Source organism: Mycobacterium sp. P4_H6 (genome assembly GCF_056400845.1).
The window spans coordinates 1-53,366 of record NZ_JBFUKN010000040.1 but is presented as its reverse complement, the minus strand read 5'-3'; the positions used below and the strand labels follow the sequence as shown (position 1 = coordinate 53,366).

52 protein-coding genes and 1 tRNA gene are annotated in these 53,366 nt (G+C 67.3%); 30 read left to right on the top strand and 23 right to left on the bottom strand.

The annotated features are described in order from the left end of the window. From AC1DTF_RS17815 to AC1DTF_RS17805, 3 genes are all read right to left on the bottom strand, one after another. On the bottom strand, positions 1-328 hold a 328-nt coding region (locus AC1DTF_RS17815; RefSeq protein ID WP_477475011.1), incomplete at its 3' end, for a Zn-ribbon domain-containing OB-fold protein. A 65-nt stretch (positions 329-393) separates the two neighbouring features. Then, complete coding sequence (locus tag AC1DTF_RS17810) at positions 394-1,065, bottom strand: alpha/beta fold hydrolase (RefSeq protein ID WP_477475010.1); 672 nt, start codon at positions 1,063-1,065, stop codon at positions 394-396. Further along, positions 1,065-2,204 (bottom strand): FAD-dependent monooxygenase, encoded by a 1,140-nt coding sequence (locus AC1DTF_RS17805; RefSeq protein ID WP_477475009.1) that lies wholly within the window; start codon positions 2,202-2,204, stop codon positions 1,065-1,067. The genes AC1DTF_RS17810 and AC1DTF_RS17805 overlap by 1 nt, the downstream gene beginning before the upstream one ends. Before the next feature lie 70 nt (positions 2,205-2,274). Here AC1DTF_RS17805 and AC1DTF_RS17800 point away from each other — a divergent pair, with 70 nt between their 5' ends. Beyond that, the gene (locus AC1DTF_RS17800) at positions 2,275-3,180 is read left to right on the top strand and encodes a LysR substrate-binding domain-containing protein (RefSeq protein WP_477475008.1); all 906 of its coding nucleotides are present in this window, start codon (positions 2,275-2,277) and stop codon (positions 3,178-3,180) included. Here the strand turns inward: AC1DTF_RS17800 and AC1DTF_RS17795 are convergent. Next, positions 3,147-3,932 (bottom strand): Ig-like domain-containing protein, encoded by a 786-nt coding sequence (locus tag AC1DTF_RS17795; protein WP_477475007.1) that lies wholly within the window; start codon positions 3,930-3,932, stop codon positions 3,147-3,149. The genes AC1DTF_RS17800 and AC1DTF_RS17795 overlap by 34 nt on opposite strands. 241 nt (positions 3,933-4,173) lie before the next feature. On the opposite strand from AC1DTF_RS17795, the gene polA reads away from it, so the two are divergent. Next, positions 4,174-6,834 (top strand): DNA polymerase I, encoded by a 2,661-nt coding sequence (gene polA, locus AC1DTF_RS17790; RefSeq protein ID WP_477475017.1) that lies wholly within the window; start codon positions 4,174-4,176, stop codon positions 6,832-6,834. A gap of 31 nt (positions 6,835-6,865) precedes the next feature. Then, positions 6,866-8,083 carry a threonine/serine exporter family protein gene (locus AC1DTF_RS17785; RefSeq protein WP_057167963.1) on the top strand — a complete coding sequence of 406 codons (1,218 nt, stop codon included), beginning with the start codon at positions 6,866-6,868 and terminating at the stop codon, positions 8,081-8,083. Positions 8,084-8,135: 52 nt separating this feature from the next. On the opposite strand, the gene AC1DTF_RS17780 is transcribed toward AC1DTF_RS17785, so the two are convergent. After that, positions 8,136-9,287, bottom strand: a complete 1,152-nt coding sequence (locus AC1DTF_RS17780; RefSeq protein WP_477475016.1) for a PrsW family intramembrane metalloprotease — start codon at positions 9,285-9,287, stop codon at positions 8,136-8,138. Positions 9,288-9,506: 219 nt separating this feature from the next. On the opposite strand from AC1DTF_RS17780, the gene rpsA reads away from it, so the two are divergent. Together rpsA and coaE are read left to right on the top strand one after the other, a co-directional pair. Continuing rightward, a complete protein-coding gene (rpsA, locus tag AC1DTF_RS17775) occupies positions 9,507-10,952 on the top strand; it encodes a 30S ribosomal protein S1 (RefSeq protein ID WP_477475006.1) in 1,446 nt (481 codons plus the stop codon). An 89-nt stretch (positions 10,953-11,041) separates the two neighbouring features. Beyond that, positions 11,042-12,214 carry a dephospho-CoA kinase gene (gene coaE / locus AC1DTF_RS17770; protein WP_477475005.1) on the top strand — a complete coding sequence of 391 codons (1,173 nt, stop codon included), beginning with the start codon at positions 11,042-11,044 and terminating at the stop codon, positions 12,212-12,214. A gap of 10 nt (positions 12,215-12,224) precedes the next feature. Here coaE and AC1DTF_RS17765 read toward each other — a convergent pair whose 3' ends face one another. Genes AC1DTF_RS17765 through AC1DTF_RS17755 form a run of 3 tightly spaced genes read right to left on the bottom strand, consistent with a single transcriptional unit; the run spans position 12,225 to position 13,588 of the window. After that, positions 12,225-12,779 (bottom strand): hypothetical protein, encoded by a 555-nt coding sequence (locus tag AC1DTF_RS17765; protein WP_477475004.1) that lies wholly within the window; start codon positions 12,777-12,779, stop codon positions 12,225-12,227. Positions 12,780-12,789: 10 nt separating this feature from the next. Further along, positions 12,790-13,293, bottom strand: coding sequence for a ribonuclease FAU-1 family protein (locus AC1DTF_RS17760; protein WP_082614212.1), 504 nt, complete (start codon positions 13,291-13,293; stop codon positions 12,790-12,792). A gap of 1 nt (position 13,294) precedes the next feature. After that, positions 13,295-13,588, bottom strand: coding sequence for a hypothetical protein (locus tag AC1DTF_RS17755; protein ID WP_477475003.1), 294 nt, complete (start codon positions 13,586-13,588; stop codon positions 13,295-13,297). Positions 13,589-13,660: 72 nt separating this feature from the next. On the opposite strand from AC1DTF_RS17755, the gene uvrB reads away from it, so the two are divergent. Genes uvrB through AC1DTF_RS17740 form a run of 3 tightly spaced genes read left to right on the top strand, consistent with a single transcriptional unit; the run spans position 13,661 to position 18,090 of the window. Beyond that, a complete protein-coding gene (gene uvrB, locus AC1DTF_RS17750) occupies positions 13,661-15,835 on the top strand; it encodes an excinuclease ABC subunit UvrB (RefSeq protein WP_057168024.1) in 2,175 nt (724 codons plus the stop codon). A 41-nt stretch (positions 15,836-15,876) separates the two neighbouring features. Beyond that, positions 15,877-17,277 carry an MFS transporter gene (locus AC1DTF_RS17745; RefSeq protein ID WP_477475002.1) on the top strand — a complete coding sequence of 467 codons (1,401 nt, stop codon included), beginning with the start codon at positions 15,877-15,879 and terminating at the stop codon, positions 17,275-17,277. 60 nt (positions 17,278-17,337) lie between these two features. Next, complete coding sequence (locus AC1DTF_RS17740) at positions 17,338-18,090, top strand: DUF899 domain-containing protein (protein WP_477475001.1); 753 nt, start codon at positions 17,338-17,340, stop codon at positions 18,088-18,090. Between the two features lie 436 nt (positions 18,091-18,526). On the opposite strand, the gene AC1DTF_RS17735 is transcribed toward AC1DTF_RS17740, so the two are convergent. Beyond that, on the bottom strand, positions 18,527-18,772 hold the full coding sequence (locus AC1DTF_RS17735; protein ID WP_477475018.1) for a hypothetical protein: 246 nt from the start codon (positions 18,770-18,772) through the stop codon (positions 18,527-18,529). Here AC1DTF_RS17735 and AC1DTF_RS17730 point away from each other — a divergent pair. The 3 genes from AC1DTF_RS17730 (at position 18,678) to AC1DTF_RS17720 (ending at position 21,950) form a co-directional block, all read left to right on the top strand. After that, positions 18,678-20,549, top strand: coding sequence for a cellulase family glycosylhydrolase (locus tag AC1DTF_RS17730; RefSeq protein WP_477475015.1), 1,872 nt, complete (start codon positions 18,678-18,680; stop codon positions 20,547-20,549). The genes AC1DTF_RS17735 and AC1DTF_RS17730 overlap by 95 nt on opposite strands. Positions 20,550-20,699: 150 nt before the next feature. Continuing rightward, the gene (locus AC1DTF_RS17725; protein ID WP_057167972.1) at positions 20,700-21,800 is read left to right on the top strand and encodes a ferritin-like domain-containing protein; all 1,101 of its coding nucleotides are present in this window, start codon (positions 20,700-20,702) and stop codon (positions 21,798-21,800) included. Between the two features lie 76 nt (positions 21,801-21,876). Then, positions 21,877-21,950: transfer RNA gene (locus AC1DTF_RS17720), tRNA-Cys, on the top strand. 10 nt (positions 21,951-21,960) lie between these two features. On the opposite strand, the gene AC1DTF_RS17715 is transcribed toward AC1DTF_RS17720, so the two are convergent. After that, a complete protein-coding gene (locus tag AC1DTF_RS17715; protein WP_477475000.1) occupies positions 21,961-22,473 on the bottom strand; it encodes a hypothetical protein in 513 nt (170 codons plus the stop codon). A gap of 50 nt (positions 22,474-22,523) precedes the next feature. Then, positions 22,524-23,069: an RNA polymerase sigma factor gene (locus tag AC1DTF_RS17710; RefSeq protein WP_156409213.1), complete on the bottom strand. Its 546-nt coding sequence runs from the start codon at positions 23,067-23,069 to the stop codon at positions 22,524-22,526. 143 nt (positions 23,070-23,212) lie between these two features. Here AC1DTF_RS17710 and AC1DTF_RS17705 point away from each other — a divergent pair, with 143 nt between their 5' ends. Genes AC1DTF_RS17705 through AC1DTF_RS17685 form a run of 5 tightly spaced genes read left to right on the top strand, consistent with a single transcriptional unit; the run spans position 23,213 to position 25,487 of the window. Next, positions 23,213-23,689, top strand: coding sequence for an Asp23/Gls24 family envelope stress response protein (locus AC1DTF_RS17705; RefSeq protein WP_057167975.1), 477 nt, complete (start codon positions 23,213-23,215; stop codon positions 23,687-23,689). Continuing rightward, complete coding sequence (locus tag AC1DTF_RS17700) at positions 23,686-23,985, top strand: hypothetical protein (RefSeq protein WP_057167976.1); 300 nt, start codon at positions 23,686-23,688, stop codon at positions 23,983-23,985. Before AC1DTF_RS17705 ends, AC1DTF_RS17700 begins: the two co-directional genes overlap by 4 nt. 8 nt (positions 23,986-23,993) lie before the next feature. Then, on the top strand, positions 23,994-24,176 hold the full coding sequence (locus tag AC1DTF_RS17695; RefSeq protein WP_057167977.1) for a hypothetical protein: 183 nt from the start codon (positions 23,994-23,996) through the stop codon (positions 24,174-24,176). Position 24,177: 1 nt separating this feature from the next. After that, a complete protein-coding gene (locus AC1DTF_RS17690; RefSeq protein ID WP_477474999.1) occupies positions 24,178-24,933 on the top strand; it encodes an Asp23/Gls24 family envelope stress response protein in 756 nt (251 codons plus the stop codon). Continuing rightward, complete coding sequence (locus tag AC1DTF_RS17685) at positions 24,930-25,487, top strand: Asp23/Gls24 family envelope stress response protein (RefSeq protein WP_477474998.1); 558 nt, start codon at positions 24,930-24,932, stop codon at positions 25,485-25,487. Before AC1DTF_RS17690 ends, AC1DTF_RS17685 begins: the two co-directional genes overlap by 4 nt. A gap of 61 nt (positions 25,488-25,548) precedes the next feature. Here the strand turns inward: AC1DTF_RS17685 and AC1DTF_RS17680 are convergent, their stop codons facing one another. Then, positions 25,549-26,403, bottom strand: coding sequence for an SDR family oxidoreductase (locus AC1DTF_RS17680; protein WP_477475014.1), 855 nt, complete (start codon positions 26,401-26,403; stop codon positions 25,549-25,551). A 272-nt stretch (positions 26,404-26,675) separates the two neighbouring features. Here AC1DTF_RS17680 and AC1DTF_RS17675 point away from each other — a divergent pair, with 272 nt between their 5' ends. From AC1DTF_RS17675 to AC1DTF_RS17665, 3 genes are all read left to right on the top strand, one after another. After that, entirely contained in the window at positions 26,676-27,119 is a 444-nt protein-coding gene (locus AC1DTF_RS17675) for a universal stress protein (protein WP_057167981.1), read from the top strand. Positions 27,120-27,238: 119 nt separating this feature from the next. Beyond that, a complete protein-coding gene (locus tag AC1DTF_RS17670) occupies positions 27,239-28,393 on the top strand; it encodes an acyl-CoA dehydrogenase family protein (protein WP_477474997.1) in 1,155 nt (384 codons plus the stop codon). Beyond that, positions 28,390-29,304, top strand: coding sequence for an LLM class F420-dependent oxidoreductase (locus AC1DTF_RS17665; protein WP_477474996.1), 915 nt, complete (start codon positions 28,390-28,392; stop codon positions 29,302-29,304). Before AC1DTF_RS17670 ends, AC1DTF_RS17665 begins: the two co-directional genes overlap by 4 nt. A 3-nt stretch (positions 29,305-29,307) precedes the next feature. On the opposite strand, the gene AC1DTF_RS17660 is transcribed toward AC1DTF_RS17665, so the two are convergent. Further along, entirely contained in the window at positions 29,308-29,805 is a 498-nt protein-coding gene (locus tag AC1DTF_RS17660) for a DUF427 domain-containing protein (RefSeq protein ID WP_477474995.1), read from the bottom strand. Further along, positions 29,799-30,473, bottom strand: a complete 675-nt coding sequence (locus AC1DTF_RS17655) for an MBL fold metallo-hydrolase (protein ID WP_477474994.1) — start codon at positions 30,471-30,473, stop codon at positions 29,799-29,801. Before AC1DTF_RS17655 ends, AC1DTF_RS17660 begins: the two co-directional genes overlap by 7 nt. A 98-nt stretch (positions 30,474-30,571) precedes the next feature. On the opposite strand from AC1DTF_RS17655, the gene uvrA reads away from it, so the two are divergent. Further along, a complete protein-coding gene (uvrA, locus tag AC1DTF_RS17650; RefSeq protein WP_057167986.1) occupies positions 30,572-33,490 on the top strand; it encodes an excinuclease ABC subunit UvrA in 2,919 nt (972 codons plus the stop codon). Here the strand turns inward: uvrA and AC1DTF_RS17645 are convergent. Beyond that, positions 33,480-34,277, bottom strand: a complete 798-nt coding sequence (locus tag AC1DTF_RS17645; RefSeq protein ID WP_477474993.1) for a TIGR03620 family F420-dependent LLM class oxidoreductase — start codon at positions 34,275-34,277, stop codon at positions 33,480-33,482. The two genes, uvrA and AC1DTF_RS17645, sit on opposite strands and share 11 nt — an antisense overlap. Before the next feature lie 75 nt (positions 34,278-34,352). On the opposite strand from AC1DTF_RS17645, the gene AC1DTF_RS17640 reads away from it, so the two are divergent. After that, positions 34,353-34,997 (top strand): hypothetical protein, encoded by a 645-nt coding sequence (locus AC1DTF_RS17640; RefSeq protein WP_057167988.1) that lies wholly within the window; start codon positions 34,353-34,355, stop codon positions 34,995-34,997. Positions 34,998-35,003: 6 nt separating this feature from the next. On the opposite strand, the gene AC1DTF_RS17635 is transcribed toward AC1DTF_RS17640, so the two are convergent. Both AC1DTF_RS17635 and AC1DTF_RS17630 read right to left on the bottom strand, forming a co-directional pair. Beyond that, the gene (locus AC1DTF_RS17635) at positions 35,004-36,161 is read right to left on the bottom strand and encodes a winged helix DNA-binding domain-containing protein (protein WP_477474992.1); all 1,158 of its coding nucleotides are present in this window, start codon (positions 36,159-36,161) and stop codon (positions 35,004-35,006) included. Then, entirely contained in the window at positions 36,161-36,475 is a 315-nt protein-coding gene (locus tag AC1DTF_RS17630; protein WP_057167990.1) for a hypothetical protein, read from the bottom strand. Before AC1DTF_RS17630 ends, AC1DTF_RS17635 begins: the two co-directional genes overlap by 1 nt. Positions 36,476-36,584: 109 nt before the next feature. Here AC1DTF_RS17630 and AC1DTF_RS17625 point away from each other — a divergent pair, with 109 nt between their 5' ends. The 3 genes from AC1DTF_RS17625 (at position 36,585) to AC1DTF_RS17615 (ending at position 40,203) form a co-directional block, all read left to right on the top strand. After that, positions 36,585-37,085, top strand: coding sequence for a lipoprotein LpqH (locus AC1DTF_RS17625; protein ID WP_477474991.1), 501 nt, complete (start codon positions 36,585-36,587; stop codon positions 37,083-37,085). 95 nt (positions 37,086-37,180) lie between these two features. After that, positions 37,181-38,878, top strand: coding sequence for an ATP-binding protein (locus tag AC1DTF_RS17620; protein WP_477474990.1), 1,698 nt, complete (start codon positions 37,181-37,183; stop codon positions 38,876-38,878). Next, entirely contained in the window at positions 38,869-40,203 is a 1,335-nt protein-coding gene (locus AC1DTF_RS17615; RefSeq protein WP_477474989.1) for a CHAT domain-containing protein, read from the top strand. The genes AC1DTF_RS17620 and AC1DTF_RS17615 overlap by 10 nt, the downstream gene beginning before the upstream one ends. 4 nt (positions 40,204-40,207) lie before the next feature. Here the strand turns inward: AC1DTF_RS17615 and AC1DTF_RS17610 are convergent, their stop codons facing one another. Next, entirely contained in the window at positions 40,208-40,852 is a 645-nt protein-coding gene (locus tag AC1DTF_RS17610) for a hypothetical protein (protein WP_477474988.1), read from the bottom strand. A gap of 90 nt (positions 40,853-40,942) precedes the next feature. Here AC1DTF_RS17610 and AC1DTF_RS17605 point away from each other — a divergent pair, with 90 nt between their 5' ends. Then, complete coding sequence (locus AC1DTF_RS17605; protein ID WP_477474987.1) at positions 40,943-42,271, top strand: hypothetical protein; 1,329 nt, start codon at positions 40,943-40,945, stop codon at positions 42,269-42,271. After that, positions 42,268-43,341, top strand: coding sequence for a hypothetical protein (locus AC1DTF_RS17600; RefSeq protein WP_477474986.1), 1,074 nt, complete (start codon positions 42,268-42,270; stop codon positions 43,339-43,341). Before AC1DTF_RS17605 ends, AC1DTF_RS17600 begins: the two co-directional genes overlap by 4 nt. Here AC1DTF_RS17600 and AC1DTF_RS17595 read toward each other — a convergent pair. The 3 genes from AC1DTF_RS17595 to AC1DTF_RS17585 all read right to left on the bottom strand — a co-directional run bounded on the left by AC1DTF_RS17595 (position 43,335) and on the right by AC1DTF_RS17585 (position 48,501). Beyond that, complete coding sequence (locus AC1DTF_RS17595) at positions 43,335-44,681, bottom strand: alpha/beta hydrolase (protein ID WP_477475013.1); 1,347 nt, start codon at positions 44,679-44,681, stop codon at positions 43,335-43,337. The two genes, AC1DTF_RS17600 and AC1DTF_RS17595, sit on opposite strands and share 7 nt — an antisense overlap. Before the next feature lie 54 nt (positions 44,682-44,735). Further along, positions 44,736-48,074, bottom strand: coding sequence for a bifunctional lysylphosphatidylglycerol synthetase/lysine--tRNA ligase LysX (gene lysX / locus AC1DTF_RS17590; RefSeq protein ID WP_477474985.1), 3,339 nt, complete (start codon positions 48,072-48,074; stop codon positions 44,736-44,738). 67 nt (positions 48,075-48,141) lie between these two features. Continuing rightward, positions 48,142-48,501 (bottom strand): DUF1844 domain-containing protein, encoded by a 360-nt coding sequence (locus AC1DTF_RS17585; RefSeq protein ID WP_057167996.1) that lies wholly within the window; start codon positions 48,499-48,501, stop codon positions 48,142-48,144. Between the two features lie 286 nt (positions 48,502-48,787). Here AC1DTF_RS17585 and infC point away from each other — a divergent pair, with 286 nt between their 5' ends. From infC to AC1DTF_RS17565, 4 genes are all read left to right on the top strand, one after another. Further along, the gene (gene infC, locus AC1DTF_RS17580) at positions 48,788-49,420 is read left to right on the top strand and encodes a translation initiation factor IF-3 (RefSeq protein ID WP_156409218.1); all 633 of its coding nucleotides are present in this window, start codon (positions 48,788-48,790) and stop codon (positions 49,418-49,420) included. A 23-nt stretch (positions 49,421-49,443) separates the two neighbouring features. Then, positions 49,444-49,638, top strand: a complete 195-nt coding sequence (gene rpmI, locus AC1DTF_RS17575) for a 50S ribosomal protein L35 (protein WP_057167997.1) — start codon at positions 49,444-49,446, stop codon at positions 49,636-49,638. Positions 49,639-49,704: 66 nt separating this feature from the next. Continuing rightward, on the top strand, positions 49,705-50,094 hold the full coding sequence (rplT, locus tag AC1DTF_RS17570; RefSeq protein ID WP_057167998.1) for a 50S ribosomal protein L20: 390 nt from the start codon (positions 49,705-49,707) through the stop codon (positions 50,092-50,094). Then, positions 50,091-50,864, top strand: a complete 774-nt coding sequence (locus tag AC1DTF_RS17565; RefSeq protein ID WP_477475012.1) for a TrmH family RNA methyltransferase — start codon at positions 50,091-50,093, stop codon at positions 50,862-50,864. Before rplT ends, AC1DTF_RS17565 begins: the two co-directional genes overlap by 4 nt. Here the strand turns inward: AC1DTF_RS17565 and AC1DTF_RS17560 are convergent. Together AC1DTF_RS17560 and AC1DTF_RS17555 are read right to left on the bottom strand one after the other, a co-directional pair. Continuing rightward, positions 50,853-52,088, bottom strand: coding sequence for an acyl-CoA dehydrogenase family protein (locus AC1DTF_RS17560; protein ID WP_477474984.1), 1,236 nt, complete (start codon positions 52,086-52,088; stop codon positions 50,853-50,855). The genes AC1DTF_RS17565 and AC1DTF_RS17560 overlap by 12 nt on opposite strands. 4 nt (positions 52,089-52,092) lie before the next feature. Further along, positions 52,093-53,133, bottom strand: coding sequence for an oxygenase MpaB family protein (locus tag AC1DTF_RS17555; protein ID WP_477474983.1), 1,041 nt, complete (start codon positions 53,131-53,133; stop codon positions 52,093-52,095). Positions 53,134-53,366 lie beyond the last annotated feature (233 nt).

The following is a 53,366-nucleotide window of genomic DNA, read 5'->3' as shown; positions in this document are numbered from 1 at the left end:
TGCCTTCGACGACCTTGCCGAGCACGATGAGGCCTTCTTCTTCGAGTTCGACCGCGGCGACGGCGAACGGTTCGAAGGGGTCCGGGGAGGGATACGGCGGGGGTGGTGCGTAGCGGTTTTCGGTGTAGCTCCACACCGTGCCGCGCCGCGACAGCGGGACCAACGCCAGGGTGTCGCTGTCACAGGCCGGGTTGGGGCAGTTGTTCTCCCGCGGCGGGAACACATAGGTCGCACACGCGGTGCATTTGCCGCCGATCAGATGGGTGTCACCGTCGTCATCGGTGGCGAACCACCCTTCGAACGCGGGCTCTGTGGTTGCTGCTGGCACGAGGGTCAGACTACCCAGTTCGAGGGCAAAACTGAAACGTGTTGCAGTTTGACCGCGCGCCGCGGTCAGTGAGCGTCGAGCAGGATGCGCAGCAGGTCGTCGGGATTGTCGCGCATCAGGTTGTGCTTGCCGTCGAGTTCGTGGGTCACCCAGGCCGGATCGTTGCGCACCCGGTCATAAGACGGCCGCAGCGGCGACTCACCGGGCCAGTCCAGCGCGTAGACGAAGATGCGCTGACGGAATCTGCTCAGGTCGCCCTGCACGCGCAACGGTTGCAGCACGGTGGCCAACGGGTGCGCGGTGGCGCGCTCGTCGAAGAACGGCATCGGCGGGACCCCGAACCCGGTGTCGTCGACCTCGACGTACCACTGGCGTTCCTCGTCGTTCACCAGATCCCAACAGGCCTCGCCATCGTGGGGTACCACTGCGTCGAGGTAGACCAGCGAGTCCACCCGTTGTGGGATACGGTCGGCGACCCCGGTGATCACCATGCCGCCGTAGCTGTGCCCGACCAGAACCAGATGGTCGTCACCGGCGGCATCGGCGTCGATCGCGGCCAGCACATCGGTGATGTGGGTGTCGAGGTTGACCYCACYGGGCAACAGGTGGGCCCGTTCGGCGACGCCGGTCAGTGTCAGTGCGAGAACGCGGTGCCCCTGGGCGCGCAGTGCGGCGGCGAGATCGTCGAAGCACCAAGCGCCGTGGCACATTCCGGGAATCAGGACGTAGGTGGTCATCAGCGGTTGCTCCTTGCGGTGTCGTTGCGGTACTTGGTGGTGACACGGTCGAGATCTGCGGCGGTGCGGGCAGACGTACGGTGCATGTCGCGGTTGGCGGCCACCACCTCGGCGGTCTCGGCCCGGCGCTGGTCCTCGTAGCGGCGAAGCCCGGTCACTCCGCCGGTTGCGTACTCCTCGGCCAGTACCCGGGCATCGACGACAGCCTGCGAACCGCCGTTCGCGCCGACCGGGTACATCGGGTGCGCGGCGTCGCCGAGTAGGGTCACCCGACCGGTTCCCCAGTGCGGCAGCGGGTCTCGATCCACCATCGGATAGCAGAAGATCTGTCCGGTCTGCTCGATCAGCGCGACCGGATCCAGCCAATCCAGGTTCCACTGCCCGACGTGAGAGCGGATCTCGGGAGCAGTGGCCGGCGCATTCCACCGGGCGTCGCCGTCGAGCACGCCCGCGGTGCCGGTCGGCACCTGCAGCACCCAATTCACCAGGCCATCGCCGATCGGATAGATCACCAGATCGACACCGCCGTCATCCTGCACGATCGCCATGGTGTGGCCGTCCAGGAATGGCGGCATCGGGGTGGCCCCGCGGTACATGGTGATCCCCGACCACATCAGTGGATCGGGTCCGGGATGCAGTGTGGCGCGCACCGTGGAGCCGATACCGTCGGCGCCGATCAGTGCCGCGCCGGTGAACGTGCCTGCGCCGACACGTACTTGCACGCCGTCGGCGTTCTGGTCGAAGCTGTCGACTCCTGCACCGGTACGTACCGCGTGGCCGCCGATGCGGTCGAGGACGGTGTCCAGCAGCAGCATCTGCAGCCGGCCGCGGTGCACCGAGAGTTGCGGATGTGCATCCCCGGCCGCCAGTCCGCGCGGCTCGCGGAACACCAGCTCTCCGCCGGAGGTGTAGAAGCAGATCGTGGCCGGCGCGACGGCGATATCGCGCAGCGCCGTACCCAGTCCCAGGGCGGTGAGCTCACGGACCGCGTGCGGCAGCAGGTTGATGCCGACACCGAGCGGGCGCAGCGACGCCGTGCGTTCCAGGTTCGTGGTCTCAATACCCCGCGCATGTAGCGCGAGCGCTGTGGTGAGGCCGCCGATACCTGCGCCGGCGATCAGAACGGTTGATGACTCCATTCTTCCACCGTGTTCGAACTGCATGAATAAGTCCAATATCATCTGTGTCTGAGATCTATAATCAACCCTTATGGAGGTACGTCAGCTGGAGTATTTCGTCGCAGTCGTCGAAGAATGCAGTTTCACCAAGGCGGCGCAGCGGGAGCGGGTGGCGCAACCGGCGGTGAGTGCGCAGATCCGGCGCCTCGAGCGCCAGGTCGGGCAGTCCTTGCTGACGCGATCGAGTCGCGAGGTGCGGTTGACGCAGGCCGGTGCCGCATTTCTGCCTCATGCCCGTGCCGCGCTCGCCGCCATTCGGGACGCACAACGTGCCGTCGACGAGGTCGCTGATCTGGTCCGGGGTTCGGTCGCCATCGGCACGGTGACTCTGCACCCGGTCGATGTGGCCGGATTGATGGCCGATTTCCACGCCGACCACCCGTCCGTCGAGATCACCTTGGGCACAGACAATTCCGATGTCCTGCTGGACAAGCTCGCCGACGGCCGGCTTGATATCGCCATCGTGTCGATCGGCGCGGACGAAGAACCGGCTGATCTCGACGTGCACGTGATCACCGATGAGGCCATCGAGGCAGCCGTGGCGCTCGATCACCCGCTGGCGCGTCGTCGGTCACTTCCGCTGGACGTGCTGTGTGCGCATCCGCTGATCTCACTCCCGGTGGGCACCGGACTGCGGACCCGCCTCGATACCGCCTGTGCGGCAATCGGTGTGACCCCGCGAATCGCCTTCGAGGCGACCAGCCCGCGCGAGCTCGCGGAGTTGGCCGGGCATGGTCTGGGGGTCGCGATCCTGCCCACGTCGATGGCACGCAACGATCCGAAACTGCACGTCCTGCGTCTGGTGCCGGCGCTGCGCGGGCGGCTGGTGTGGGCCTGGCGGCGGGATATCACCAGCCCGGCCGCTCGGCTGCTGCGCGAGCGGGCGACCGCGCGGCTCCCGGGTCAGACGGCCGGCGGGACCGTCACCCTGACGTAATGCTGGGCGCGGGCGTAGCCGTACGCGTCGTACTTCGGGTACTGGAACCTGTTCTGCGGCACCAAATAGTTCATCAACTGGAGCAGCGGGTCGAAGAGCTTGGCGGTGAACTCGTTGAGCCCGTGCAGATGCGTGCCGACGTTGGCTTCCGTGGCGTGGATGTAGAAGGTGACCGTGCCGCCGCCGGCGGCCAGTTCGGCGTCGGGAATGTAGGTGTAGTTGCCGGCCGCGTCGACGCTGGCGGTACCGCGCGCCGGCGCGGTGCCGATCGAATACGTCAACGGATCGTCGTCGACATCGGCCCCGATCACCTGCCCGGTGAAGCTGCCGTCGCTGTTGCGGATCGGACCGGATGACCCGGCGATCGTCGGGGCCGTGTTGATGAACGACTTCCGGAAGGCCTTCTCCAGCGCGGCGAACGGGTTGAAGCCCGCGGAGGCGGTGGTGCTCGCTTGCGCGGCCGTCAGGCTTCGTGCCGACGGGGTCAGATCGGTCGTGTCCGGCTTCGGTGATGAGGTGCCGTGGGTCCGGGCCGTGGCCACGGTGCGCGGGGCGGTGCGTCGGGCGGTCGGTCCGGCCGCGTTACCCGTGGACTGCGACGAACTCTTCGTCCCGCCCGCGTCGCCGGTGTCGGCGTCGGCCACCGCGGTGCCGGTGGTCAGCGCGGCGCCGATGCCCAGCGCGACGGCTCCGGTGCCCAGCCAGACCGTCACCGCGGGCGGAGGTGTCTTGGCACGATGCTGTCCGGGCATGGAGGTTCCCCTTTATCTGGACCATACGACTGAATTGTCGCCAGTGATAATTAGCATGCGAAAGCCAGGCTTGCGCTGCTCCGCGCGCGAAATCTCACCGAAGCAGCGGATATCCGTACGATCGGCCGACAGCGTGGCCCACCTGTCGGGGTGGGTGCCTAGAGTTGGGTGCGTGAGCCCCGCCAAGACTGCCGCCGCGGCACCCGAGAAGAAGCCCGGCACTGACGAGAAACCCACGTTGATGCTGCTGGACGGCAACTCGCTGGCCTTCCGCGCGTTCTACGCGCTGCCCGCCGAGAACTTCAAGACCCAGGGCGGGCTGACCACCAACGCCGTGTACGGCTTCACCGCCATGCTGATCAACCTGCTGCGCGATGAGCAGCCCAGCCACATTGCCGCCGCCTTCGACGTCTCGCGGCAGACCTTCCGCAAGGAGAAGTACCCCGAGTACAAGGAAGGCCGGTCCGCGACGCCGGACGAGTTCCGCGGCCAGATCGACATCACCAAAGAGGTGCTGGTTGCGCTGGGCATCACCGTGCTCGCCGAGGACGGTTTCGAGGCCGACGACATCATCGCCACGTTGGCGACCCAGGCCGAGGATGCCGGCTACCGCGTGCTCGTGGTGACCGGTGACCGGGATTCGCTGCAGTTGGTCAGCGATGACGTGACCGTGCTGTATCCCGTCAAGGGGGTCAGCGAGCTGACCCGCTTCACCCCGGAGGCCGTGCAGGCCAAGTATGGCCTCACGCCGGAGCAGTACCCGGATTTCGCGGCTCTGCGGGGGGACCCCAGCGACAACCTGCCGGGCATCCCGGGGGTGGGGGAGAAGACCGCCACCAAGTGGATCGTCGAGCACGGCTCGCTGCAGGCGCTGGTCGACAATGTCGACACCGTCAAGGGCAAGGTCGGAGATGCCTTGCGCGCCAACCTTTCCTCGGTGGTGCTCAACCGCGAGCTCACCGAGTTGGTGAAGAACGTGCCGCTGCCGCAGACGCCCGACACGCTGCGCATGCTGCCCTGGGATCGCGACCACATCCACCGGCTGTTCGACGACCTCGAGTTCCGGGTGCTGCGCGACCGGCTGTTCGACACCCTCGCCTCGGCCGACCCCGAGGTGGATCAGGGTTTCGAGGTGCGCGGCGGTGCACTGCAACCCGGTGAACTCGCGGCCTGGCTGTCCGAACACAGCCTGGGCAACCGGTTCGGCATCGCGGTCGTCGGTACCCACCTGGCCTTCGACGGTGACGCGACGGCACTGGCCATCGTCGCCAACGACGGTGACGGCCGCTATATCGACACCACCACCCTGCACCCCGATGACGAGGCTGCGCTGGCGTCCTGGCTGGCCGATCCCGGCCCGCCCAAGGCGCTGCACGAGGCCAAGCTGGCCATGCATGATCTGGAGGGCCGCGGCTGGAAGCTGGCCGGCGTCACCTCCGACACTGCGCTGGCGGCGTACCTGGTGCGGCCGGGGCAGCGCAGCTTCGCCCTCGACGACCTGTCGCTGCGGTACCTCAAGCGTGAACTGCGAGCGGACAATCCCGAGCAGCAACAGCTTTCGCTACTGGATGACAACGACGGTGTCGATGAACAGGCCGTACAGGCGGTGCTGCTGCGGGCCGGCGCGGTGATGGACCTCGCAGACGCGCTGGATGAGGAACTGGCCCGCATCGACTCCTCCTCGCTGCTCGGCCGGATGGAACTTCCGGTGCAGCGGGTGCTCGCCGAACTCGAAAGCACCGGAATCGCGGTCGATGTGGCGTTCCTGCAGGAGCTGCAGAGCGAATTCGGGGATCTGATCCGCGACGCCGCCGAGGCCGCGTACGGCGTCATCGGCAAGCAGATCAACCTCGGCTCGCCCAAGCAGCTGCAGGTGGTGCTCTTCGACGAGTTGGAGATGCCGAAGACCAAGAAGACCAAGACCGGCTACACCACCGATGCCGATGCGCTGCAAGGTCTTTTCGACAAGACCGGGCACCCGTTCCTGCAGCACATGCTGGCCCACCGCGATGCCACTCGCCTGAAGGTCACCGTCGACGGCCTGCTGAACTCGGTGGCCTCCGATGGCCGTATCCACACCACCTTCAATCAGACCATCGCCGCGACCGGGCGACTCTCGTCGACCGAGCCCAACCTGCAGAACATCCCGATCCGCACCGAGGCCGGCCGCCGCATCCGCGACGGATTTGTGGTCGGCGCGGGTTACGCAGAACTGATGACGGCGGACTACAGCCAGATCGAGATGCGCATCATGGCGCACCTGTCCCGCGACGAGGGCCTGATCGAGGCCTTCAACACCGGTGAGGATCTGCACTCGTTCGTGGCCTCGCGGGCGTTCGACGTGCCCATCGACGAGGTCAACGCCGAACTGCGCCGCCGGGTCAAGGCGATGTCCTACGGCCTGGCCTACGGTCTGAGCGCCTACGGTCTGTCGGCTCAGCTGAAGATCAGCACCGAAGAGGCCAAGAACCAGATGGAGCAGTACTTCGACCGTTTCGGCGGAATCCGTGACTACCTGCGTGACGTCGTGGACCAGGCCCGCAAAGACGGTTACACCTCAACGGTTCTCGGTCGCCGGCGCTATCTGCCCGAGCTGGACAGCAGCAACCGTAACGTCCGTGAGGCCGCCGAGCGCGCCGCCCTCAATGCCCCCATCCAGGGCAGTGCCGCCGACATCATCAAGGTCGCGATGATCAACGTCGACGACGCGATCAAGGCTGCCGGCCTGAGATCGCGGATGCTGCTGCAGGTGCACGACGAACTGCTGTTCGAGGTGGCCGAGGGGGAGCGTGACACCCTCGAGGCGCTGGTGCGTGAGCACATGGGCAATGCCTACCCGCTCGACGTGCCGTTGGAGGTGTCGGTCGGGTACGGGCGCAGCTGGGACGCCGCGGCGCACTAGCGACGCGGATGATCCCGGACGCACTGACCTCATGACCGAAACCAGCGATCAGCAGATCCGGTTTCTGGCTCGGCTGGGTGCCGCCATGTGCGCGGCCAACTATCCGGTGACCCTGGTGCGGCAGATGCTGGACCGGACGGCAGCGCATTACGGCGTCCGGAACGACGGCATCGCCCTGCCGAACCACGTGCAGGTGGTGGGACCCGCCACCGCCGACGGCACCGTGGTGCGCGGCGCCCGCGTCGACGCCGACCTGCGGTTCGACCAGATCTTCCCGCTTGCGCGGCTGGTGTCCGCCGCGATGGCCGGGCGGATATCGGCGCAGGACGGCGAAAGCAGCCTGGATGACATCCAAGGCGCCGCCCGCCGCTACCCGGCCTGGGTGACGGTCATTGGCTACGGAATCCAAAGTGCCGGACTGTCACTGGTGCTGGAGCCGACCCTGTTGAACGTGCTGGCGGCGCTGTTGCTGGGCGCGATGGTCGGTGGATTCCTGGTAGCGAGCCAGCGCGTACCGGCGCTCGCCCAGTTGGTGCCCGCGATCAGCGCCTTCGCCGTCGCCTCGATCTGCATCGTGGCGGCATTGAGGCTGGACCTCGATCACGTCGGGCTGCGTGCGCTGATACCGCCGTTGGCCGTCTTCCTGCCGGGCGCGGCTATCACGCTGGCCGTCATCGAATTGACCTCACGCGACGTGATCGCCGGGACCAGCCGCCTGATCGCGGGGTTCGTGCAGATCATCCAGTTGGCATTCGGGATTCTGATCGCGTCCCAGCTGCTCGGCCTCAGCGAGGATCAGCTCAGCTCGGAGGCGGTCAATCGCATCGGGCCGTGGGCACCCTGGTTGGGCGTTGCGGTGTACGCCGTCGGAGTGATGCTCTTCTTGGCGCCGCCGGTGTCGTTTCTGCCGTGGCTGGTGCTGATCACCTTCACCGCGTACACGGCGCAGTATCTGGGCGACCTGGTGCTGGGCAGCTATGCCAGCGGTTTCTGTGGCGGGTTGGCACTGACGCTGGTGGCGCTGGCTGCGTCGCGCATGCGCACCGCCCCGCCTGCGATCACCATGATCCTGCCGGGGTTCTGGCTACTGGTCCCGGGATCGATGGGGTTGATCGGTGTCACCGAATTGTTCGGGGCAGACGGGGATTCGGCGTTGCCGGCGACCTTGATCTCGATGATCTCGGTCGCGTTCGGGCTGCAGGCAGGCCTGGTGCTCTGGCAGGTGATCAGAAGGAGGCCCGCCCGGTGACCGCCGAGCATCTGGGCCAGATCGCCGATGCCGTGGTCCTGCTGGCCGACGGTCAGCTCGGGATCCGGTAACCGGCCAGGTAGTGCAAGGTCGGCGCGGCCGCTTCCCGTGCCGCGTACACCCGGTAGGACTCCTCGGTCAGTAGCGCCTGCACCCGGTCGTCGCCGAAGCCGCGGTCGATGCGATCACGGATGAAGGCCAGCTCGACCACCTGGGTCGCGAACGCCTTGACGTTCTTGCCGGCGGCCTTGCCGCCATGCCGGGACGCTTCGCCGATCGCCAGCTTGCGGTTGCGAATGCTGCCCAACCAGCTCGCCTCGTTGGCGCTGATCAGGTTCGCGGCCACCATGGTCGGCAGCTTGGCGGCGACCACCTGCTGCTCCCGACGCCGGCTGCGCACCGCGAGCCAGATCGCCAACCCGAAGATCGGCATCATCCACACCAGGTAGACCAGGAAGTAGGCCTCGATACCGATCACCGAGGACCCGTTCCACAATGCGTGCATGATGACCGCAGCGGCATAGCCGGCGACGATGCAGGCGATCCTGCCGATCAGGTGGCGCTGCTTGAGCGCGAAGTAGACCCCGACCGCGAGCATCGACAGGAACAGCGAGTGGGCGAAGGGCGCCATGATCAGGCGCAGGGCCGCGGTGAACAGGGACGCGGCCAGGTCCTCGCCGTTGGCGATGTAGAGAATGTCCTCGAACCAGGCGAAACCCGCGCCGACGAGGCCCGCGTACACCAGGCAGTCGGTCAGGGAGTTCAGTTCATAGCGGCGCCTGCCGGTCATCATGATCAGCAGGAACAGCCCCTTGGCGGCCTCCTCGATCAGCGGGGCCCGCAGCGCGGTCGATTCGAAGCCTTCCGGCAGCCCCGGGGTGGGCAGGAAGACCGCGTCGGCCCACAGCTCGAGGGCCAGCGAGAGAATGATCGCGACGGACGCGCCCCACAGGAAGGCCAGGATCAGCAGCCGCGGAGGTTCGGGCTCCCAGCGGTCCAGCCACAGATAACAGGCCACGACCACCGCGATCGCGATGCTGGAGAGCACGAATCCGATGGTGGTGCCGACCGGATTCGTCGCGGTCAGCAGGATCATCAGCAGGCCGACAATGACGCTGAGACCGATGATCACCGCCAGGGGCGCCCCGACCTTGCGGACGGTCGGCGGCCAGGTCGGCAGCTGGGGGTGCGGAGGTGGCGGCATCGCGGACACCTGAGGAGGGTAACCAGGGACGGGCTTCGGGGACCGGGTTTGTCCAGCGTGTACCCGTTCTAGTACCCTTGAGCAGTACCTGTGTGCCCAGTCTCGATCCGGGCCCCGCGGGCACACCGCACTTCGGGGCACTCATGCTGAACAGCCCTGTGTGCAGCACAAATACACACTCTGTCCCTACGATTAAAACTGTCCGGAGCAACCCACCACATGCCAAGTCCCTCCGTTACGTCCCCGCAAGTTGCCGTCAACGACATCGGCTCTGCGGAGGATTTCCTCGCCGCCATCGACAAGACGATCAAGTACTTCAACGATGGCGACATCGTCGAAGGGACCATCGTCAAGGTGGACCGCGATGAGGTCCTGCTCGACATCGGCTACAAGACCGAAGGTGTCATTCCTTCGCGCGAACTCTCCATCAAGCACGACGTCGACCCCAATGAGGTCGTTTCCGTGGGCGATGAGGTCGAGGCCCTCGTTCTCACCAAGGAGGACAAAGAAGGCCGCTTGATCCTGTCCAAGAAGCGCGCTCAGTACGAGCGCGCCTGGGGCACCATCGAGGAGCTCAAGGAGAAGGACGAGGCCGTCAAGGGCACCGTCATCGAGGTCGTCAAGGGCGGCCTGATCCTCGACATCGGCCTGCGCGGCTTCCTGCCCGCGTCGCTGGTCGAGATGCGCCGGGTCCGCGATCTGCAGCCGTACATCGGCAAGGAGATCGAGGCCAAGATCATCGAGCTCGACAAGAACCGCAACAACGTGGTGCTCTCGCGCCGCGCGTGGCTGGAGCAGACCCAGTCCGAGGTTCGCAGCGAGTTCCTCAACCAGCTCACCAAGGGTGCCATCCGCAAGGGTGTCGTGTCCTCGATCGTCAACTTCGGCGCCTTCGTCGATCTCGGCGGCGTCGACGGCCTGGTGCACGTCTCCGAGCTGTCCTGGAAGCACATCGACCACCCGTCCGAGGTCGTCACCGTCGGCGACGAGGTCACCGTCGAGGTGCTCGACGTCGACATGGATCGCGAGCGGGTTTCGCTGTCGCTCAAGGCGACTCAGGAAGATCCGTGGCGCCACTTCGCCCGCACGCACGCCATCGGCCAGATCGTGCCGGGCAAGGTCACCAAGCTGGTGCCGTTCGGTGCGTTCGTGCGCGTCGAAGAGGGCATCGAGGGTCTGGTGCACATCTCGGAGCTGTCCGAGCGCCACGTCGAGGTCCCGGACCAGGTGGTCCAGGTCGGCGACGACGCCATGGTCAAGGTCATCGACATCGACCTGGAGCGCCGCCGCATCTCGCTGAGCCTCAAGCAGGCCAACGAGGATTACACCGAGGAATTCGATCCCTCGAAGTACGGCATGGCCGACAGCTACGACGACGCGGGGAACTACATCTTCCCCGAGGGCTTCGACGCCGACACCAACGAATGGCTGGAGGGCTTCGACAAGCAGCGCACCGAATGGGAGGCCCGGTACGCCGAGGCCGAGCGTCGGCACAAGATGCACACCGCGCAGATGGAGAAGTTCGCCGCAGCCGAGGCGGAGGAAGCGGCCCGTCCGTCGACCTCCAGCAGCTCGTCTCGCCCGGAGGGTGAGTCCGCTGGTGGCTCGCTGGCCAGCGACGCTCAGCTCGCCGCACTGCGCGAGAAGCTCGYGGGCAACGCGTAACAAAGACACTCAAACGCCCGAGTGAAGCCGCGCAGCACGTCCTCACGGATGTGCTGCGCGGTTCTTTTTGTACCTGCTAGGGGAGCGGCATGCTGAGGATCGGACTGACCGGAGGAATCGGGGCAGGCAAGTCGAAGGTGTCGTCGACGTTCAGTGACCTCGGCGGCATCGTCGTCGACGGAGACGTCATCGCCCGCGAGGTGGTCGAACCAGGTACCGAAGGCCTGGCCAAACTCGTCGACGCGTTCGGGCGGGACATCCTGCAGGAAGACGGTGCGCTCAACCGCCCCGCGCTGGCGGCCGTCGCGTTCAGCGACGACGAGAAGCGCCAGACGCTGAACGGCATCGTGCATCCCCTGGTCGCKCACCGTCGGTCCGAACTGATCGAACGCGCGGCCATGGACCAGGAAAGTCCAGTGATCATCGAGGACATCCCGCTGCTGGTCGAGTCGCAGATGGCGCCGATGTTCCCGCTGGTCATCGTCGTCAACGCCGATGCCGAACTGCGCGTCAAGCGGCTCATCGAGTATCGCGGTTTCACCGAGCAGGATGCCCGGGCCCGTATCGCCGCGCAGGCCACCGAGGAACAGCGTCGCGCCGTCGCCGATGTGTGGCTGGACAACTCGGGCAGCGCCGGCGCGCTGGTGGAGCAGGCCCGTGGCCTGTGGCATGACCGCATCCTGCCGTTCGCACACAACGTACGGCTCGAGCGACCGGTGCACGTCGACCCGGCCGTGGTGCCGTCCGATCCCAGCTGGCCGGATCAGGCCCGCCGGATCGTGGCCCGGCTGCAGACCACCTGCGGGCACCGGGCCGTCCGCGTCGACCACATCGGTTCCACCGCGGTGCCCGGATTGGACGCCAAGGATGTCATCGATGTCCAGGTGACCGTCGCGTCGCTGGAGGTTGCCGACGAACTCGCCGACGGGTTACTGGCCGCGGGGTATCCGCGGGTGGCCGCCATCACCGCGGACAACCCCCATTCGGCCGACACCGCCGTGTGGCACAAGAGGTTCCACGCTTCGGCTGATCCCGGTCGACCGGCCAACGTGCACATCCGGGTCGACGGCTGGCCGAATCAGCAATTCGCGTTGTTGTGCGTGGACTGGCTGAAAGCCAATCCCGGTGTGCGGCAAGACTATCTGGCGGTCAAGCGGGCCGCCCTGGGCGCGCCCGATTATGCCGACGCCAAGGAACCGTGGTTCCTCGATGCGTATCACCGCGCCTGGGAATGGGCCGAAACCACCGGCTGGCGTCCCTGACGCCGACCCGTCACGCGGCGGGCACGGCCTCCGACGCGGGCTGCGGCGGGTAGTCGGGCGTGCCGGTCTCCGGCACCGGCAGGCCGCTCGCCGGATTGTCCAGTGGCGCACCGCATTGCAGCACTCCGTACAGCGGGTCATCCTTGGCGCGGAACAGCCGTGGGGCGATGAACTGGTCGGCCTGCGCGACGATCTGATCGTCGACCAGGATCTCGCAGTGCAGGTTCGAACCGTACGGCCACTGGATGGAGAGCTCCATCCCGGCCAGATTCGGATCGGACATCACCGTGTTCACCTCGAATGTCTGACCGGGCAACATCGTCGGCTGTTCGCTGTTGACGTTGTGATCGTCGGCCTTGTAGGCGACGATGGCGCCGCGTGAGGTGCCGTCCGCGCGCGCCCGGTAGGTGACGTTGTGCAGCAAGCCGGGTGCCTGCTCGGACACTTCGGGCTGAGCGGGTTCGACATCGGGTTCGGCGTAAGCGGGTGCGGCGACCGTCTGGGCCGCGAACAGCAATGCGGCTGCCACGGCAGCCGTCACCCCTGCGCGCCTGGCGACACTCATGATCGCGACTTTACGCCCGCCAGGTCAGCGCCACATCATGCACGGTCAGCCAGCGATCAAGGTCATAGTCGTGCCGGGCCAGGCCGTCCACTGTGGCAACGGCCGTCGCGACGGCCCGTTCGGCGCTGGCCGCATCCAGCAGACCCTCCGAGACCGCGGCGAACAGTTCGTCGACATCGGTGAGTTCCACGTCGCGGCCGGTGCGCAGCACCAGATCCAGGTAGTGGTCCTCGGAGTGCCAGCGTTCGGCACCCGCGGTGTAGCGCCCGATGTCGAGGTAGAAGTCCTGATCACGCTCGTAGCCCGGGTTGAAGTGGAAGACCGTGGCCCGCAGGTTCAGCGTGGGCAGCAGCCAGGTCTCCAGATAGTGGAACTGCGCCCGCCCGGGTGCCGGCCGGGCCATGTAGAGGCCCCAGGGATACACGGTGAATTCCTCGACATCGCGCACGACGCCCTTGGGGTCGGTGTTGGTGCGCGCTCCGAGATCGAATGTCTCGCGTTTCGGTGGGTGCATGTCACCGCTGCCTGCGCAGGTCGAGCACCCGCGGCCCCTTGCCGGCCGGCCGCGTCATCAATCGCAGCACGGCGCCGATCACGATGCTCACCCAGCAGCCGGTCCACATCAGGTCGGCGGCCTCCAACCAACTGCATTGATGCGAAGGCCTCAGTCCGCCGTCGCCACATGTGGCGCCCATTCGTGCGGCGATCTCGGCGGGACCCGGCCACACCAGCAGGACCGCGCACGCCAGCCCCGCGACCAGCAGGATCAGCCCCATCAGGCGTAATGCGATGCGCGCGGGTTCGGGCACGGCGTCACCGTAACGTGCCCGCGGCGCCGGCGGGGAATGAACTTGTCGGACCACGCGCTTAATCTGGAGACCATGGCTTTCGCGACCGAACACCCCGTGCTGGCGCAGTCGGAGTATCGACCTGCCGCCGATGCCGTCGACGGCGTGGTGCGTGCCGGTGGGCACTTCGAGGTGGTCAGCGAGTACCAGCCGGCCGGGGACCAGCCCGCCGCCATCGCCGACCTGGAACGCCGGGTGCGTGCCGGGGAGCGGGACGTCGTGCTGCTGGGCGCCACCGGTACCGGTAAGTCGGCCACCACGGCCTGGCTCATCGAGAAGCTGCAGCGCCCAACCCTGGTGATGGCCCCTAACAAGACACTGGCCGCGCAGCTGGCCAACGAACTGCGGGAGATGTTGCCGCACAACGCCGTCGAATACTTCGTGTCCTACTACGACTACTACCAGCCGGAAGCGTACATCGCGCAGACCGACACCTATATCGAGAAGGACAGCTCGATCAACGACGATGTCGAGCGGCTGCGGCACTCGGCGACCTCGAGTCTGCTGTCCCGCCGCGACGTCGTGGTGGTCGCCTCGGTGTCGTGCATCTACGGCCTGGGCACCCCGCAGTCGTACCTGGACCGGTCGGTCGAGCTGAAGGTGGGCGACGACGTGCCCCGCGACGGGCTGCTGCGCCTGCTGGTGGACGTCCAGTACGACCGCAACGACATCTCGTTCACCCGCGGCTCCTTCCGGGTGCGCGGCGACACCGTGGAGATCATCCCTGCCTACGAGGAACTGGCCATACGCATCGAGTTCTTCGGCGACGAGGTCGAAGCGCTGTACTACCTGCACCCGCTCACCGGCGATGTGGTGCGCCAGGTGGATTCGGTGCGGATCTTCCCGGCCACCCACTACGTGGCCGGGCCGGACCGGATGGCGACGGCAATCTCCAGCATCGAAGCCGAGCTCGAGGGCCGACTGGCCGAGCTGGAAGGCCAGGGCAAGCTGCTGGAGGCCCAGCGGCTGCGGATGCGCACCAACTACGACCTGGAGATGATGAAGCAGGTCGGGTTCTGTTCGGGCATCGAGAACTACTCCCGCCACATCGACGGTCGCGGCGCCGGAACGGCGCCCGCCACGCTGATCGACTACTTCCCGGAGGACTTCCTGCTCGTCATCGACGAGTCACACGTCACGGTGCCGCAGATCGGCGGCATGTATGAGGGCGACATGTCCCGCAAGCGCAACCTGGTGGACTTCGGCTTCCGGCTGCCGTCGGCCGTCGACAACCGCCCGCTGACCTGGGAGGAGTTCGCGTCCAGGATCGGTCAGACGGTCTACCTGTCGGCGACGCCCGGCAATTACGAGATGGCCCAGGCCGGCGGCGAGTTCGTCGAGCAGGTGATCCGCCCGACCGGGCTGGTCGATCCCCAGGTGCACGTGAAGCCCACCAAGGGCCAGATCGACGATCTGATCGGCGAGATCAGGCTGCGTACCGAACGTGACGAGCGGGTGCTGGTCACCACGCTGACCAAGAAGATGGCCGAGGACCTCACCGACTACCTGCTGGAGATGGGTATCCGGGTGCGCTACCTGCACTCGGAGGTGGACACGCTGCGCCGCGTGGAGTTGCTCCGGCAGCTGCGCCTGGGCGAGTACGACGTGCTGGTCGGCATCAACCTGCTGCGCGAGGGGCTCGACCTGCCGGAGGTGTCGCTGGTCGCCATCCTGGACGCCGACAAGGAAGGCTTCCTGCGCTCCCCGCGCAGCCTGATCCAGACCATCGGTCGCGCGGCCCGAAATGTGTCCGGCGAGGTTCACATGTACGCCGACAAGATCACCGACTCGATGCGTGAGGCGATCGACGAGACCGATCGTCGCCGCGCCAAGCAGATCGCCTACAACAAAGCGCATGGCGTCGATCCACAGCCGCTGCGCAAGAAGATCGCCGACATCCTCGATCAGGTGTACCGCGAAGCCGATGACACCGACGCCACCGTGGACGTCGGCGGGTCGGGACGCAACTCGTCTCGTGGCCGCCGGGCCCAGGGTGAGCCGGGCCGCGCGGTCAGCGCCGGAATCGTCGAGGGACGTGATACCGCGAACATGCCACGCGCTGAACTGGCGGACCTGATCAAGGATCTCACCGAGCAGATGATGACGGCCGCCCGCGACCTGCAGTTCGAGCTCGCCGCGCGTATTCGCGACGAGATCCAGGATCTGAAGAAGGAACTGCGCGGTATGGATGCCGCCGGCCTGAAATAGGTCCTTGAACTCAACAGCGGTTGAGCTTCTAGGTTGAGGGTGTGACCGACACTCAAGCGTTGACCGGCGGCAGCTGGCGTGAGCTCCTGGGAGCCAAACACCTTGGCGCCGCGACGGTTCTGGCCGGTGGCGTCGCGCTCTACGCCACCAATGAGTTCCTCACGATCAGCCTGATGCCCAGTGCGGTCGCCGAGATCGGCGGGCAGCGCTACTACGCGTGGGTGACGACGGTCTACCTGGTCGCCTCGGTGGCCGCTGCGACCACCGTCAGCGCCACCCTGGCGCGGGTGGGCCCGCGATCGGCGTACCTGGGCGCGCTGACGGTGTTCGCCGCGGGCAGTGTGCTGTGCGCGGTCGCGCCGACCATGGAACTGCTGCTGGTGGGCCGCATGGTGCAGGGCGCCGCCGGGGGATTGCTCGCCGGTCTGGGCTACGCCGTCATCAATACCGCCCTTCCCCGCGCCGTGTGGACCAGGGCGTCGGCCCTGGTGTCGGCGATGTGGGGAGTGGGCACCCTGCTGGGACCCGCCGCCGGTGGGCTGTTCGCCCAGTTCGCCTCGTGGCGTTGGGCGTTCGGGGCGCTGGTCATCCTGACCGTGGCGATGACCGTGCTGGTGCCGCTGGCGCTGCCCGGACGTTCGGGGACTGTCGGCACGAGCGTCATTCGCATCCCGGTGTGGTCGCTGGCGCTCCTCGGCGCGGCTGCGCTGCTGGTCAGTGTGGCCGCGATCCCGTCCGACCTGGTGCTCACCGGGGCACTGCTGGCGGCGGCAGTGGCCCTGGTGGTGGTCTTCCTGGTGGTCGACCGTCGCCACGCCGCCGGGGCGAGCGTGCTGCCGCCCACGGCGTTTCGGCCGGGACCACTCAAATGGGTGTATCTGACGCTCGGCCTGCTGATGGCGGCGACCATGGTCGATATGTACGTGCCGCTGTTCGGGCAGCGGCTGGCTCACCTGGCGCCGCTGACCGCAGGATTTCTCGGTGTCGCCCTCGCCGTCGGCTGGACGGTGAGCGAGATCGTCAGTGCGTCCGTGGACCGGCGCAGCGCGGTGGTGCGCATCGTGTTCGCGGCGCCGTTGGTGATGGCGGTCGGGCTGGGTGGCGGCGCGCTGCTGGTGCGGGACGGCATGCCGGGCTGGCTGGCACTGCTCTGGGCGCTCACGCTGGCGGTGACCGGGATCGGGATCGGGATGGCGTGGCCGCACCTGTCGGTGTGGGCGATGAGCGGTGTCGACGATCCGGCTGAGGGACCGGTGGCGGCCGCCGCGATCAACACGGTTCAGTTGATCTGTGGGGCGTTCGGAGCCGGCGTGGCCGGCGTCATCGTCAACCAGGCAGCCGGCGATGCCGCGGCCGCACGCTGGCTTTTCTCCGGTTTCGCGGCACTGGCGGTGATCGGCGTCATCGCCTCGTGGCGTGCGGGCGGTCGAAGCCCGCGATGAGTCTGGGGGCCACCCGCGGTCTGCACATCAGGGTCCCTACGACTTCCCTGAGGAGCATCAATGTCGCCGAGCGCCGGATATCCCGACGTCGTATCCCGAGAGCACTGGTTGCAGGCGCGCCTGGAGTTACTGGCCGCCGAACGGGCGGCCACCCATCTGCGTGACGCCGTCAACGCAGAGCGCCGGCGACTTCCGATGGTCAGGGTGGACAAGGACTACGTCTTCGAGGGCGCGGGCGGCCCGGCCCGGCTCATCGATCTCTTCGAGGGCCGTCGGCAGCTCTACGTCCATCACTTCATGTGGCTCGATGAGATCGACCAGGGGTGCCCCAGCTGCACCGCTGCCGCCGATCTGACCTTCACCGCATCCGACCGGACTCTGCTGAACGCGAAAGACGTCACCTTCGTGTGTATTTCGCGCGCCCCATACGCCAGCATCGTGCGTTACCGGGATGCGCACGGTTGGACATTTCCGTGGTACTCGACCTGTGATGGTGATTTCAGCTATGACTTCCACGTCACGCTGGATCCGGAACGTGCTGAGGTGCAGTACAACTACAAATCGCACGACGAATTGCGCCGGGACGGCTGGACCGAGTTCGACCTACGCGGTGACTGGCCCGGCGCGAGCGTGTTCCTGCGCCGCGGAGACGAGGTCTTTCACACCTATTCCACCTATGCACGGGGTCTCGACCACACGGCGGTCGGTTACCCGTTCCTGGACCTGACGCCCTATGGCCGCCAGGAGCCGTGGGAGGACTCGCCGTCGGGGTGGCCGCAGGGCGGGATCGCCGCGGGGATGCCGCACCAGTAGCGGCCCAGCGAACTTTCCCACATTTCAGGACGACGCCTCGTGGAGGTCGTCGAACCTCTCAGTTGACACCTGTTGTCTGCCGCGGATAGCGAGACGGCTGTCCGTTGATCGGCGGACCCGCGCAGAATTTGCTGGAGGGTCAAAGCAATGAGCTGGCCTGGGCTGCTGGGATTCGGGTCAACCGGTGTTGCGCACGAGAGCAATGAGCGCTAGCTGGACTGTTGCGGTGGCAGGGGCTGGCGGGGAAGTCGCCGGCGCGCGCTCGCCCTGCCTTCACGTGTTTGCTACAACTGCAATTCCGGGAGCATTTTCCGATATTACGGGTCGGTAAATTGTTTGCCTCGAATTCGATTTGCGCGACCATTCTGAGAATGGTTATCTTACCGGCAGGTAAGTTACGCAAATATCCGCCGCAAGCGCTAATTTCCTAGCAGTGTCAGCCCTGACATTGTCCGGTGTCACAGCGCGAGAATTGGGTGATCAATATGTGGAGATGCGTCCCACTGTCGGTGCGGGGTATCGCGAACAGGGCGGTAATCGGTGTGACCGCCGCAGCGCTGGTCGCGGCCACCGGTAGCCATTTCGTGATGCCTGAGGTGAAACACGTCGTCTCGTACGACGTGATGAACGTGGCAGCGATCGACGAATCTCCCACCACGATCGGCATCGCCGACTCGAACATCTATTTCACCGACAGTCTCGACGAGGTCAAGCACCGCCTCGACCTGATCGAGTCGCTCGGCGTGGGCAATGTCCGACTCCTGGTCCCGTGGATGTTCATCCAGACCCAGGACCCGCTGGGCGGTCCGGTCGATTGGCAACAGGATCTGGACTGGGCGAAACTCGACCAGATCGTCCAGGAAGTCGAGAGCCGGGGATTGGGCATTCTCGGAGTTCTCCAGTGGTCGCCGGACTGGGCCACGTCGGGCGACACGGGAGTCGGTCATCCCGACAATGTGCAGGACTACGCCGATTTCGCCACGGCCGTCGCACAGCGGTACGGCAGCGCAATCACCTCTTATGAAGTGTGGAACGAGCCGAACGCATCGTTCTTCTTCAATCCCGTTGATCCGGTGGCCTACACCAATCTGCTGAAGGCGACCTACACCGCACTGAAACTGGTCGACCCGAACATCACGGTCATCGGCGGTGTGGTGGGCGCCGGCCTCACCTGGGGCGACATCACAATGAACCCGGTCGATTTCGTGCAGGCGATGTATGACGCAGGCGCCGACGGGTTCTTCGATGCGCTGTCATTCCATCCGTACAACTTCGCGACGCCCTTCTCTGAGCAGGACGACCTCGACTGGCGCGAATTGATGCCGCTGTTCCAGGTCACGAAGATCCGCGAGCTGATGGATCAGCACCTCGCCCCGGGTGAGGAACAACTCAAGATCTGGATCACCGAGTACGGGCTGCCCACGAGTGTCGTGCCGGCCGAGACGCAGCGCGCGTTCCTGACCGATCTGATCAACGCATGGCAATCGTTCTCCGGTGCCGGACCCATTTTCCTTTACTCCATCAAAGACGATTTGAATGCAATCGGTGACGATCGATTCTTCGGCATATTCGATGCGGATGGGAATTTCAAAGGCAGTGCACAGGCATTCGAGGAATTCAAGAAGCTGATCGACTGCCTCGACGGTTGCTCACCGACGAACCCGTCCAACCCGCTGGCGGGGCTGGTTCAGTTCCTGCAACAGGTCATCACACAGGTGCTGAGTTTTGTGCCGAATCTGGTTGCTGGGGTCGTATCGGCGGTATCGAACCTGATCACATCGATCTTGAACGGGCTGTCCGGGCTCGTGGGTGGATCGGCCGCGCCCGCCGGTCTGGTGGGTGCTTCGCTGCGGTCCGCGTCGGCAACCACCGACGGGAATGTGGTGACCGCTGATGATCTTGAACAGGCCCAGGCGGACTCCGAAACTCCTGCTGCCGAGGCGGCGGTGGAAGAGGTCGCGGTCGCCGAGGACGTTGTCGCTGTCGAACAGGTGGTGACCGAGGAGGTGCCCGTCGCCGAAACCGAGGTGCCGCTGGCCGAGGAGGTCGTCGCCGAGGAGCCCGTCACGGAGGAGCCTGTCACCGAGGTGCCGGTGACGGAAGAGCCCGTCGCCGAGGAGCCCGTCGCCGAGGAGCCCGTCGTCGAGGAGCCCGTCACGGAAGAACCGGTGGTTCAGGAACCGGTGGCCGAGACCCCCGCCGTCACCGAACCGATCACCACCGATGCAGGGACGGACACGTCCGTGGACTCAGCCGGGGCCTTCGAGGGGTCGGCGCCGAAGCTGAGCGATGATTCTGCATCGAAGTCCGCGGATGGCGAGTGGAAGGGCGCCGGCCTGAAGGTGGGCCGTACGGCGCCGAAGACCGGTGTGAGCAGCGGTGCGCCCAAGCAGCGGGAGGCACGCAGCGGCGCGCAGGCGCCGACGGCGTCGCGTGGACGCGCCGGCGCGTCGGGCTGACGCCCCACGCCGATATCAGCACTGGTGGGGGTCTCGGCAGCTGCCGAGACCACCCCACCGGGCCGACGGTCGCGTCAGGCTTGACGACCGGACCTCCCGAGCGCACTGTGATACACATCACGATCGCGTGGCGTCAGGAKGGCGTGGCAGATGTCGACCCGAGATAAATACACCCACATCCCTGAGCCGTTCTCGTGGCAGGTGCCCAGCGTCGGCGATGCACGCTTCACGTGGGAGTACGACGACGGACGTGCCCGGCTGCTTTCCCTGTATCAGAAGGGCAAGGAGAAGCAGTGGGATGCCCAGTCGCGGATCGACTGGAGTCAGGACGTCGATCCGCTGAACCCGATCGGGCTGCCCGATGAGTTCCACCCGCTGTTCGGCAGCCCGATGTGGGACGCCGCCGATGACGCCCGCCGCGCCGAGTTCCGCAGGCACTCCCAGTCCTGGCAATTCTCGCAGTTCCTGCACGGCGAGCAGGGGGCCATGGTGTGCGCGGCCAAGATCGTCGAGGTGGTGCCGGACATGGACGCCAAGTTCTACGCGGCCACCCAGACCATGGACGAGGCCCGCCATGTCGAAACGTTCGCAAAGTTCCTGCAGGACAAGGTCGGAATGGTCTATCCGGTCAATACCAACCTGACCGCACTGCTCGGGGACACTCTGCGCGACTCCCGTTGGGACATGCCGTATCTGGGCATGCAGGTCCTCATCGAAGGGCTCGCGCTGGCCGCTTTCGGGGTGCTGCGTGATCTGACGCCGCCGTCGTCGCTGGCCAAACAGTTACTGGCCTATGTCATGCAGGACGAAGCCCGGCACGTGGCCTTCGGCCGAATCTCGCTGAAGGACTACTACGCCGCGCTCACCACCGCCGAACGTGAGGAGCGCGAGGAGTTCGTGGTGCAGGCGTGCTATCTGATGCGCGATAGGTTCCGCGGCGAGGAGGTGTTCGAAACGCTGGGACTCGATGTCAAGGAATGTTCCGAATGGGTCGAGCATTCGCCGCTGATGATCCAGTTCCGCTCGCACCTGTTCAGCCGAATCGTGCCGATCGTGAAGGACATCGGTCTCTGGGGCGACAAGGTGCAGAAGGCATTCGCGGACATGGGGGTGCTCGACATGGCCACCTTCGACATCGATGCACTGATGAAGGCCGACGAGGATCAGGCCGACGCGTTGGAGAAGGCGCATGCCGAGATGGCGGTCCGGGTCGATGAGGTGAACCAGGCGATCGCGGCGGGCGCGAACTGAGCAGTTCGACGAATAGCAATCAGCGCGATTGCAAGGCTGTACCCGCAGGTACGCCGGTGGCAGATTGTCAGGTGCTGCGGGTGTGGCTGAGTGGCTAGGCACCGGCCTGCAAAGCCGTTTACACGGGTTCGAATCCCGTCACTCGCTCCAGCAATCAGGCCTACGGGCCGACCACCACGAGGTCGTCCCAGATGGCCGTGATCTCGGCGGAACTGTCGCCGATGGCCTCGCGCAGCACGAGCGCGGCGTCCGCGCGCAGCGCGTCCCCGTCCTGCAGATAGGTCCGGTCGCGCTCGTCGGCGCCGATACCGATGAGGTGGATGTGGACCGCCGACAGTGTGCGGTCGGTGACCGTCAGCTGCACGTCGGCGACAGCGGCCGCCACCGACGCCGCCGGCTCGGCCAGTGCCGACGTCAGCAGCTTGGCCAGTGCGATGTGGCTGACGCTGATGCCCGGTCGCGAAGTGCGGATCAACTTGCCCTGCCGTGGCAGCGCCGAAATGCGTTGCGCGATACCGGCGCGCAGCCGGCTCAGTGCGGAACCTGTTTCGGCCCAACGCGGGTCGGCGTCGGCATCCGCCTCGGCAAGTCCGGCGAAACGCCGGGTGGCATCGGCGATCCACGCCGCCGACTCGGCGGTGGCTTCGTAGTCGTCCTCGGCTGCCGTGCTCATGTGTCCTCCAGTCTTACGCACGTGGCTGCTGGTGTACAGCCGGGCGGTTCTCATGGACGAAACTCCTCGAGGGTTGTGGCCAGGCGTTTTCGGGTGCGCTGCAACAGACCTCGCACCGACCCCTCCGTCGTGTGCAGCACCGTGGCGATCTCGGCCAGCGGCAGGTCGTACACCTCACGTAACCACCACGCGGCGCGGGCCGGATACGGCAATCCGGCGAGCTCGCGGTGCAGCGCCGACAGGAAGGCGGCGTGCTCGGCCTGTTGGCCGGGACCCGGCCGGGAATCGACGCTCTCCGGCGCCGAGTCCAGATCGTTCTGGGGTCGCCTCCGCCGCAGGGCGTCGATCGTCTTGCGTGACGCCAGCGAGTACAGCCAGGTACGAAACTTCGACCGGAACGCGAACGTCGGTAATGCCTTCCATGCCGCTATGAAGGTCTCCTGGACGATGTCGTCGCAGTCACTCGACTCGGGATAGGTTTGCCTGACAAATTTCAGCAATGCAGGCGCGTGCCGAACGACCAGCACATCGAACGCAGCGGAATCGCCACGTTGAGCGCGTCGGGCAAGCGTCTCATCGGGCAGCGAGTCCAGCACTCCGGCATGTTGTCCACAAAACGAAGATTCCAAACCAGATGTGTTTTACGTCTCGTGGGCGTGCGCATCGCGCTCCCGGCGGCGTCTAACCCTATGAGCCGGATGAACGCATCCGAGCTGGAAAACGATTGAAGGAGACGCTGATGACCGCCGCAACCCAGTCCCGTGAGGTCAGCTCCGCCGTGCAGTCAGATACCGCAGGCAAGGAACTGGAGAAGCTCGTATCCGACCACGGCGTGACGACCATTGCCGACGTGGTGGTGTCCAAGATCGCGGGCATCGCCACCCGTGAGGTGGACGGTGTGCACGATCTCGGTGGGCAGGCTGCGCGGGTCGTCGGGAAACTTCGCGAGACTTTGCCGGGAAGCACCAGTCTGACCCAGGGTGTCAGCGTCGAGGTGGGCGAGCGGCAGGCCGCCGTCGACATCGGCATCGTCGCCGAGTACGGCGTGGCCATCCACGATCTGGCCGAAGGCATCCGCAACAACGTCATCTCCGCGGTCGAGAACATGACCGGCCTCGAAGTGACCGAGGTGAACATCACCGTCCACGACGTGCATTTCGCCGAAGACGAGGATGGCGCGGCGATCACGGCCGATGCGCAGCCCCGGGTCCAGTGACACCGGGTGAGCGGATCGATCGCGTCATCGCGGCGGTATCTGCCGTGGACGGCGTGATCGGTCTGCATTCCGGACCGGGCGTGCCCGCCACGTACCTGCCGGGACGCATCGTCGGAGGAGTCCGACTGGACGGCACGAGCGGCAAGGTGCACGTGATCCTCGAACTCAGATCCGCCCTGCTGGAAACCGCGGAGCGGGTACGGGACGCCGCCAGCACCGCCGCCGGAGTGCCCGTCGATGTCGTCGTCGGAGATGTCGCGGCACCCCCATCAACCTCACCCACGATCAACACATAGGAGAAGCAATGACCGGAAAGTTTCTGCTACCAGGAGTTTTCGCCGGGTTACTGCTGGCCATCGCCGCCGTCACCGGCGGACTGATCGGATTCCTGCTGGCACTCGTCCTGGGTGCCGCAGGTGCGGCGGTAGGTGCGCACCTCGATGGAACGGTCGACCTGACCGCCCTCGGCCGTCGGTCCGGGCGCTGACGTGACCAGCGATGTGGTGGCGCCGCTGCCGGCCGCACGCGGGCGCACCGTCATCGACGACCGCGTCCGACGGCAGCTCATCGAGCGCGCCGCACTCTCGGTGCCCGGGGTGCTGGCCCGGCGCACCATGGTTCCCGGGCGCACACTGCCCGCCGTCACCCTCGGCGGCGACCGGGGAGCCGGGACCGTCGACGTCCAGATAGCCGCCGCCTGGCCGGTCGAAGGGGCCGCGGTGCTGGACGCGGTGCGCGCGGCGGTGGCCGGCGAGCTCGCGGCCACCCTGGCCGAGCACCCCGACCGTGTCGAGGTCACCGTCACCCGCGTCGAATCCGATCGCACGCCGGCCCAGGTCGCCGACGCGTACGACGACGATCCGGGCGCCGGCCCGATCGAGGTCCGGCACCGCCGGTTCGCGCCCCGCCGCGCCGCCACCGCCACCTACAGCGGGGTGCTGATCGCTGTCGGACTCATCGCCGCGGGTGCGGTGGCGATCCGGGAAGCGCTCACCTCCGCCGATCCGTGGATCGCTCCGGCGCTCCGGTGGGCCGCGGGTCTGCAGTGGCAATGGTGGGTCTGGCCGCTCGCGGTGGCCGCCGCGGTGGTGGGGTTGGTGCTGCTCGTCGCCTCGGTGACACCACGGCGCCGTACGCACGTCTCCGTCGGTGACCACATCTGGGTACCGCGGAGCAAGGCCCGCGACTGGGCGTTCCCCGACGGCGAGACCGTTCACCTCGACAGCGCAGGAGAAGCTCGATGACACCTTGGATGCGGGCGACAGACCGGGTCATCACCGCAATGTTCGCTCTGATTCTGCTGGCCGGATCGGCGGTGGTGATCGGCTACGGCCTCGATGTGACATTCGCACGCGAGGTCGCGGCCCGGATCGACGTGTCGGCGGTGGGGCGGGCCGCCGAATGGCCGTGGTGGTCCCTCGCGCTGGGCACCGGCGGCGCGGTCGCCGTACTCATCGGTGCATGGTTGTCGCTCATGCACTTCCGGCCACGGTCGGTGCGAGCGATGGAGACCGAGCACGTCGGCGCGGTGGATCTGGCGCGCGTCGCCGATGCCGCGGCCGAGGATCTCGCCCGGCACCCTGCGGTGCAGTCGGCCAAGGCCGCGACCCGGACGGCGAATGGGCGGCCGACAGTACGTATCACGACAGATGTGCCGCCGACCACGACACCCGCGCAGGTTCGCCGGCTGGCACGGCACTGCGCCGAGGACGTGCGGCGGGCAGCGGACACCGATATCGAGTTCCAACTGCTGGTGCGTCCGGTGCCGGCCGACAAGGTGAAACCGAAGCCGGCCTGAACAACAGCGGAGGCAACATCTTTCGGTGCCGGTACTGCGGCCCGGCCACCGTCCGCTGCGGTCAGGCCTCCGGCGTGCCCCGGGCGAAGCGCCACAGGTAGCGCGGGAGCACGCGTGCCGGTACCCCGCGCGGCCAATCGTCGGTGCGGAAGAACGCATCCGTCCCGCCATCGACGAAAATGACGCTGCCGCAGAGAAAGTCGGCGGAGTCCGACAACATGAACGTGATCCAGTCCGCCAGCTGGTCGGCTGCACCGAACCCGCCGACGGGAATCGGGAACCTGCGCACGGCCTTGCCCTCCATGGGTTCGGCGAGCTGAGCTTCCAGCAGTGGCGTCATGATGGCGCCCGGTGCGAGCGCGTTCAGCCGGATCCCGGCGCCCGCCCATGGCGGCGTCACCGCATTTCGGCGCACCCACCGGCTGACCGCGATCTTGGAAGCCGCGTACATCAGCGCCGAACCGCGTCCGCCGAGTAGGCGAAGGCTGCGGACCGCCATGTCCGGGTCGTGCGCGAGCAGGGCGTTGATGGTGCGGCGAGGCACCATCGGCACCGTGGTGGTGGAGTTGCTGGCGATCACGACCACTTTCGCCCGGTTCGCCGCGGCCAGCGCCGGACGCCACGCCATGAGGGGCTCGACGACGCCGAGGAAGTTCACCTGCGCGATCAGCCGATTGCGATCGGCGCCGGACCCGGGACCCAGGCCTGCCGCGAGCACGGCCCCGTCGAGCACGCCACCTGCCGCCGCGAGCACCTCGTCTGCCGCGGCACGTCGCCCTGCGGGTTCGGAGAGGTCTGCGATGATGTCGGCATCCCTGAGATCGACGCCGATGACCCGATGACCCCGCGCGGTGAGCTGACGAGCCGCCTGTGATCCCATGCCGGAAGCCGATCCGGTGATCGCGTAAGTACCGATACCTCACAACATAAGTGACATCCGTCGCGTCATCCGTATCGGGTTGACCCGGCTCACTCCCAGGCCCGCGTGCGGCCCGCAAACACCGGCGACGGGACCGTCACGTTGCTCACTGATCGCCCGCGGGTGCGCACTTTCGGTCTAGCATCAACAGTCGAACAGCGCCGACGAGACAGCGCCGGACGCGCCGCGTGTGGTGAATCGACCCCATGGCCGTCCAGCAACGCGTTAATGTCTCGGGTGGCTTAGCAATCGACACTGGGAGGGCATGAATGAGCGCCTATCGGACCGTGGTGGTCGGCACGGACGGATCTGATTCGTCGCTGCGTGCGGTGGACCGGGCCGGGGAGATTGCCGGAGGGTCGGGTGCGCGCGTAGTCATCGCGACCGCCTACTTCCCGCAGAGCGAGGATCATCACGCAGCCGATGTCCTCAAGGATGAGGGCTACAAGGCGACCGGCAACGCACCGATCTACGCGATCCTGCGCGAGGCGACCGATCGGGCGAAGGCCGCCGGTGCCACCGAAGTGGTGGAAAAGGCTGTCGTCGGCGCCCCCGTCGACGCGCTCGTCGAGCTCGCCGAGGCCGAGAAGGCCGACCTGCTGGTGGTCGGCAACGTCGGTCTGAGCACCATCGCGGGCCGCCTGCTCGGGTCGGTGCCCGCCAATGTGGCCCGCCGATCGAAGATCGACGTGCTCATCGTGCACACGTCCTGACCTTCGTCAGACTCACCCGCCGAGGCCCGGCGTCACCCTCACCGGTGGCGCCGGGCCTCGGTTTTTGGCGCGTGCGGGTTGATCTTTACAAATAGGCKCTCAAGTGTCACGGTGGTCGGGTGGACTTCTCCCGGGTCGAGCTGTCAGCCGAGGATGACGCATTCCGGCAGGAGTTGCGCGGCTTCCTTGCCGGGGTCGTCACCGAGGAGGTGCGGCGCCGAGACCGGGAGACCGGCGAGAACTTCGACGAGACAGTGCATCTGGCGCTCGGGGCGGCAGGCTATCTGGCCGCCGATTACCGGTCCGAGGTCGACGGTGGCTTCAGCGCCGTGCGCCGGCGCATCTGGGAACTGGAGATCGGCCGCGCCCGCACCCCGTGGTTCCATTGGGGCACAACGGCGATGGTCGCGAAGTCGGTGCAGGCCTTCGGTGCGCCAGAACTGGTGGCCCGGATACTGCCCGGAGTGCTCTCCGGCGAGCTGCGGCTCTGTCTGGGCTACACCGAGCCCGATGGCGGCTCGGACGTGGCAACCTGCAAGACACGTGCGACGCGAGAAGCGGATGGATCAGCGTGGATTGTCAATGGCTCCAAGATGTTCACCTCGAATGCCCAGAACGCCCAGTACGTCTTCCTGATCACCAACACCGACCCGGCCGCGCCGAAACATCAGAGCCTCACCATGTTCCTGGTGCCCATGGATGCGCCCGGCGTGGAGATCCAGCCCATCCGCACGGTCGACGGTGACCGCACCAACATCACCTTCTACACCGACGTGCGGGTCGACGACGAGTACCGCATCGGGGAAGTGAACGGAGGCTGGTCGGTGCTGCGCGAGGCGCTCAACGCCGAACACGGCACCATCGAGCGCGAGGCCGGCGGCCTGCAGAAGATCGCCACCATGACCGAGCACATCCTGTTGACCGCCGATGCCGTCGACGGTGTTGCCCGCATCGTCGCGCCCGATCACCGGTTGGGCCGTGCGGTGGCGCGCCTGGAGGCGGCCATGAGTGCATCCGACATGTACGGCCGGGTCGCCATCGCACAGACCATGCGTGACATCGCGCCCGATCTGATGGACCTGCTCGGCCCCGCGGGTACGTTGCCGGTCGACACCCCGGGGGCCGCCGACAACGGGGGAGCCGAGCACATCTTCAGGCTGGCCGGCCCGACCGGTATCTACGGCGGAACCCTGGAAGTCTTCCGCAACATGATCGCGCAGCACGCTCTCGGCCTGCAGCGGCCGATTTACGCTCCGCCGAAAGGAGTTCGATGAAGTTCGCGTTCACCCATCCGATGCACAGCCATCCCTACAACCCGGAACTGGTCAACGGCGCCGGTGTGGCGGCGGTGGCCGCAGCCGCCGAAGCCGCGGGGTTCGGTGGGTTCGGTTTCACCGATCATCCCGCGCCGACCCAGCGATGGCTGGACGCCGGCGGACACGACGCCCTGGATCCCTTCGTGGCCATGGGATTCGCTGCGGCGCACACCACCACGCTGCGGCTCATCCCGAACGTGGTGGTACTGCCCTACCGGAACCCGTTCGTCGTCGCCAAGGCCGGTGCGACGCTGGATCTGCTCTCGGGCGGCCGATTCACCCTCGCCGTCGGAGTGGGCTATCTCAAGCGCGAATTTGCTTCGCTCGGTGTTGATTTCGACGAACGCGGCGCATTGGTCGAAGAGGCGCTGCAGGTCATCAGGGCGGTCTGGAGCGCAGATGACATCAGCTTCGAGGGCAGGCATTTCACCGCCGCAGGCATCACCGCGCACCCCCGGCCCACCTCGCCGCCGCCGATCTGGATCGGCGGCAACACCGCCGCGGCACGTCGCCGCGTCGCCGAATACGGTGACGGCTGGTGTCCGTTCCCGGCGGCCGGCGTGCTGGCCCAGACCGCGCGGACCGACCCGATGGATTCGCTGGAGACCCTGACCGCGGGAATCGAGGATCTGCGCCGGCGCCTCGACGGGGCGGGCCGGGACCCGGCGACGGTGGACATCACCTTCAGCAACGCCGTCGGTGGGGTGCCCGGTACCGAGTCCTTCGACGCCTCCGCGTATCTGGGCGGTGTTCAGCAGCTCGCCGATCTGGGGGTGACCTGGATTCAGGTCCAGGTGCCCGGCGACAGCCTGGCGCACGCGACCGACGTCATCGCCCAGTTCGGTGAGCAGGTCATCGCGAAGCTCTGACGCTCACCAGCCCATCGATCCGGGAATGCCCTTGAACGGCCCGGTGACCCAGCTGGTGATCCAGCCGCCATAAAAACCACCCGGCTGGGGAAGGACGTCTTCGCCGTTGACCGTGCAGCGATCAACCGCGGCGGCCATCACCGCGAGAGCCCCGGTCAGCGGCGCGAACCCGGCGGTCGGTGACAGGTACGTCCACGCCGCCCGTGGCGCCACGGTGTCCCCGGCGACCAGGTCGAAGTAGGCGGCCTGACCCTTCCATTCACACCACGACGAGCCGGGGGCGGCCCGCAGCGCGCCGGGAAGGAAGGCCGCCCGCGGCAGGTAGTACGTGGGCGGATGGCTGGTTTCCAGCACCCGCCAGCCACGGTCCGTCGACGCGATCCGTTCGCCGCCGAGGTCGATGGTGATCGAGCCGCGGAACTCCTCGAGTCGCGGCGGGCGCGGGTAGTCCCAGACAGACTCCTGGCCGGGGCCGGGTTTGTCGGGCGCGGGTCTCACCATCCGCGTTGTTTCCACTCGGCCAGGTGCGGTCGTTCGGCGCCCAGGGTGGTGTCGTCGCCATGGCCGGGGTAGATCACGGTGGAATCCGGGTATACGTCGAACACCTTGCTCGACACGTCGCCGAGCAGCCGGTCGAAGTCACCGTCCTTCCAGGTCTTGCCGACCCCGCCGGGGAACAGGCAATCCCCGGTGAACAGATGGGTGACCTCACCGTCGGCGCCCTTGAGGGCGAGAGCGACCGAGCCCTCGGTATGACCTTGGAGGTGAATGACGTCGAACGTGAGTTCGCCGACGGTGACGGTGTCGCCGTCGGCGAGGATGCGGTCCGGGGTGACGGGCAGCGGTTCGGCGTCCAGCGCATGCGCCGCGGTCGGGGCGCCGGTGGCCTCGGTCACGGCCTGTAGGGCCTGCCAGTGGTCGTAGTGCTGGTGGCTGGTCACGATGAGCGCGATGTCGGGGGCGTGTTCCCTGATCAGCTCGACGAGCTGGTCGGCGTCATTGGCGGCGTCGATGAGCAGGGTTTTTCCGGTCGAGGAACACGAGATGAGGTAAGCGTTGTTGTCCATCGGGCCGACCGAAGCTTTGACGATGGTCGCTGCGGGCAGGGTGCGCCGTGCCGCGGTACCGGGCTCGACATGGCCGGTGTAGTTCTCGACGAGGGCTGTCATTCGTCCCACGCTATCCGGCTCGACTCCGGCTTGTCGGTGGGTGCACCTAGCATTGGCCGTGAGTTCTTGTGCCTTGGGCAGGACTGAAAAGGGGAAGTGTGTCTGACCGTCTGATCGTCAAGGGTGCGCGCGAGCACAACCTGCGCGGAGTTGACCTTGATCTGCCGCGCGACGCCTTGATCGTGTTCACCGGCCTGTCCGGCTCGGGGAAGTCCTCGCTGGCCTTCGACACGATCTTCGCCGAGGGCCAGCGCCGCTACGTCGAATCGCTGTCGGCGTATGCGCGCCAGTTCCTTGGGCAGATGGACAAGCCCGACGTCGACTTCATCGAGGGCCTGTCCCCGGCGGTGTCGATCGACCAGAAGTCCACCAACCGCAACCCGCGCTCCACCGTCGGCACCATCACCGAGGTCTACGACTACCTGCGTCTGCTCTATGCCCGCGCCGGTACCCCGCACTGCCCGGTCTGTGGGGAGCGCATCGCCCGGCAGACCCCGCAGCAGATCGTCGACCAGGTGCTGGCCATGGAGGAGGGCGCCAAGTTCCAGGTGCTGGCCCCGGTGGTGCGCACCCGTAAGGGTGAGTTCGTCGACCTCTTCGACAAGCTCAACTCGCAGGGTTACAGCCGGGTGCGCGTCGACGGCGTGGTCTACCCGCTGACCGACCCGCCGAAGCTCAAGAAGCAGGAGAAACACGATATCGAGGTGGTCGTCGACCGCCTCACCGTCAAGGCGAGCAGCAAGCAGCGCCTCACCGACTCGGTGGAGACCGCGCTGGGGCTGGCCGACGGCATCCTCGTGCTCGAATTCGTCGACCGCGAGGAGGGCCACCCGCACCGCGAACAGCGTTTCTCGGAGAAGCTGGCCTGCCCGAACGGGCACCCGCTGGCCGTCGACGATCTCGAACCGCGGTCGTTCTCCTTCAACTCGCCCTACGGCGCCTGCCCCGAATGCACCGGCCTGGGCATCAAGAAGGAGGTCGACCCCGACCTGGTGGTCCCCGACCCGGAGATGACACTCGCCGAGGGTGCCGTCGCCCCGTGGTCGATGGGTCACACCGCCGAGTACTTCACCCGGATGATGTCGGGCCTGGGCGACGAGCTCGGCTTCGATGTCAACACCCCGTGGAAGAAACTGCCCGCCAAGGCGCGCAAGGCCATCCTGGAGGGCTCCGACCATCAGGTGCACGTGCGCTACAAGAACCGCTATGGACGCACCCGGTCCTACTACGCGGACTTCGAGGGCGTGCTGGCGTTCCTGCAGCGCCGCATGGAGCAGACCGACTCCGAGCAGATGAAGGAACGCTACGAGGGCTTCATGCGGGACATCCCGTGCCCCGAATGCTCCGGGACCCGGCTCAAGCCCGAGATCCTCGCGGTGACGCTGGCCGCAGGCACGCACGGCGCCAAGTCGATCGCCGAGGTCGCCGAGCTGTCCATCGCCGACTGCGCCGAGTTCCTCAACGCCCTCACCCTGGGTACCCGCGAGCAGGCCATCGCCGGTCAGGTGCTCAAGGAGATCCAGTCCCGGCTGGGCTTCCTGCTCGACGTCGGTCTGGAATACCTGTCGCTGTCGCGGGCGGCGGCGACGCTGTCCGGTGGTGAGGCGCAACGGATCCGGCTGGCCACCCAGATCGGCTCCGGCCTGGTCGGGGTGCTCTACGTGCTCGACGAGCCGTCGATCGGCCTGCATCAGCGCGACAACCGCAAGCTCATCGAGACGCTGGTGCGGCTGCGCAATCTGGGCAACACGCTCATCGTGGTGGAACACGATCTGGACACCATCGCGCACGCCGACTGGGTGGTCGACATCGGCCCGTACGCCGGCGAACACGGCGGGCGCATCGTGCACAGCGGAACCTATAAGGACCTGCTGAAGAACCCGGAATCCCTCACCGGCGCTTACCTTTCCGGCAAGGAGAGCATCGAGGTTCCCGCGATCCGCCGACCGGTGGACCGCAAGCGCCAGCTCACCGTCGTCGGAGCGCGGGAGCACAACCTCAGGGAGGTCGACGTGACCTTCCCGCTCGGGGTGCTCACCTCGGTCACCGGGGTGTCCGGCTCGGGCAAGTCGACGCTGGTCAACGACATCCTGGCGACCGTGCTGGCCAACAAGCTCAACGGCGCCCGGCAGGTGCCGGGGCGGCACACCCGCATCAACGGCATCGATCAGCTCGACAAGCTGGTGCGCGTCGACCAGTCGCCGATCGGGCGGACCCCGCGGTCCAACCCGGCCACCTACACCGGGGTGTTCGACAAGATCCGCACCCTGTTCGCCGCCACCACCGAGGCGAAGGTGCGCGGCTACCAGCCGGGCCGATTCTCGTTCAACGTCAAGGGCGGTCGCTGCGAGGCCTGTTCCGGTGACGGCACGCTGAAGATCGAGATGAACTTCCTGCCGGACGTGTACGTGCCCTGCGAGGTGTGCCACGGCGCCCGGTACAACCGGGAGACCCTCGAAGTGCACTACAAGGGCAAGACCATCTCCGAGGTGCTGGACATGCCGATCGAGGAGGCCACCGAGTTCTTCGAGCCGATCACCTCGATCCACCGCTACCTCAAGACGCTGGTCGACGTCGGGCTCGGTTACGTCCGGCTGGGACAGCCCGCCCCGACGCTGTCCGGTGGTGAGGCGCAGCGGGTGAAGCTGGCCGCCGAATTGCAGAAGCGCTCCACCGGCCGCACCGTCTACATCCTGGACGAGCCGACCACCGGCCTGCATTTCGAGGACATCCGCAAGCTGCTCAAGGTCATCAACGGCCTTGTCGACAAGGGCAACACGGTGATCGTCATCGAGCACAACCTCGACGTCATCAAGACCTCGGACTGGATCGTGGACATGGGCCCCGAAGGCGGTGCCGGCGGTGGCACGGTGGTGGCGCAAGGCACTCCCGAGGATGTCGCGGCGACGCCGGAGAGTTACACCGGGCAATTCCTCGTCGACATGCTGGATGGGGCGACCGAAGAGGTCGTGCCGGCACCGAAAACACGTCGGCGCCGCGCCAAGGTCAGTGCCTGATCCCTACCGCTGAGGACAGCAGCCGGGCGGCTGCCAGCCCGCTCGGCTGGGCCCCGTCGGACAGCACGCTGAAATAGACGTGGTCGGCGCCGGCCGCCAGGTGCTGCCGGGCGCGGGCCGCGATGTCGGAGGCACTGCCCCGGGCGATCACCCTGTCCACCAGGGCATCGCTGAGCGTCTCGATATCACGTTCGGTAAAGCCTTGTCGGCGTGCCGAATCGGCGTAACTACGCATGCCCATCAGAAACCGCAGGGGTGTGCGGGCCGTCTCCCTGGCCGTGTCGGGATCGGTGTCGAGGACCGCGTACAGGCCGACGATCAACTGCGCGCCGTCGCCGAGCCGCTGCCGCGCCCGCATGGTGTAGTCCGGAGTGATCATCCCCGGCATGGCGCCGGCGAAACGATCCCGGGCGACGGCCAGTGTGCGCGGGCCGAATGCCGCCAGCAGGCGCCGGTTTCGGGGTATCGGATCCAGATCGTCCAGGTACTCGGACAGTGCTGCCAGCGGTTTGTGTTGCGATGAGCCCAGTCCGATCATCAGCCGGCCCGGTGCCGTCACCTCGGCGCGGCGGTACAGCGCGATCACCGCGTCGGTGCCGTACACGTCAGGCGGGATGATGGCGGGCGCGATCACCGCACGCGCGGTGGCGGCCAGCAGATCGGTCAGGACATCGAGACGGTCGATCTGGCCGCCGTTGACCCACAGCGTACGAAACCCGAGATCCTCGATCTCGCGGGCATGGGCAGATGTGGGGTCGACGGTGAATCCATAGCGGCCGAGTTCCATGCCGCCACGGTAGAACCGCAACGTTGGTTGAGGTCAAGAGCTGTGGCTTGGCACTAAAGTGGCACCAGTCGGATCATGTGGTACGAGACGGGGATCGTGGTGGCGGTAGCGGGCGACTGGACGGTATTTCCGCGAAAAGGATTGGGAAAGCTGGAATTCGGCATGTCTACGGCGCAGGTGGACGCGCTGTCCGGTACATACGGAGCCGTAACAGGTCGCGGCGACGATCGGATTCCGGATGACCTGCTCCGCGACACGCTRGAGAAGTTCGGCGACGCGATGAGCGAGGAAGAGAAACAGGCCCTGATCGCCGTCTATGCGGAAAGCGGCCCATCCGGTGACAGCGTGACCGAAACGCGTGGCAATCCGGGCCTCGTCCTCGGTTACCGGGCCGACCGCCTCGTCGAGATCATGCCGGCAACGAATCAGCGCCCGCTGGTTCTCGAGGGCAAGGACATCCTGTCGCTCAGCGGACTGGAGTCGCTGGCACTGTTGGAGCGGCTCAATCGCGGCCCCGGCCGCTACGCCGATACCGAGGCGGCGTTCGACAACCTCGCCATCTCGGCGGATGGCTTCTGTGTCACCGACCGGGCAGCAGCCCAGGTGCGCGCGCTGGACGACTCCGACGAGCGATTCGTGGGGCGCACCGTGACCTTGCGGCTGGAACCCTATCTACCCGAGGGCGAGATGGACCGTTTCATCTATCGGGCTCTGGGTTAGTCCCGATCAGCTCTTCGACAGCGGCGAGGGGAACCGTGGTTTGATCACCGCTCCGCCGAGCCATTCGGTCAGCTCATCGGCCTTGCGCTGCAACGCCTTCTGGGTCCTGCGGCTGACATCGGTGACGATCTGCAGTTCGACCCGTCCATCGCCGGATTGCCGCCAGCCACCGACCACCCGGCCGTCCGCCCACGCCGTGGGCCCGGCGTTGCCGCGGTTGTCGAACACCTGATCGCGCAGCCCCTCCAGGTACCAGTCGCGGTCGACCCAGCCCATGGTCGTGACATCCAGACCGGGCAGCAGCGCGCACCACGGCTCGGCAGCCGGTTCCGGGTCCAGGTCATCGGGCAGCGCCACCGCCGGCGTGCCGTGCAGGTCCACCTCGACCGCACCGATGTCGGCCAGCGCACGCCGGGTCCAGGTCAGGGTATGGCCGAACCACCACTTGATGTCGGCGACGGTGGCGGGGCCGAAAGCGCGCAGCCAGATGCGCACCAACTCCGCGCTGGCGCCGTCGGGCTCGGCGGCATCCGATGTCTCGAGCCAGGACGCGGCAGATACCCACAGCGGACGCGATGATGTCCAGCCGCCCTGGTTCGGTCCGCGGACCACCTGGCCCCGGACGGCGAGCACGGTGATGACCCGCGGCGACAGGGGAGTGTCTCCGCCCCAAGGCTTCCCGGGTGCCGGATCATACGTCCCCGCCAGTTCCGGCAACGCCGTGCGCAGCTGGGTCGCGCCGGTTGGACCGTTGGCCTCCAGATACGCCAGCACCGCCGCGCATGCGGTGCGCAACCACTCGGCGCCGTCGGTGGCCACCCCGGCCTTCTCGACGTCGGCGATCAACTTGCGGCTCTCGCTGTCGGCCACCCGGTCACTGGATGCTGCCTGCACCGCCGAAATACCGTCGGCCCGCACCACCCACAGCGTGCGGCGCATCGCGAGATGTTTGACCAGCGTCCGCTCCCGGTAGAGCGTGGCATCCAGATCGGCACGGTCGAAACCCGGAATCCTGGCCCACAGCGACAGATACGGGGTGGCCGGATCGGTGGCGTGCAGACCCACCAATGCCGATGTCACCGTCGCCGCATCGGTTCCTTGATCGCCGAGAAAGTGCCGCCGGGCCAACCGGGCGCGCCTCTCGGCAAGGGTGAACGAACGCACTAGTCGCGGTTCATCGATTCGCGGATCTGCTTGAGCCGCTCGGCGGCTGCCTGCTGCCGCGCCTCGTACTGCTCGGCCACCGACCGGCCCTCGGGGGTGTCCTCGGCCAGTTCCACCGCACCGATGGCGGTGCCGAAGCGGTTCTCGATCTTCTCGCGCACCGAATCGAAGGTCGGCACGCCGGCAGCGGTGTAGCCGGTATCGACCGGGACGGCAGTGAGTTCCACCGGGGCCTGCGTGGCGGGCACGTCCTCCGCCGGAACGACCTCGGCATCGATCGGGTCACCCGCAGAAGGCTGCTGGTCATCGGGCATGACGCCACCGTACCTCCTGGAGAAGTTTGGGATCGGTAGCGATTCGGCGCGGATGTACTTGCCCCACGACGGCGCCACAGGGGCGGCGGCGAATGAAAAGGACATAGACATGACGAAGAATCGCGTTCTGGCCGCCGGGATCGGGATGCTCGCCACCGCGGCGGTACTGGTGGGTTGCTCGGATGACAAGGCCGGCGAACCCGCCGCGTCGAGTTCCGGCAACGGCAGCAGCGCCGCGCAGGTCGCCAGCGGCGGCAGCACCGAGGTCAAGGTGGAGGGCCAGGACCTGGCCGGCCTGGACCTCAAGTCGGTGACCTGCGTCAAGGCCGGCGGCAAGATCAACGTGGCCAGCGCCGCCATCGGTGGCCAGCAGGGCCTCGGCGTCGTGATGACCGACGATGCCGCTCCCAAGGTCGAGTCGATCGGACTGGTGGTCGACGGTAACGCCCTCGCCGTCGCCTCGATGGCCGGCGCGAGCAGCGGAACGGCCGACGTCAAGGTCGACGGCAGTACCTACACCATCACCGGTGAGGCTGTCGGTGCCGACATGAAGAACCCGATGGCGGGGATGATCACCAAGCAGTTCGAGATCAAGGTCGACTGCAGCTGACCGGCGCCTCCCGGGGCGGGCCAGGCGACGGGAACACCGTCGGGCGGCGGGCGCGGAAACGCGTCCGCCGCCTTCGCCCGTCCTATGATGACGCGGTGTCGATCACCGGTGACCTGGAGCGGGCCCGGCGGCTCGCCTGGGCCGCCGACGAGCCGGGTGCCAAGGAGCTGCTGCTGTCACTGTTGCCGGCCATCGAGCAAGCCGACCGTGACGACCTGGCCTTGGAGGCTTTCGCCCAGCTCGGCGAGATCTATCTGGTGCGTACCGCCTACGACGGTGTGGGCGAGTGTATTCGGCGCATCCGGGACTGCATCGCGGCCTACGCAGCCCTACCGGAGCGCAACCCCGACATTCAGCACATGATGCAGCGTTACACCCGCCGTGCCGACTTCCTGCAAGCCGGCCTGCACGCCGCCCGCGGCGAACACGACGAGGCCGCGACATCGGTGTCGGCGCTGATCGCTGCCGACGGGCCGCCGGATCTGGCCGAAGAGCACCGGTATCTGGTCGGTTTCGCCCGGCTGCTCTGCGCGATCGCGCTCTCCGACGACGATCTGCACCACCTGGCGGTCCCGTTGTGGGCACAGGTGCTCGACGTGATCGACGTCTCCGCAGCCGACGGCAGCCACGACGATCGACTGCTGGTGCTCGCGGGGATCGGCTACGGCGGATTCTGCGTGCAGACCGGCAGGCTCGACGAAGCAGAACCCTGGCTGCGGCGCGCCGGGGCGCGAGCAGAGAAGCACGGCTGGGAGCTGGACACCGCCCGAACGCAATTGGAACGTGCGATCGCCTGCTGGTCCGTCGGCGACCACAACGGCGTGGATCGACTCATCGATCAGGCCTACCCGGTGATCGCCAAATATGCCCGCGCCCATGATGTGTCCCGCTGCTGGTTCTACCGCGGCTTCACCAAGCTGGCCTCGGCGGCACTGGAAGAGGCCGATCAGTGCTGGGAACACGCCGAACGTCACTGGCGCGAACTCGGCAAACCGCTCCACCTTCATCGCATTCTGTTGCAGCGCAGCTGGATCCCGATCTTCTTCGGCCGCTTCGGCGAAGCGGTGGAGCTGATCGCCCAGGCCCGGACCCTGCTCGACGAATGGCCGCGCAGCACCTGGCTGCAGTACGCCCGACTCGACGATCAGCTGGGCACGGTGTGGCGGGCCGACGCGCTGGGAGATCTGGGATTCGACGGCGCCGGTGATCCCGAGGACACCTGGGACGAGGTCGAGGCCAAACATGAAGCCTCCCTGGGGACCACCAATGCCGAGACCGGTAGCCCCGGATTCGTCCGTGCGATGGCCAAGCTGGAGCAGGCCGCAGAACTCAAGGTGCCCGCGGCGCTCGCGGTGGATTCGGTGCGCTACACGATCGTCGACGCCAACGCCCGCGCACAGTGGGCGACCAGGGTGTCGGCGCCCATGCTGGCCGGTGCCTTCGCGGTGTCCTGGGAATGGGAGAACACCGCACTCACCGCCGAGCTGATCGAATACCACAGCGCCCGAGGTAGTTTCAGTACCGATACCGCAGACGAGGCCGAAGCGCCGATCTGGGCCGGAGCCCAGGCCGTGCTCGTCGACGCGGAGTTCGAACTGCCCGACCTCGAGCTCGCCGCAGTCGCCGCCGGGTCCGTCAGTGGAGGGCCGTCGTTGACCAGACTGGGTCCGCTGCCGCCGCTGCAGATGGATCCCGGCGCCGAGCCGATCCTCGGGCACTACCGCGCCCTGGCCAAGCAGCGCTATGGCCGCGCCATCACCACCGACGATCCGGCCTGGCCGACATGGTCGTGACCGACCGGCAGACCCTGATTCTGCGTTTCGCCGATGTCGGTATCGCGACCTACGCCAGCCTGCGTGTCGTCGGCCAGCCCGGGCGCACCGTCACCTGGGTGGTCGAGGAGACCATTCTGCTTGCGGCGCTGGAGGAGATCGCTGCGGCACTACCGGATCCGCGCGATGCCGAGACCGCGGTGGACGCGTTGCAGCGCGCACTCTCCGATGGCGCATTCACCACCGCGGACGCTGAACTGACCCTGGCCTACCGTCTGGGCGTCCTGCTGATCTCCGCCGCGGGCTGGGATCTGCTCCAGGAATGTGTACACGACCCGCGCGCGGTGTTGTTCGTCGCGCCCAGCGCTCGCCTGGGCCGGGTGCCGTGGGGACTGCTCGCGCTGCCCGCGGTGCGACCCGAGGTGATCGCGATGCTGGCGGCCCGCCAGGAGGCCATCACCCCGGACGGTCCGCAGCCGGCCCTGATCCCATGGCCGGACGGGGAGATCGGTGCGCTCACCGAAGGCTTCCGGTTGCTGGAATTCGTGGATGTGCTGATGGCGGTGCCGGCCAACATCGCGCACTCGCGGCGCGTCAACACGGCGCGCCCGGAAGCGGATCCGCTGCTGATCCTCGACCCTCGGGTTCCCGGTCAGCGCCCGGATTCGGCGCTGGGGTCGGTGCTGGGCAGACCGGCGCCAGACACCGTGCTGGCGCGGCACTACGCGGACCTGATGCACCGGCGAACAGTGTTGCCGCGGGTCGACACCCCGATCGAGCTGTTCCGGCGCACCGACACCGACCGGCACTGGCTGGCCGAGGTGCTGGCCGAAATGCCCGGGCGCCTCGTCTATGTCGGGCACGCCAGCACCGGCGACGGCGCGGAACGGGCGGCTCTGCACCTCGCGTGCCGTGCCTCGACCGAGGGATACAGCAACCCGGTCGGCGATCACCGCCCGCTCACCGCGGCCGACCTGATGTCGGCCCAGCTGCCCATTCCGACTCGTGTTGCGTTGCTGGCCTGTGCATCCGGTGGCGACTACCGATTCGACGAGGCCACCGGGATCGTCGCGGCAATGGTGCTGGGCGGAGCGGAACTGGTGACCGCGACGCTGTGGTCGCTGCCCACCAGCGCCGGGTATCGGCGGTTCGTGTCCGGCGCACCTGCCGACCCGATGGGTACGGTCATCGCCGCGGTCGACGCCGCCCATCAGGCGGATACCGATTTCGAGGCGGCGTGCGCGGTCAATCGTTGGCAACGCGCACAACTGCGGAGCTGGCGGGACGGCGACGAATCCGCGGCACCGGTGTACTGGGCGGCGCTGGTGAGTTTCGCGGTTCTCTAGCCGATCAGGCCGGCGGTACGGCCACCGCGACGGCGGATTCGTCCCCGCGCCGGTAGTAGGCGTCGACGACGCTGCCCGGGCAGACCCGATCCAGTGAGGTGGCCGGGATGAGTGTCGTCTCGTGGGCCGGGAACTGCCCGCCCTCGGGCCTGCGGACCATCAGGTCGAGCACCACCTCGCGGTAATCCTCCCGTTCGGTGCCGGTGGACCGGGCGGCCGTCACCACGCCACTGGACCTGGTGCCGTGCCGGATGAGCTCCAGCTGCGCGTCGGTGACCAGGCCCTTGTCCACCAGCATCCGGTCGAACGCGGCCCGGATGGCGACCATGTCGTCGGCGAGGGTCAGCTGTTCGCGTGCATCGGGGTCGAAGGCCACCAGCAGCACCGCGCCCGGCCGGATCTCGGCGACCACCGGGTCGCCCGGGGCACCGCGCAGCCGGCCGGTGAACTTCTGGCCCGACACGCTCTCCACCTCGACGGTGATCCGGTCGGAGACCGCGCTGACGGTGCCGATACCGACCGCGGGTGTGCCCGCGCACCGCGGGGCCGACCGGCCGCGGGGCAGCACCGTGCCGAGGGTGGCGCCGACCGTGACGATCACGACGGCGACGGCGACGAGGACCAAGAGGATCAGCAGTGAGTCAGGCATGCAGAACAGGGTCGCCCCCGTCGGCGGCTACCGAACCCAACTTTTCGCCGGGCGCAGCGACGGGAAAGATCTCGTGCCTATCCTGAGCGGGTGAGTACCGTCCCGGACGTCGCCGCGCAGGTGGCACGCGCGTTGCCTGCGCAGCCTCGGCGCGCCGTGATCGACCGCGCCTGGCGGGCGCTGGGCCCGGGCGTCCAGGTGCTCAGCAGTGATGACGGCGGACCGCTGAGCCGCACCGTCAAGCGCATCTTGGATCCGCTGGTGTTGCGGTTGCGGTCCAACCCGCAGTATTCGACACCGGTGGTGTCCGGCGAGGTGGCCGCCGAGATGTTCGAACTGATCGTGGCGCATCGCGACCAGCTGTGCGCCACCGCGTCCTGGTTCGCGGTGCTCAAGCTGGCGCGCCGCAAGTTGCGGCTCACCACCGGCAACGCCCAGGAACTCTACTTCCCGGTGTGCTTCGAGCTTGCTGTCACCAAAGGTGAACCGGTACAAAATGATTCGGATACCGCAGAGACAATCCTGCGCGGGATCCACGGGGACCGGGACCGCACCGCCATCGAGGTGCTCAACCGCCACGTCGCCGACGACAAGGTGGTCGGCGCGCTGGCACGTCAGTTGCAGGCCAGTTGGTCCGATGTGCGGCCGACCGCGGCCATCACCGACCCGTTCCTGGCAGGCCTGAGCACCGTGCTGGGTGATGCTGCCGGGCACAACGAGTCGGTGGCCCGCCAGCGGGTGTGGACCGCGCTGGTGGCTGATGCGACGCCCTACAACCTGGGTGCCCGGGCCCGCGGCCCGGCGCCGGACCTGCCGTGGTCGTTCGTCGACATCGGCCTCAGCACGGTGCTGCCGCAACCGCCGCCGCCCGTGCACGGCGGTGCCGACACCGATCGCCCGTTGAATCGCAGCGTCGTCGATCGGGTGCGCGCCACACTGCGCCGCGCCCTGGACCGCGACGAGCTGCCCGATGTTCCGCTGCTGTGCGCCGAGGAGGTGGACCGGGCCTGCGCGCCATGGGGTCTGCTCGCCGAGGACATCCAGGCCGCGATGGTGGCGGGGGTCGAGATCGCCGTCGAACTGGCACCACTGAACGAGGCCGCGACACCGCGTTACCGGTTGGCCGCCCAGGTCCAGGCCCGGCTGCGCAAGGAGGCCTATGTGCTGCACGCGCGGCGCTACCTCGCCGACGGGGAGGCGCTGCACCCGCGCCAGCAGCAGGTGACCAAGGAGCTCGCCGCGTTCGCCCGGCCCTATCTGAGCAGGCTGTGGGCGCGTCTGCACGGCCGCGACGTCTGGCAGGAGTCCTGCGCGGATGTCGACGAGATGCGGGCCCTGCTGGAAGGGGTGGCCCGGTCGGTGAGCCTGGATCACCGGCAGCGGATCAAGGCGATGCTCGAACTGGAGGCGGCCCGATGAAACTGGTTGCCGAATCCGGATTGTGGACCACCGGCGCGCAGGTGGCCGCGCCGCCCGCGGTGGCGGTCCTCGAGGTCGCCGGCGCGGTCCTGGCGTGGACGGTCGACGATCCGGCCGCGGCGGCGCAGCTCACCTTCACCGATGTGTCCGCCGCGGACTGGTTGTGGCGGGTGGCCGGTGAGCAGGGGCATGTGGCGGTGGTCGAGGCGCTGCGCGGCCGGACCGCCGATCCGCAGTCCAGCATCGACATCGCCGATCTCGAACTGTCCCCCCAGGTGCTGGCGCCGCTGCGCAGGCTGGCGCTCGGCCACTGGCTGCGCCGGTGGTGGCCGGCCAGTGTCCGTGACAGCATCGCCGATCTCGACATGGCGGTGCTGGACGCCGAATTGGCGCTGTTGACTGCCGCAGCGCAGGAGTTCTTCGGTGAGGACACCCTGGACTCCGATATCGAGGCGCTGCTGTCCCCGCACCGCGCGGCGCTGTCCGCCCATCTGCGTGATGGAGATCCGCGGGTGGCGGCGCTGATCGAGCCCTGTCTGGAGTGGGCCGATTGGGCGGAGATGGCCGAACCCGAGGCGGTGTCGTCCGACCGGCGGCGAGATGACTATGCGCTGGCTGCCGGCGGGCCGACGGCATCGCAGGCCGACACCATCGGTGCCGGCACCGCGTCGATCAGTTGGAGCGCCGTGCCGCCGGGGGTTTTCGACGCCGCCGAGGACACCGTCGACTGGTCGGTGCGCGGTGACGGTGCCGGGGGAGCCGTGGCCGAGGTGCGTGCCCTGCTCAGCGGCTCCGCCGCCGGGGTGCCGGTGCAGCTGCGCAGCGGCGACGTCACCGCCACCGGTGCGCTCGATGACCGCGGCACCGCGACTCTCACCTTGCTGATCTCGGAATCGGCGGCGTGGAACCATGATTGGACATCCACCACGGTCACCGTCGGGCGGGTGGCGTCGGCCGGGGAGGACCGGGCGACCCGGCAGCGGCTGCGGGCCTTCGTGTGGTCCCGGTTGGCGGTACCTGCTGCAGACGCGTTCCTGGCGGAGATCCTTGCCGCCGAATCCGATTACTGACTCGGTCGCCGGTCGGCCACCTGCACCGCCGACGGCGCCTTGGCCGGCTGCTGCAACGCGACCCTCGGCACGTCCGGAGTGCCGATCTGGCCGGCCAGCCACGGGAGGGCCTCGGCGAAAGCGCTTGCCGCGAAGGGCCAGTCGTGCTGGCCGGGTCGGCTGACCACCGCGCAGTCGATGCCGTGGGATGCGCCCAGCGCGCACAGCGACTGGGCGGCCGCAGCGGTCTGCGGCGGCGGTGACACACCCGCCCCGTTCACCGAGAACCAGCCCGACACCCCGGTGTACGGGCCGTGCCGGGTGATGACGGTGGTCGGATCGAATGCGGCGTAGGCGGCGGCGTCACCGCCGAACAGGCGCTCGATGGTCTGCGCCTTCGTCCCCGAGTTCGGGCTCAGGTCACCGGCGATGTCCTCGAACGCCGAGAACCGGTCGGGGTGCATCACGGTCAGGTCGACCGCGCAGGTGCCGCCCATCGACCATCCGACGACACCCCAGTTGGCCGGATCCGGGCTGACGCCGAACTTCGAGACCATCGCCGGCACGACGTCGTTGACGAGATGATCGGCGACCTTGCCGCGGCGGCCGTTCACGCACTCGGTGTCGTTGTTGAACGTGCCGCCCACATCGGCGAACACCAGCACCGGCGCGTTGCCGCCGTGGGTTGCGGCGAAGGCATCGGCGGTTTGCACGGCGTTGCCCGCGCGCGCCCAGTCCGCCGGAGTGTTCATCTCGCCGCCGATCATCATCACGGTCGGCAGCCGGGGCGGCGGATCGGAGGCGAACCAGGCCGGCGGCAGATAGACCAACTCGCCACGGTGCTTGAAACCCGAACCGGCGTCCCCGGTGTCCACCGGCACCAGAGAACCGTTGCGCGGCACCGCGTGCCGGACCTGGAATGCGGCGACGGTCGCCATATCGGTCTGATCCGGCAGCGGTCCCGCGGTCAGCTGCACCCATGCGGTCTGCATGGTGGGGAAATAGCCGGTCCACAGATTGACGGCCAGCGCCGCGCACAGGGCGCACAGCGGGACGGCCGCGACGGCCGCGGTGCGTCGCCACCAGCGCGCCCCGCGCCAACCGGAAAACAAAGCCGCGGCGGTGAATCCGGTCAGCCCGATCCAGATCCAGAGCGCGTGCGGGGCGGGTTCGCCGGCCAGCCCCTGGCTCGTCACGTACCAGTGTGCGGCCGCAGCCACCGCGGTGCCGAAGGCGGCGGCGGCTACCAGGCGGCGCCGCACGCGCAGCGCGGTCAACAGAACCAGACCGGTGATCACCTGAACGGTCACCGGCACCCAACCGTGGGTCAAGGAATCGTGGTGCTGCAAGAGCCCGGACATCAGCGTCACGAGATCATCGTGACTCTGCTTCCTGGAAAGCAGCTGTGACCGGGGTCAGCGAGGTTTGGCCAACGGGAACGGCAACGTCTCACGGATGCTGCGCCCGGTGATCAGCATGACCACCCGGTCCACGCCGACGCCGAGACCACCCGTTGGGGGCATGGCGTACTCGAGGGCCTGCAGGAAATCCTCGTCGAGTTCCATCGCCTCGGGGTCACCGCCGGCGGCCAGCAGCGACTGCTCTTGAAGACGCTTGCGCTGCTCCACCGGGTCGGTGAGCTCGCTGTAGGCCGTGCCCAGTTCGACACCCCAGGCGACCAGGTCCCAGCGCTCGGCGACACCGTCGATGCTGCGGTGCGGGCGGGTCAGCGGGGAGACCGAGGTGGGGAAGTCCTTATAGAACGTCGGGCGCTCCGTCTGCCCCTCGACCAGTCGTTCGTAGAGTTCGAGCACCACCGCGCCGGTGTCCCAGTGCATCAGATAGGGCACCCCGGCACCGTCGCAGAGGCTGCGCAACCGCTCCAGGCCGGTCTCCGGGCCGATCTGTTCGCCGAGCGCCTCGGACACCGCGCCGTGCACCGTCTTCACCGGCCAGTCCCCGGAGATGTCGACCGCGATCAATCCGCCGTCGGGGCCGGGGCGCATCACCACCTGGGCTCCGTTGGCGGCCTCGGCGGCGTTCTGGATGAGCTCGCGGCAGCCGTGCATCCACACGTTGTAATCGGCGTGCGCCTGATACGCCTCCAGCAGTGTGAATTCCGGGTTGTGGCTGAAATCCACCCCCTCGTTGCGGAACGCGCGGCCCAGCTCGAAGACCCGCTCCACGCCACCGACGCAAAGCCGTTTCAGATACAGCTCCGGGGCGATGCGCAGGTACAGGTCGAGGTCGTAGGCGTTGATATGAGTGGTGAACGGCCGTGCGTTGGCGCCGCCGTGGATCTGCTGCAGGATCGGTGTCTCGACTTCGAGGAACCCCTTGCCCACCAACGTTTCCCGAATGGCATGCAGGATCCGGCTGCGGGCGGTGATGAGGTCGCGGGCCTCGGTGTTGATCGCGAGGTCGACGTAGCGGGTCCGGACCCGGGCCTCCGGGTCGGTCAGGCCCTTCCACTTGTCGGGCAGCGGACGCAGGCACTTACCGATCAACCGCCACCGGGTGACCAGCAGGGACGGGGTGCCGTTGCGGCTGAGCCCCATGGTGCCGGTCACCTCGATCAGGTCGCCGAGGTCGATCGAGGCGGTGAAGTCGGCGTTGGTGCCCTGGGTGAGGCGCGAATTGTCCAGCAGCAGTTGCACGTCGCCGGACCAATCGCGCAGCGCGGCGAACAGCACCCCGCCGTAGTCGCGGAGCCGCAGGATGCGGCCCGCGACGGTGACGGTGACATCGGCGGCGGTGGTGGCCAGCGCCTGCTCGACGGTGTGGCTGGGTGCCTCGCCGACCGGGTAGGCGTCGATGCCGTTGTTCTGCAACGTCTTCAGCTTCGCCATTCGGACCCGCACCTGCTCGGGCAGCCGGTTGCGCTCGTCGGCGGGCAGATCCTGTTGCAGCGCACTGGCATCCGGGGCGCTGCCGTCGCGGTGCAGCAACCCGCTGTCCACCAGGTTCTTCGGCGCGGCCACGTGTTCGCCGGTGTGTTCCTTGCGGCGGGAGAACGGCAGCACCAGGAATCCCTCGGCGATCACCGAAGCCACCCCGACCCGGGGCACCTCCCGGGCGTCCTCATAGCAGGCGAACCGCGGAACCCATTCCGGCTGGTACTTCATGTTGGACCGGTACAGGGTCTCCAGCTGCCACCACCGGGAGAAGAACACCAGCAGCGCACGCCACAACCGGGCGACCGGGCCGGCACCCAGTTGGGCGCCCTGCTCGAAGGCCGACCGGAACATCGCGAAGTTCAATGAGATCCGGGTGATACCGAGATCCTCTGCCTGCAGGCAGATCTCACTGACCATCAGCTCGATGGTGCCGTTGGGGGACTGGGGTGACCTGCGCATCACATCCAGTGACACCCCATTGGCGCCCCACGGGACCAGCGAGAGCATCGCCACCACGTCGCCGTCGTTGTCATTTTCCCCAGCGCCGCCGGCCGCCACGGCCTCCACCAGCATGCAGTCACCGTCGGCGGGATCACCCAGGCGCCCCAGCGCCATCGAGAATCCACGCTCGGTCTCGGTGTCGCGCCAGGCGTCGGCACGGCCGACGACCGTGGCCATCTCGTCGGCGGTCAGTTCGCGGTGCCTGCGGACACGGACGGTCAGCCCTGCCCGGCGGGCGCGGGTGACGGCCTGCCGGACCGGCTTCATGTCCGGGCCGGACAGCTTGAAGCGGTCGGGGTGCAGGATGGCCTCATCGCCGAGTTCGATGGCGTTGAGGCCGGCATCGCGGAACGCCTGTGCGGCAGGGGCGCTGGCGCCCATCACGCCGGGGGCCCACCCGTAGGACTTGCACAGCTTGAGCCAGGCGTCGATCGCGGCCGGCCAGGAACGCGGGTCACCGACGGGGTCCCCGCTGGCCAGACACACCCCGACCTCGACGCGGTAGGTGACGGCGGCGCGGCCGTTGGGGGCGAACACCACCGATTTGTCGCGGCGGGTGGCGAAGTAGCCCAGCGAATCGTTCTTGCCGAACAACTCCAGCAGCCCGCGGATGGCGGATTCGTCCTGACCCGTCAGCGCGTTGGTGGCCCGTTGGGATCGGAACAGCACGATGGCCGCGACCACCAGTGCCAGCGCGCCGAACAAACCGAGCAGTGCGTTGATCAGCACACCGGGATGCTGACCGTCGAAGACCTTGGAATCGACGCCGGCAAAGGCCACCACGCGGTTGACGGCGTACCCGAACCGGTAGTCGCGCTCCAAGGTCCCGGGGAACAGTTCCAGCAGGCCCCAACCGACCAGGATGCCGACGGCCATGGCGGCCAGCAGCGTGCCGATCGCCTTGAACAGGGCACCGCGGCGCACCTTGGCCCAGAATTCGTGCCGGGCCAGCACCAGGAAGCCGATCGCGGCCAGGTGGAACACCAGGCCGATGACCTCGCCGAACTCCTCGAGCACAGATTCGTCGCCGGCGATCAGGTCGGCGACATTCACGGCCACCGCGGCGACCATGTAGAACACCAGGATCCACCAGGCGATGCTCTTGCGGGCGGCCAGCGCGGCGGCCAGCAGCGCGAGCACCACCGCCCAGGCGAAGCTGGTGTCGGGGAAGTTGAAGATGTAGTCGTTGACGAACTCCCGGGGCACCCGGATGGCAGACCGGACGATCGGGGAGATGCTTGCCACCAAGGACAGCGTGGCGATGACGCCGACGATCCAGCCCGCGGCGGCCGGAACCCACGAGAATCCGGACGGTCGCCGGGTCGTCGACGGATGCGGGACTGTGGTGGCCGTCATAGGCCGCGAGAATATGCCCTAAGCGGGCGAAATGGGTGTTTCTACCGACCCCGGGTGTCGGCCCGGATCACCAGACCGGCCCGGTGTACTTCTCGCCGGGCCCCTGGCCGGGCTCCTCGGGCGCCGCGCTGGCCTCCCGGAACGCCAGCTGCAGACTCTTCAGACCGTCGCGCAGCGGTCCGGCATGCAGGCCCAGGTACTCCGCGGATGCGGTGACCAGGCCGGCGAGTGCGGTGATGAGACGGCGGGCCTCGTCGAGATCGCGGTGCGGGCTGTCCTCGGGATCTTCGGAACCCAGGCCGATCTTCTCCGCCGCCGCGCTCATCAGCATCACGGCCGAGCGGGTGATCACCTCGACGGCGGGAATCTCGGCGAGCTCCCTAACCTGCGGGTCCGCGTCCGAAGGAGTTTTCTGATCATCGGTCATGCCTGTTAGACTTGCACGATCGACCGTCCCGGCGAACGCCAGGGACAGTAAGTGGAGTCCCGCTCCCACCGCTGACCATACCGGTCCAGCGGTCCGATCACAGGCATCTGCGGATGTCCTGTTCTGCGCATGCGCAGGCGGCGAAAGCCGTGATCGGTCGGCATCGGGCCCTGCTATATGCAGGGCCTTTCTGCTCTTCGGAGTGGAATGCCGATGGTGTGGTCTCTCCCTGCTGGCCCTGCGCTCCATCACGGTCGTGGCACGAGCAGACAACGTAGGAGGCCCCATCAGCACTGAGACCCGCATCAACGAGCGCATCCGCGTACCTGAAGTCCGCCTGATCGGACCGAATGGTGAGCAGGTAGGCATTGTTCGCATCGAAGATGCTCTCCGCGTCGCCGTCGACGCCGATCTCGACCTCGTCGAAGTAGCCCCAGACGCCAAACCACCGGTGTGCAAGATCATGGACTACGGCAAGTTCAAGTACGAGACGGCACTCAAGGAGCGCGAGTCTCGCAAGAACCAGCAGCAGACCGTCGTCAAGGAGCAGAAGCTTCGGCCGAAGATCGACGATCACGACTACCAGACGAAGAAGGGCCATGTGGTCCGCTTCCTCGAAGCCGGGTCGAAGGTCAAGGTCACCATCATGTTCCGCGGTCGCGAGCAGTCCCGGCCCGAACTGGGTTACCGACTGTTGCAGCGTCTCGGCGCCGACGTGGCTGACTACGGCTTCGTCGAGACCTCCGCCAAGCAGGACGGCCGCAACATGACGATGGTGCTGGCACCGCACCGTGGCGCCAAGACCCGCGCCAAGGCGGCGCACGACGCCGACGCCCCGACGCCGCGGTCCGGCGGCGAGGCAGCGGCACCCGCGGCCCCGGCAGCACCGGCCGAGCCCACCGAGCCCACGCAGAACTGATCCACCACAAGAACTGAGGACACATGCCCAAGGCAAAGACCCACAGCGGCGCATCCAAGCGCTTCCGCGTCACCGGAAGCGGAAAGGTCGTCCGCCAGAAGGCCGGCAAGCGCCACCTTCTCGAGCACAAGGCGAGCAAGCACACCCGTCGCCTCGACGGCCGCGTCACCGTTGCCGCCAACGACACCGCCCGCGTCAAGAAGATGCTGAACGGCTAATTCGGTTGACCGGCTGAAAAGCCGCTATTCCCTCCAGACTTTCCCCGCAAGAATAGGAACACTCCCATGGCACGCGTGAAGCGCGCAGTCAACGCTCAGAAGAAGCGGCGCACAGTACTCAAGGCTTCCAAGGGCTACCGCGGCCAGCGGTCGCGCCTCTACCGCAAGGCCAAAGAGCAGCAGCTGCACTCCTTGACCTACGCCTACCGGGACCGCAAGGCCCGCAAGGGCGATTTCCGCAAGCTGTGGATCTCCCGGATCAACGCTGCGGCCCGCGCCAACGGCGTCACCTACAACCGCCTGATCCAGGGTCTGAAGCTGGCCGGCGTCGAGGTGGACCGCAAGAACCTGTCGGAGATCGCGATCAGCGATCCCGCCGCGTTCACCGCTCTGGTCGAGGTTGCCAAGGCAGCACTGCCCGAGGATGTCAACGCGCCGTCGGGCGAAGCCGCCTGACACCCCTCACCGAGAAGTCCAATCGGGTAGCTGCGGCCATCAAGCTGCAGCGTCCCGCCGGACGTCGTCACGCCGCACGCTTCCTCGCCGAAGGTCCCAACCTGGTCGAGGCAGCGTTGCGGCGTGGTCTCGTTGAAGAGGTCTTCGTCACTGAGGACGCACACGCCCGTTTCGCGGATCTTCTCGCGGACACCCCGGTGCACGAAGTGACGGTGCGAGCCGCAAAGGCATTGTCGGACACCGTGACTCCGGTCGGGCTGATCGCGGTCTGCGAGATTCCCGGGGTATCGCTGTCCGAGGTGCTGGACGCACCGCGGCTGGTGGCCGTCGCGGTCGAGACCTCCGATCCCGGCAATGCGGGCACGCTGATCCGGCTCGCGGACGCCATGGGTGCCGATGCGCTGATCCTTGCCGGCGACAGCGTCGACCCCTATAACCCGAAATGCCTGCGGGCCTCCGCGGGCAGCATCTTCGGGCTGCCGGTCGTCCAGGTCCCGGACACTCTCGCACTCCTTGCCACCCTGCGGGATGCAGGTCTGCAGGTGCTGGCGACCACGCTGGACGGCTCGACACCGCTACCGTCGGTCGACCTGAGTGTGCCCACCGCATGGCTGTTGGGTTCGGAGGCGCACGGTCTGGCGCCCGATACCGCCGCGGCCGCCGACGCGCAGGTGACCATCCCCATGCGCGGCAGCGCCGAGAGCCTCAATGTGGCTGCTGCGGCAGCCATCTGTCTCTATGAGAGCGCTCAGGCCCAGTCAGGCCAGTAGTCCCCGCGCCACGTGCGTGATCTGCACCTCGTTGCTTCCGGCGTAGATCATCAGCGATTTGGCGTCGCGGGCCAGCTGCTCCACCCGGTATTCGGTCATATAACCGTTGCCGCCGAAGAGTTGCACGGCCTCCATGGCCACATCGGTGGCCGCCTGGGAGCAGTACCACTTGATCGCCGAGGCTTCGGCCAGCGAGATCGCCGACCCGGTCTGCGAGGACTCGATGACCCGGAACAGCATGTTGCGCACGTTCATCCGGGCCACTTCCATGTTGGCCAACTTGAGCTGGATCAACTGGAACTGGCCGATCTCCTTGCCCCACAGCACCCGGGTCTTCGCGTAGTCGACCGATAACCGCAGACATTCCTCGATGACACCGAGGGACATCGCGGCCACCCCGATCCGTTCGGCGGAGAAGCTCGACCGGGCGCTGTCCCGTCCGTCCCCGGAGGCGTTGTTCTCGGTCTCGCCGAGCAGCCGGTCACGGCCCAGCCGGACGTTGTTGAAGAACAGTTCGCCGGTGCGTGAACTGTGAATGCCCATCTTGTGGAACGGTTTCGACTGCACGAAGCCGTCCATGCCGCGGTCCAGGACGAACGTCAGCACCTTGCGGTCGCGCTTGTCGACGCCTGGCTCATCGAGTTTGGCGTACACGACCACCACGTCCGCGTCGGGTCCGTTGGTGATGAACGTCTTCTGCCCGTTGAGCAGGTAGTCGTCTCCGTCACGGGTCACATAGGACTTCATGCCACCGAATGCATCCGAACCGGAATCCGGTTCGGTGATCGCCCAGGCGCCGATCTTCTCGTAGGTCACCAGGCCGGGTAGCCAACGTTCCTGCTGAGCCAGGGTGCCGCGGCTCTGGATGGTGGGGACCGTGAGGCCCAAACTGACACCCATTCCGGTGACCAGACCCATCGACACCCGGCACAGCTCGCTGATCAGGACGAAGCCCATCCCGGCCTGGTCGGGCCCGCCGCCGAACATGCCGCCGGAAGACTTGGATTCCTTGGCCGGTGCACCGTCGCGCAGCTTGGACAGCCTGCGCTCCAATGACTCTCGCGCCATGGCGTCGATACCGAACGCGCCGAACAGCTTGCGCACGATGGGGTAGGGCTCCATATCGCCGCTCTCCAGCGCGTCGATGTGCGGCCGGATCTCCTTGTCGACGAACTCGCGCACGGCGTCGCGGACGGCGATGTCGACGTCAGACCATTCCAGCATCGTGTCAGGCGACCTTTCGTTTGGCTGCTGCCGGCCGCAGTCCGGCCAGCGAGAAGGTGGTGTGGACCAGGGAGCCCGCACGGTCCAGCAGCGATTTCTGTCTGGGCTGATAGTGCATCGGCAGGCCCTTGCGGTCCGGCGGTGGGGCCATGAAACCGGGCGCCTCGACCAGCGGCGCGTCCTCGGGGATGCTCCCGGAGGCGCGACGATAGGCCGAGACCGCCCGCGGGTGCAGCCGGATCTCGTCGGGCACCACGGTGAACGCCAGCTCGACGGCCTTGCCGAACAGCCGCAGCAGGATCTCGTCGCCGGGTGTCCAGCGCATCCCGGCCTTCTCGCGCACCGGTGCGTCGAAGATTCCGGCGGCCACCCAGCGCTGTGCGCCGACCATCGGCTTGAACAGCTGATCCCACACGCCGGTCGGCATCAGCACGAACCACGGCTTCGGGATACGGATGGTGAAGATGTCCAGGGTGGCGCGATTGATCTCCAACTCCTCGCGGCACGTGTGATCCCAGTAGACCAGGAACTCCTCCCAGCTGTCCGGCACCGGTCGCATGCTCATGCCGTACATCCGGTACCACTGCACATGCTCGTCGAACAGCTGATGCTTTTCGGCCTCGGTGAGCCCGCCGCAAAAATAGTCGGCCGTCTTGATGATCAGCATGAAGAAGGTGGCGTGGGCCCAGTAGAAGGTCTCGGGATTGAGCGCGTGGTAGCGCCGGCCCTGCCCGTCGACACCCTTGATGCCGTGGTGGAAACCCTTGATCTGGGCGCCGGTGTCGGCGGCACGATCACCGTCGTAGACCACACCCATGATCGGATAGACCGACCGGGCCACCCGCTGCAGCGGCTCGCGCAGCAGGATCGAGTGGTCCTCGACGCCGGCGCCGAGCTCCGGATACATGTTCTGGATCGCGCCGATCCAGACGCCCAGCAGGCCGGTGCGCAGATCGCCGAAATACTTCCAGGTCAGCGAATCGGGCCCGAGGGGGATCGCCGCCCGCTCGATCGACGGCGGGGGATTGTTTGATGCAGCAGTCATGGCGTCCTCGTCGAGCCTTGAAAACTACGGATGTCTGGCCACCATATGCGTGACAACATGTGTTGTCTATACAGTCCGGCGGTGTGGCGCGGCGCCGTTACGTGTCGGCGATGAAGCCTCCATGCGCGCGTGACCTGCATCTTCATTCAGGCCGTGGCGATGTGAGCAACGTCTAGGGCGGACGTCGTTGCCGGGGTCAGAACAGCCGCTTAGGGTGAACAGCCGCTTAGTGT

Bases quoted from the DNA above. Each gene is read 5' to 3' on its own strand.
- AC1DTF_RS17760 (WP_082614212.1), bottom strand. From the start codon at position 13,293: ATGCACCCACCGAAACGCGAGACATTCGATCTCGGAGCGCGCACCAAC.
- rpmI (WP_057167997.1), top strand. From the start codon at position 49,444: ATGCCCAAGGCAAAGACCCACAGCGGCGCATCCAAGCGCTTCCGCGTC.
- AC1DTF_RS17600 (WP_477474986.1), top strand. From the start codon at position 42,268: ATGAAACTGGTTGCCGAATCCGGATTGTGGACCACCGGCGCGCAGGTG.
- AC1DTF_RS17625 (WP_477474991.1), top strand. From the start codon at position 36,585: ATGACGAAGAATCGCGTTCTGGCCGCCGGGATCGGGATGCTCGCCACC.
- AC1DTF_RS17595 (WP_477475013.1), bottom strand. From the start codon at position 44,681: ATGTCCGGGCTCTTGCAGCACCACGATTCCTTGACCCACGGTTGGGTG.
- AC1DTF_RS17795 (WP_477475007.1), bottom strand. From the start codon at position 3,932: ATGCCCGGACAGCATCGTGCCAAGACACCTCCGCCCGCGGTGACGGTC.
- AC1DTF_RS17715 (WP_477475000.1), bottom strand. From the start codon at position 22,473: ATGAGCACGGCAGCCGAGGACGACTACGAAGCCACCGCCGAGTCGGCG.
- AC1DTF_RS17785 (WP_057167963.1), top strand. From the start codon at position 6,866: ATGACCGAAACCAGCGATCAGCAGATCCGGTTTCTGGCTCGGCTGGGT.
- AC1DTF_RS17730 (WP_477475015.1), top strand. From the start codon at position 18,678: ATGCCTGAGGTGAAACACGTCGTCTCGTACGACGTGATGAACGTGGCA.
- AC1DTF_RS17655 (WP_477474994.1), bottom strand. From the start codon at position 30,473: ATGACAGCCCTCGTCGAGAACTACACCGGCCATGTCGAGCCCGGTACC.
- AC1DTF_RS17555 (WP_477474983.1), bottom strand. From the start codon at position 53,133: ATGACTGCTGCATCAAACAATCCCCCGCCGTCGATCGAGCGGGCGGCG.
- AC1DTF_RS17660 (WP_477474995.1), bottom strand. From the start codon at position 29,805: ATGGTGAGACCCGCGCCCGACAAACCCGGCCCCGGCCAGGAGTCTGTC.
- polA (WP_477475017.1), top strand. From the start codon at position 4,174: ATGCTGCTGGACGGCAACTCGCTGGCCTTCCGCGCGTTCTACGCGCTG.
- AC1DTF_RS17780 (WP_477475016.1), bottom strand. From the start codon at position 9,287: ATGCCGCCACCTCCGCACCCCCAGCTGCCGACCTGGCCGCCGACCGTC.
- AC1DTF_RS17735 (WP_477475018.1), bottom strand. From the start codon at position 18,772: ATGTTCGAGTCGGCGATGCCGATCGTGGTGGGAGATTCGTCGATCGCT.
- AC1DTF_RS17685 (WP_477474998.1), top strand. From the start codon at position 24,930: ATGACACCTTGGATGCGGGCGACAGACCGGGTCATCACCGCAATGTTC.
- AC1DTF_RS17705 (WP_057167975.1), top strand. From the start codon at position 23,213: ATGACCGCCGCAACCCAGTCCCGTGAGGTCAGCTCCGCCGTGCAGTCA.
- AC1DTF_RS17560 (WP_477474984.1), bottom strand. From the start codon at position 52,088: ATGCTGGAATGGTCTGACGTCGACATCGCCGTCCGCGACGCCGTGCGC.
- AC1DTF_RS17585 (WP_057167996.1), bottom strand. From the start codon at position 48,501: ATGACCGATGATCAGAAAACTCCTTCGGACGCGGACCCGCAGGTTAGG.
- AC1DTF_RS17645 (WP_477474993.1), bottom strand. From the start codon at position 34,277: ATGGAACTCGGCCGCTATGGATTCACCGTCGACCCCACATCTGCCCAT.
- AC1DTF_RS17740 (WP_477475001.1), top strand. From the start codon at position 17,338: ATGTCGCCGAGCGCCGGATATCCCGACGTCGTATCCCGAGAGCACTGG.
- AC1DTF_RS17800 (WP_477475008.1), top strand. From the start codon at position 2,275: ATGGAGGTACGTCAGCTGGAGTATTTCGTCGCAGTCGTCGAAGAATGC.
- AC1DTF_RS17610 (WP_477474988.1), bottom strand. From the start codon at position 40,852: ATGCCTGACTCACTGCTGATCCTCTTGGTCCTCGTCGCCGTCGCCGTC.
- AC1DTF_RS17765 (WP_477475004.1), bottom strand. From the start codon at position 12,779: ATGAGTGTCGCCAGGCGCGCAGGGGTGACGGCTGCCGTGGCAGCCGCA.
- AC1DTF_RS17725 (WP_057167972.1), top strand. From the start codon at position 20,700: ATGTCGACCCGAGATAAATACACCCACATCCCTGAGCCGTTCTCGTGG.
- AC1DTF_RS17630 (WP_057167990.1), bottom strand. From the start codon at position 36,475: ATGCCCGATGACCAGCAGCCTTCTGCGGGTGACCCGATCGATGCCGAG.
- AC1DTF_RS17805 (WP_477475009.1), bottom strand. From the start codon at position 2,204: ATGGAGTCATCAACCGTTCTGATCGCCGGCGCAGGTATCGGCGGCCTC.
- lysX (WP_477474985.1), bottom strand. From the start codon at position 48,074: ATGACGGCCACCACAGTCCCGCATCCGTCGACGACCCGGCGACCGTCC.
- AC1DTF_RS17695 (WP_057167977.1), top strand. From the start codon at position 23,994: ATGACCGGAAAGTTTCTGCTACCAGGAGTTTTCGCCGGGTTACTGCTG.
- AC1DTF_RS17615 (WP_477474989.1), top strand. From the start codon at position 38,869: ATGGTCGTGACCGACCGGCAGACCCTGATTCTGCGTTTCGCCGATGTC.
- rplT (WP_057167998.1), top strand. From the start codon at position 49,705: ATGGCACGCGTGAAGCGCGCAGTCAACGCTCAGAAGAAGCGGCGCACA.
- AC1DTF_RS17675 (WP_057167981.1), top strand. From the start codon at position 26,676: ATGAGCGCCTATCGGACCGTGGTGGTCGGCACGGACGGATCTGATTCG.
- uvrB (WP_057168024.1), top strand. From the start codon at position 13,661: ATGGCTTTCGCGACCGAACACCCCGTGCTGGCGCAGTCGGAGTATCGA.
- AC1DTF_RS17665 (WP_477474996.1), top strand. From the start codon at position 28,390: ATGAAGTTCGCGTTCACCCATCCGATGCACAGCCATCCCTACAACCCG.